This is a genomic window from Pseudomonas sp. LBUM1663, assembly GCF_059695905.1.
The window spans coordinates 5,610,754-5,668,424 of record NZ_CP166792.1; the positions used below are offsets into that span (position 1 = coordinate 5,610,754).

Below are 57,671 nucleotides of genomic sequence, written 5' to 3' on the forward strand. Positions count from 1 at the left end.
CAGCGCGTCAACGATGTTCTTCGCCGACTGCAGCGACACTTCGTGCTCTGCCGAACGACCACCAAAAATGACACCTACCCGCAGTTTACTCATACCAGACACCTCGACAAACGATCATACGCAGCAGCGCGCGACGCGCATTTCAGGCTGCAAAGAATGCTCGATACCTTGCTACATTTGTATGCGCTTTTCTACCTGCCCCAAGGCTTTTATCGGCCGGCAGACAGGCGGCCGGTCCTTGGGTTACCGTGTTCACATTGAGCTCAAGACAACGACACCATGGCCAAGCACACGCCTCCCATCGACTGGTTCCACCGCGCCCCCGACGTGGGCGGGGTTCAGCGTTTCGAGGCGTTTTTTGCCGGCCACGGCTACGACCTTCACCGCCATGACACCTACGCAATCGGCCGCACCCTGGCCGGCGTGCAGAGTTTTCAGTATCGCGGCGGCTGGCGCCACAGCCTGCCGGGCGGCACGTTGGTGCTGAACCCGGACGAAGTCCACGATGGCGAGGCTGGCACCGAGGCCGGTTTCAAATACCGGATGATGTACATCGAGCCGGCGCTGATCCAGCAGATACTCGGCGGACAGCCGCTGCCGTTCATCAAGACCGGATTGTCGACCGACCCACGCCTGTTCGCCGCCACCGATGTGCTGCTGCGAAGCCTGGATTGGCCCCTCGATCCATTGGAAGAACAGGACGCGCTGTTCGATCTGGCGCAGGCCTTGAGCAGCGTCTCCGGCGCGCCCGGTAAACGCCAGCGCTTCGAATACGTGGCGGCGGAGCGCGCGCGGGAGCTCATCCACAGCGCCCTGGATCGCACGGTGACGCTGGAGGAACTGGCGCAGCACAGCGGTCGGGATCGCTGGAGTCTGTCGAGGGATTTTCGCCTGTTGTTCGGCACCAGCCCTTATCGATACCTGACCATGCGCCGCCTGGACCTGGTCCGCGCACTGCTGATCCAGGGCCAGTCACTGGTCAGTGCCGCGCTGATCGCCGGCTTCACCGACCAGAGCCACATGACCCGGCAATTCAGCAAGACCTACGGCCTGTCGCCAGCCCGCTGGATGAAAATGCACCGCCGCTAAGCCACGCACAATCGTACAAGAAGCCTGCTGCCGTGCTGACTATCGTGGATTCACGATCAACCACGAGAGCTTGTTTCATGAACGCCTATCGAAGCCTGAACTTCGCTGAAAAAATCGCCCGGATCGACTCGCACTGGAGCCCTCGGGTCATCGCCGAAATGAACGACTACCAGTTCAAAGTGGTGAAACTGCTGGGGGATTTCATCTGGCACGATCACCTGGACACCGACGAGACCTTCATCGTGCTCGAAGGGCAGTTGCGCATCGACTTTCGCGATGGCCACGTCCTGCTGAACGCGGGCGAAATGTACGTGGTGCCCAAGGGTGTCGAGCACAAACCCTGCGCCGAACAGGAAGTGAAACTGCTGCTGATCGAGCCCAAGGGTGTACTGAACACGGGCAGTGAGGGTGGCGAACGCACGGCGCAGAATGACGTGTGGGTGTGAAAGGCAGCCGGTTTACGGCTGCAAGGTCTTGCCTTCCACCGGATCGCCGATCGTCAGAAAATGCCCGCCCGCAACATGGTGCAGGGTGCGTAAAGCATCGTGCCCTTCGAAATGCCAACGGCCTTCGCTGAACACGCGCTCATCGGCCTGGGCGGCAATCACCTCGGCCACGAACAGGTCGTATTGCTGATGGTTGTTGGGCTCCGGCAGCAGCCGGCACTCCAGCCAGGCGACGCAACCTTCAAGCATCGGCGCATCGATCAGCTCACCGCTGAACGTCGGCAGGCCGTACACCTGAAACTTGTCCAGGCCCTGGCCCTGAGTCAACTCCAGGCCCGACGTCGAGCCCACGGTCTGGGCGATATCGGCCTGGGCCGCGCAGGGAACGTTCAGCACGAAGGTGCCCGACGCTTCCAGCAGTTGGCGGGTCCAGGTCGACTTGTCCAGCACCACGGCGATTTTTGGAGGTTCGAAGTCCAAAGGCATCGCCCAGGCGGCGGCCATGATGTTGCGCTGGCCGTCATGCGCCGCGCTGACCAGCACGGTCGGCCCGTGATTGAGCAAGCGATAAGCCTTGGACAAGGGAACCGGACGGCGGTGGGAAACGCTCATGAGGGCTGCTCCTTTTGGAAAACGCCGATTGTAACGATTTCCAAAAGGAGCGCAGGTATCAAGTCGACAACTGATTGGCAAACTGCCCGACCGCGTTCACCACTTTCTGCGCGCCATCCTGAATCTCGACGATCACCGTGCCCGCCTCCGCCGCCAGCGCCAGACCTTGTTCGGCCTGGAGTTTGCCGTCGGTCATCAGGGCCACGGCATTGCGCGCCATGTCCTGGTTCTGGCGCACCACGCCAACGATTTCATCGGTGGCCTGGCTGGTACGGGACGCCAGCTGCCGGACTTCGTCCGCGACCACGGCAAACCCTCGGCCCTGTTCACCGGCGCGCGCCGCCTCGATGGCCGCGTTAAGTGCCAGCAGGTTGGTCTGTTCGGCAATTCCGCTGATGGTTTTGACGATGGTGCCAATCACCAGCGACTGCTCGTTCAACGCTTCGATGCCTTCGCCGGCGGTTTGCATGTGCCGGGCCAGGTCACGCATCACGTCCACCGCCTGAGTCACCACGGCGGTACCGCGCTGGGCGCTTTGATCGGTTTGCTGGGAGGTGCTGTAGGCGATGTTGGCCGCTTCGGCGACCGCCTGCTCCTGATTGACCTGATCGGTAATCACCGTGGCAAATTTCACCACTTTGTAGAGCGTGTTGTTGGCGTCCACCACCGGGTTGTAGGACGCCTCCAGCCAGACCACACGACCATGGCTGTCCACACGCTTGAACCGGCCCGCCACGAACTCGCCGGCGTTCAGGCGACGCCAAAAATTCTGATATTCCGCGCTACTGTAATCCTCGGGTTCGCAGAATGTACGGTGATGTTTGCCCTTGATTTGCGCCAGGCTGTAACTCATGCCGCTGAGGAACCGCTCGTTGGCCGCCAACACGTTGCCATTGAGATCGAACTCAATGACCGCCGTCGAACGCACCAGTGCGCCGATCAGGTTCTCATGCTCGCGGGACGCCTCGATGGTGCGGGTCAGGTCGCTGGAATAAATCGAGAAGTGCTTGATCCGCCCCTCCGAGGACAACACGGGCTGCACAATCGAACGCAGCCAGGCTTCCTGGCCATTGCCCCGCAGCAAACGCACGGCGCCGGCGAAGTGCTCGCGGCGGGTCAGCGCAGCCTTGAAGCGGTGGTGGAATTCGTCCGATTTCACATGGGGCGGGACAATGTCTTCAATGTGCCGGCCGATCAGGTCGCTGCTCTTGTAGAGCATCTCGCCGAGGAAGTTCTGGTTGACCGATTGAATCCGTCCATCAGGATCCAGTGTCAGGACCAGCATCTCGCTTTCCAGACTGTCCTTCACTTGCTGAAGGCTGGAGAGTTCTTCGCGAAGAGCCGACAGCTCCTGCTTCAAGCGTTTGTTGAACATGGAAAGCACCGATGGACAGGGATAGAAAGCGGTCTGCAGCCTAGCCATCGGCCTTGCGGATATTTTCTGAAGCCTGTTTCAGGGTTGTCCTACAAAAATAGTTGCGGCACGCCTATCAGGCTGTTTATTCACGCCGCGCCAGCGGCCGGGCAACGTTCAACCCGGGGCATCCGTGTGCCGAAATACGCCGCGCTGCTCACGCCCACTGCGCCCATCACCGCGCTGAAGATCACGCAAATCCACGGACTCCACGGCATCAGACCGATCAGCAACAGCGGTGTGATACTTGCCCACGCCGCGTAGGCAATGTTGTAGGTGAAGGAAATCCCCGAGACGCGAATCCGCGCCGGAAACAGGCTGACCATTACCGACGGCACCGCGCCGACGACCCCGCAACCGAGCCCGGCAATCGCGTAGGCCAAGCCGATCCACTCGCCGCCGGTGATCAGGCACGTATAAAGCACGCCGATGCCCAGCGGCAGCAGCAGGCTATAGAGCATGACCGTGCGCCAGGCACCGATGCGGTCGACGAGCAGCCCGGCGAGTACACAGCCGATGTTCAGGAACACAATGCCCAAGGCACTCAAGGCGAAGGTATGGCTGGCGGTCATGCCGAAGGTTTTCTGCATCATGGTCGGCGTGATGACGACGAACACCACCACCGCCGATGTCAGTACGCAGGTGAGGAGCATCGCCGGCAGAATCGCCAGGCGATGTTCACGCAAGACCGTGCGCAGTGGCAGTTCGACGGCGGCATCACGCTTCGCCTGCATCGCCATGAATACCGGGGTTTCGCTGAGCCAGCGGCGCAGCCAGACGCCAATCACCCCGAACACGCCGCCCAGCAGGAACGGATAACGCCAGGCGTAATCGAGGATTTCCGCCGGGGTGAACGCCTGCGCCAGAAAGGTCGCCGTCAGGGCGCCGATCAGGTAGCCGAAGGTCAGCCCCGCCTGCAGGAAGCCGAGGGCATAACCGCGATGCCCGGCCGGCGCGTGCTCGGCGACGAACACCCAGGCGCTCGGCACTTCCCCGCCGACCGCAGCGCCCTGCAGGACTCGCAGGATCAACAGCAAAAGTGGTGCGAAATAGCCGATCTGGGCGTAGGTTGGCATGATTCCTATCAGCAGGCACGGCAGCGCCATCATCAGGATGCTCAGGCTGAAAACCTTCTTGCGCCCCAGCCGGTCGGCGAAATGCGCCATCAGAATGCCGCCCAACGGCCGTGCCAGATACCCCGTCACGAAAATCCCGAAGCTTTGCAGCAAGCGCAGCCACTCGGGCATTTCCGGCGGGAAGAACAACTGGCTGAGAGTCAGCGCGAAAAATACGAAAATGATGAAGTCGTAGATTTCCAGCGCCCCGCCAAGGGCCGCCAGGCCAAGGGTCTTGTAGTCGGAGCGGCTGAACGGCGCCGGGCGCGAATCGGTGTTGGCAGTCATGAAAAGAACTCTGTCACGGGCAAAAAACCAAGGCGCCCATGGTCTACGCAATCGCGTCCACCGACAACCCGTTAGACCAAAGTCTCAGTCTGGTTAATCTTCGTCACAAAATATGACTGATTGATTTACTGTTGGCACCTGTCCAGACGGGCCTTTGCCGCCCCAAAGACCACAATAAACATAAAAATTCGAGGTACTCCCGTGGCCGCTGATATCGAAGATACCCGCTCCGCCCGCTTTGCCCTGCGCTGTTCAAGTTTTGCCGAACGCTGGTTCCCCGACTCCTGGGTATTTGCCGCCCTGGCGGTGATCATCGTGGCCGTGGCAACCATGGCCATGGGCGCCAAACCCACTGACGCGGCCATGGCTTTCGGTGATGGGTTCTGGAGCCTGATTCCATTCACCATGCAGATGGCGTTCGTGGTCATCGGCGGTTATGTGGTCGCCAGTTCCCCGCCCGCGGTGAAACTCATCGACCGTCTGGCCCGGATCCCGAAAAACGGTCGCTCGGCCGTGGCCTGGGTCGCGTTGATTTCCATGGTGGCGTCGCTGCTGAACTGGGGCCTGTCGCTTGTGTTCGGCGGCTTGCTGGTGCGCGCCCTCGCCCGCCGCACCGACCTGAAAATGGATTACCGCGCCGCCGGTGCGGCCGCGTATCTGGGCCTTGGCGCCGTGTGGGCCCTGGGCCTGTCGTCGTCCGCCGCGCAATTGCAGGCCAACCCGGCCAGCCTGCCGCCGTCGATTCTGTCGATCACCGGCGTCATTCCGTTCACCCAGACCATTTTTCTCTGGCAGTCCGGCGTCATGTTGCTGGCACTGATCGTGATTTCGCTGATCATTGCCTACGCCACCGCTCCCGGCCCGAACACGGCTCGCGACGCCGAAGCCTGCGGCATCGACCCGAGCTTCAACCTGCCACCGCTGCAACCGCGCACCCGTCCCGGTGAATGGCTGGAACACAGCCCGCTGCTGACGATTTTGCTGGTGCTGCTGGCAGCGGGATGGCTGTTCCACGAGTTTTCGACTAAACCGGCAATCAGCGCGATCTCGGGCCTGAACACTTACAACTTCCTGTTCATCATGCTCGGTGCGCTGCTGCACTGGCGTCCGCGCAGCTTCCTCGATGCCGTGTCCCGAGCGGTGCCGACCACCACTGGCGTGCTGATCCAGTTTCCGCTCTACGGCTCGATCGCTGCGCTGATGACCACGGTCAAAGGCACTGACGCGCAGACCCTGGCCCACCACATCTCGACCTTCTTCGTCAGCATTGCGTCCCACGACACCTATGCGCTGCTGATGGGCGTTTACTCGGCGATTCTCGGTTTCTTCATCCCATCCGGCGGCGGCAAATGGATCATCGAAGCGCCTTACGTCATGCAAGTGGCCACCGACCTGAATTACCACCTGGGTTGGGCCGTGCAGATCTACAACGCGGCTGAAGCCCTGCCGAACCTGATCAACCCGTTCTACATGCTGCCGCTGCTGGGCGTGCTTGGGTTAAAGGCGCGGGACTTGATCGGCTTTTCGTTCGTGCAATTGCTGGTGCACACGCCGCTGGTGCTGTTTCTGCTGTGGGCGCTGGGGACGACGCTGACGTATACGGCGCCGGTGATGCCTTAAATGAGGTTGATTGCACCTGCAGGGGGCAGGTGCAATCAGGTTTGATCGGAGGGTAAAACCCTCAGCAACTCAGGCAGTGCCGTCTGAACGGTATCCCACACCACTTCAAGATTGATATCGAAATAGCCGTGAGCAATACGATTGCGCATACCTCGCATGCTGCGCCACGGCACCTGTGAGTTTTCGCTCGCAAAGTCCGAATAGCCATCCATTGCTTTGGTGGCTGCTTCACCAATAATGATGAGGCTCATGATCACCGCTTGCTGGGTACGTTTGTCTTCGAAAAACTCTTCTTTACTCAATCCTCGACAAAGATCAGCGCATCGCCAGCGGCTTGCCGCATATGGCCGAGGTAATCTCCGAGACGATTAACAGTCATACGGGACGAGCCTGGTCGAGCACCTGCTGACGAAACTTCAAAGGAAGATCTCCCGGCGTCAGCAAATCAACACTGACCCCCAGCAAATCCTCAAGCTCGACTTGAAGCCCTCCGAGATCGAAAAGCGTGGCCCCAGGGAGCGCGTCCACCAGCAAATCAAGGTCACTCCCCTCTTTATCTGTCCCGAGTAACGCGGAACCGAATACACGAGGGTTAGACGTGCGAAATCGACCGACGACCTCGCGGACGGCTGCTCGTTTTAGATCCAGTGCAATTGAGGGTTTCATGGTTGACCTTTGCCAAGTCCAGTAATTTGCCAGTCTAGCAGTGCTCGAGAATGGTAGACACTGCCCCTCTTGTTACCCTCTGTCACATCCCACGGCATCCAGACTGAACCACGCCCCGTAGCAAATAATAGCTCAGTGCCACTACTTTGCTTTACCGCCCCGCTGCTCCGGTAATATCCTTGCGCGAATATTATCTGTTTCAACTTTTTGCAGGCCGGAAAGGGAGTTCATCGCAATGATCGTAGGGATTGACCTGGGGACCACCAACAGCCTCGTTGCCGTCTGGCGTGGGGAGTCCAGCGAGTTGGTGCCCAATGCCCTGGGCCAGTTTCTCACCCCCAGCGTGGTGGGCCTTGATGATCAAGGCCGCGTGTTGGTGGGCCAGGCCGCCCGCGAACGTTTGCACACCCATCCGCGCCAGACCGCTTCGCTGTTCAAGCGGCACATGGGCAGCGCCACGGAAGTGCGCCTGGGAGACAGATCATTCCGCCCCGAAGAGCTTTCGGCGCTGGTGCTCAAAAGCCTGAAGGAAGACGTCGAACGGGCCTTTGGCGAAACCGTGCATGAAGCGGTGATCAGCGTGCCGGCCTACTTCAGCGATGCCCAGCGCAAGGCCACGCGGATTGCCGGTGAACTGGCCGGTCTGAAGGTTGAAAAGCTGATTAACGAGCCGACCGCGGCAGCCCTGGCGTATGGGCTGCACCAACGGGACAAGGAAACCTCGTTCCTGGTGTTCGACCTCGGTGGCGGCACCTTCGACGTGTCGATCCTGGAGCTGTTCGACGGCGTCATGGAAGTGCGCGCCAGCGCCGGCGACAACTTCCTGGGCGGCGAAGATTTCGACAGCGTGCTGCTTGAGCATTTCCTTGAGCACCATCGCAACACCGACAACTTTCCTGACCGCAACAGCATCATCCAGCCGTTGCGTCGCGAGGCCGAGCGCGTGCGCAAAGCCCTGGGCCAAGACAGTAGCGCCGAATTCAGCCTGCGGGTCGACGGCCAGCAATGGACGCAAACCATCACCCAAGCGCAACTGGCCACGCTCTACACGCCACTGCTCGAACGCCTGCGCACGCCAATCGAGCGGGCCCTGAGAGACGCGCGGATTCGGGTCAGTGATCTCGACGAAATCCTGCTGGTGGGCGGTACGACGCGCATGCCGCTGGTGCGCAAACTGGCAGCCGGCCTGTTTGGGCGTTTTCCTTCGATCAGTCTCGACCCGGACGAAGTCGTAGCCCACGGTGCGGCGATCCAGGCAGCCTTGAAAGCACGCTCCGCCGCGCTGGAAGAAGTGGTGCTGACCGACGTCTGTTCTTACACATTGGGCATCGAGACGACGACTCAAATCGGCCAGCAGTACGAAAGCGGGCATTACCTGCCGATTATTGAGCGCAACAGCATCGTGCCGGTGAGCCGGGTCAAGACGGTGTATACGCTGCAAGATAACCAAGAGCACGTGCTGCTGAAGATCTTTCAGGGCGAAAGCCGTCTGGTCAAAGACAACGTGGCATTGGGCGAACTGGACATCAAAGTGCCGAAACGCAAGGCCGGCGAAGTCGCCCTCGATGTGCGCTTCACCTATGACAACAACGGTTTGCTCGAAGCCCAGGTGGTCATCCCGCTGACGGGCGACAAGCATTCGCTGGTGATCGAAAACAACCCCGGCGTGCTCACTCCCGAGGAGATCCAGCAGCGATTGGAGGGCCTGGCGCTGTTGAAGATTCATCCGCGCGATCAGCAGGTCAATACCGTTTTGACCGCACGCCTTGAGCGTCTCTATCAGGAGAGTCTGGGGCAGATGCGTGAACAGATCGGTCATTGGGCCAAACAGTTTCAGCACGTGCTTGATTCGCAGGACGAACGCCGGATCCGCGAAGCGCGCAGCGAACTGACCCAGCAACTGGGCACGCTGGACAACGGCCTGTGGCAGTGAGGAGCGGCAACATGGATTGCTGGTCTGTGCTGGAACTGCCCGAAGACGCCGACGCGCGCACCATCAAGCGAAGCTATGCGCGACTGCTGAAAACCTTCCGGCCCGATGAAGATCCTGAAGGCTTTCAGCGTTTGCGTGAGGCTTATGAGGAGGCGCTGAGTGTGGCGCAATGGCGGGCCGAAAACGCCGCCGAAGAACGTGAAGTCGCAACAGCCGACGTTGTCGAGAAGCCGAATCACGCCGACCTTCAGGCGTGGTCCGATGTGCTCGACGGGCGTCCCTTGAGCCTTAAAAATCCGCCCCTGCTTCGGCCCTTGAACCTTGAAAGTCCGTCCTCTCTTCGCTCACTGAACCTTTCACCGGTCAATCCCCAGCCCTTGCACGAACCGGTCGTCACGCCGGACGAGCTAGCGGCACGCGCCTTGCTCGAAGGACTCTCGGAGCAGAATCTGTCCGAGCGCTGGGCGCAGGCGCAGCAACAGCACTGCGCCCAGGCGTTTGAGCAGTTGCTGCTGGCGTTGTGTTTCGATCATCCAGGCTTGCTCCGTCCGATTGCCACCTGGACGGTCCATCACCTCGATTGGCTCGCGCCCTGGCAAAACGTCGAAATGACCGATTGGCAGCAAGACGCGCTCGCCAGCGGTTTGCTGCAGGAGTATCGGCAGGCGCTGCAGGAATTGCTCGAAGGCGGAAAAGAACGGGATTTCCTTACTCAACTCAAAAGTTACACCGCACAGCCCTGGCTGCAGGTGTTCGATCGACGCCAGGAGTGGCAGAGAATCCTTCTGCAATTGTTCAACGACACCCAATGGAGCCTGCCGCTGTTCGACCGCGTCGGTCAGGTGTTTGGCTGGGACGATGAAAAAGGCATTCATCCTGAACCGGCGTCGCTCTGGGAAGCACTGATCGAGCGCTGCAATCAGGAAAGCTTCTACGCAAGCCTGCAGGCCAAGGCGCAAGACAGCCGGACCTGGGCCGCTGACGTTCAGGCCGCCCATTTGCTGATGAACCCGATGAAGCCGGGGCAACAGAAGAAAATGATCGACGGCTTTGGCCGGAACGAATGGCAGGCCTGTCATGACCTTGCGCAAACCCTCAAGTGGCGTTACCCGGAATTGCGCTTACGGTTGCCCCACGCCGATGTTTTCCACTGGCGACGTTTCCTGCCGCGCCCCATCACCGATGAAACCTGGGTGCGTGTCTGGGCCGGCATCGCACTGGCGCTGTTTTTGTTTTGTTTCCCAGCCCAGTACAAATCCCACGGCTTCAACATCAGCATCCCGATGATATTCACCTCTTTGGTATTCGCCTGCGTTCCGGTCTGGTTCCTCCGTTTCGCCATGAGCTGGTGGGTGCCGATCATCTCGCATGTCATTGTCCAGGACCTGTGGCTGACCGAAGGCCTGGTCCCCCGACACTGGAACCCGGATACCCGCTGGCTGGTGATCCGACATGGTGTTCCGCAAGCCGTCCTCACGCTGCTGTTCGGGCTTCTGTTGGGTTGGCCGGGCATGGCGACTTATGTCGGTTTCATGCTGATCGGACTCTTGCACAAGCGCCGTATCGGTCAGCTTGATCCTGAACTGGCTGCTCGGCGTCCATGGTTGACCGCACTGCATTGGGCGCACTTCAGTCCGTTGCAGTTGGTGTTTTTGCTGGTGATGGTCGGCGTCATTTTCGTGTGCCGGATGTATTTCCCGGAGCTTCACCTGACGCATTTGATGTTCAGGTGAGCGATTGTCGGCCGATCTGCTTAAGTAACTATCGCCCGCGATCAACGCGGACCCACGCTGAAAAGGATCTGAGCATGTTCAAACTGACAGGACTTACCCTCGCTGCCCTCACCTTGAGCGCCGCCGCCCACGCCAATGTCGATCTGAAACTGGGCAGCACCGAACGCGTCACGCGGCTGTTCGCCTACCCCAACAACTGCAACGTGATCTGTTTCCGTAACTGGACGCTCGAGCAGACGGTCGAGCATTACCTGACCCAAAGCGTGCAACGCGACGGTTACAGCACCGCGAAGGTGCGGGTCAAAACCGATAACGGTCAGCTGTATGCCGACATCAGCGGCGTGCCAAAGGGTTACGAAAAGCCGCTGGCCGCGCTGCTCGATGCGGGCGATCTGGCCTATACCGGCGCCAAAAAACTCAACGTTGACGGCAAGTGGGCTTACAGCTGGTATCTGTTCCTGCCCTTGGGCATGGCCCTGGAAAATCGCAAAAGTGTCGAATTGCTGCATTTCCCGCCGGATTACTCCCTGACCCAAGCCCAGGATTACCTGCGTTCCGCCACCACGGATCGTTGGGCTACGCTGCTGACCGACAACGGTATCCCCGCCGATCAGACGCCGGGCTACCAGACCATCATTGATATCGCGCCGATTGCGGCGCCGGCCAGTGCCGGCAAGGATCTGGAAGGGGTCTACGACTACTTCAAGGACTACCAGACCACCATGGTCAAGGAAGTCAGCCAGAATGCCCGCGGCGCGGCATTGCCGATGGTCGCGTTCGGCGCGCCGGTGCGTAACTGGATCAAGCAGCAATACGGGCCGACCGTTGATGTGCTGGGCCTGGCCACTATCAGCCCGAGCGCCGGGGTGAAGGTGCCGGTGCTGGGTTCCAACCACCCGAGTTACATCTGGTACGCCGCCAACCCGGAGAGCTACACCGGCGACGATGCTCAGGCCAAGGCTGACGCCGCAGGACTGAAAGTCATGGGCCAGGATTTGAGCGCCGCCTGCTGGCAGGCCGGTATGGGCAGCAAACCCGGGACCGACCCGACCGTTCAGCTGAAAGGCTGCACCCAGACGTGGCAAGTGACGCAGAAAGAAAAAACCTGCGAGCTGTTCTACACCTCGATCCGCAACCTGACGCCTGAACAAGCCGTCGCCAAGTGCGCGACGATGCCGATCCAGTCCGAGCTCAAACAGCTGCAAGCCCCGGCACCTGTGACAGCGGCTCCGGCACCTGCGCTGTAATCGGCTCCTTTTGCGCGTGAGCGAAGGCTTACGCGCAAAAGCGCACTTTCCTCCTGTCAGTTCTGACAGTAGACCCGTCGTTTCATTTGCGAGATCTTGAGGTAACCCCCTGTGTTGCAGGGCTGACAGGACGTCAGTTTTGGAAGTCGCAACGCGTTGCCGACAAGGATCGTTATGAAACCTCACCCCCTGCATGGACAAGTTGCGCAACCTCCTGATGGAATCTATCCCTTCCCGGAGCTACCGCTGGGCCTTGGATTTCCCTCCCGGGTCGATTTCGAGATTATCTACAACGCCAGTGGATTGGCAGTGGCCATCATCGCCCTGCGCGAATTTCCACGGATCAGCCGAATCTGCCGCGTGTCGGGGCATCTCCTGCCTTATCGCCATCGACATACCCGGCAATTGGCACCTGGTATCCACGTCTACGACCCACACTTCAGCGGGCTGCTGAGTCACTCTTGCGACCCCAATGTCTTTTTCGACATGAGCGAACTGTGGTTGTGGGCACTGAAGGATATTAAGAAAGGCGACAACCTGATGATGGATTTCGCCACGACCGAGGACAAACTGCTGCGCCAATTCGCCTGTCAGTGCGCGTCCCCGGAGTGTCGAGGCTGGATCTGCGGCTACGACGAATCGCCAAACGCCGACGGCCAGTTGTATTACCACCACTGGCGTCGGCGCAGCCTTTGCTGAGCGGCGTTACAACGTCTCGACCGGACGCAGTCGGTACTGCGGCGGCAATTGCTCAAAACCGCTGATGGTCGTGTTCAGGCTTTTCCAGCGACCGTCCTTGATGCCGTAGATGCAGCCGTGGATCGACAGGTTCTGCCCGCGATGCCAAGCGTTTTGCACAATGCTGGTATGGCCGACGTTGGCCACTTGCTGGATCACGTTGAGCTCGCAGAGACGGTCGACCCGTTCTTCTTCGGTCGGCAACTCGGCCAGTTCTTCGCGCTTCTCGTAATAAAGGTCACGGATCGAGCGCAGCCAGCCGTCGATCAGGCCCAACTGGCGATCCTGCATCGAAGCCCGTACACCGCCGCAGCCGTAGTGGCCCGTGACGAGGATGTGTTTGACCTTGAGCACGTCGACCGCGTACTGAATCACCGACAGGCAGTTGAGGTCGGTGTGCAGCACCACGTTGGCCACGTTGCGGTGGACGAACAGGTCGCCGGGCAGCATGCCGACGATCTCGTTGGCCGGCACCCGCGCATCGGAACAGCCAATCCACAAGTATTCCGGCGTTTGTTGTCGGGCCAGCTTGGAGAAGAAGTCCGGATCTTCCTGTTTGATCGCCTCGGCCCAGCGTTCGTTGTTATCAATCAGATCTTGTAATTCGTTCATGCTGTAAAGCCTCAAGAATGATGCGCTGGTTTGACACACAACCATCCGTCGGGGTCACGCGCTTGATGCAAGTATGGCCGGTGGAATTCTCAGGAGTTCAGTGGGTCCACCCTAGTAAGGCCCACAGTATGAGGAATTGCCATGACTGATTCACGACGTCCGTACGATGCGGCGCAACCCGAGCCCATCGATGACAACGAAGACCGCATGGGTTCGATGCATGAGCTGGATTTCGACGAGGAAGAACCCAGCGCGAAAATCGGCGACGAGATCCCGGAAAACGAACGCGAACGCCTGATGCCTCGGGAACGCGTGCGTGAAGCAGGCATGACCGGCGCCTCGACCGATGACCATGAGTCTACCGATGATGACATGAGCCCGGAAACGTTGATTCGTGAAGACGGCGCACGGGATGCCCATGAAGCCGGTGAAGGCAATCAGGCGGATTGGGATTTGAGCATTGTCGATGAAGACGATATCGGCGGGGGTAACGGGCTGGATGAAGAAGAACTGGCGCGTCGGGATCCGATGGATGGTAATCGTTGATCGTTGATGTCAGTCAGGACGCCTTCGCGGGCAAGCCTCGCTCCTACAAGATTGGTGTCGTACCCACTAATCCCGTAGGAGCGAGGCTTGCCCGCGAACCTTAAAAAGACTCAATCGACGAGAGTGCAGGCCATGACCACCGCATCTTCCCGCCCACCCACCGCCGGGTAGTAATCCCGACGACGGCCAATCTCGTTAAACCCATACCGCTCATACAACTTGAATGCACCACGGTTACTGTCGCGCACTTCCAGGAAACACTCCCGCGCCTTGGCGTCATACGCCCGGGACATCAAATGCTCCAGCAGCGTCAAGCCCAGGCCACGGCCCTGATTCTCAGGTTTGACGGTGATGTTCAGCAGATGCGCTTCATCCAGAATGATCTGCACCACGCCATGACCGACCTGCTGCTGGCCTTCAAACATCAGCCATATCTGATATTTACCCAGCCCATCCAGAAAAATCCCGCGGGTCCAGGGATGGCTGTACGCCGCGTATTCGATTTTCAGTACAGCATCCAAGTCCGCCTCGGTCATCGGGCGGAACGATACAGCGTCACTCATTCGATTCTTTCCAGCGCGCCATCAGCCGACGCATGGCTTGCCAGACATCAGCCTTACGCTGTGGCTCTTCCATTAATAATTCCAGGCCCGGCAGGGCCCAGACCGAGCCCAGGCCTTCGACCTGGAGTTCACGGTTGAAGGATTCGGCGTTCGCTTCACCGGCAAAACGCACCGCTGGCAGGCCGATCAGCCAAACACAGACGCACGGAGCGTCTTCCAGTCGGGCCGAGAGAAAACCTTGCACGAAATCCCGAGCGGCTTCCGGCCCCTGGTCCATGGTGCCCCGGGCCAGCAGCGGCCAGCGCACCGGCTCGCCGATGATCTGCGGGGCGTCAGGCAGACCCGCGGCGCGCAGCATGTCTTTGAGCAAAAGATAGGCTGGATCGCGGGTCTGGAACGGTTCGCCTGTGGGTAACTCGACCAACAGCAGGCAACGACCGGCGCGCAACAATTGCAGGGAAAAACGCGGTGGCGGCACTTGCACAGCCTTGGCGACGACCGGTGCAGCCTCTTCTTCGACCTTGGCGTTCGTGCGCGTGCTGGCCAACGAGGGGCGCGGCACCTCGATTTTCACCCGTTCCGTCGGCGCCACCACCGGCGCAGCGGCGGCGTTGGCGGCAGGCGCTGGCGCAGAAACAGGCACCAACGGCGCGACGACCAGCGGCTCCGGCATCTCCAGCAGCTCGGGCCGTGAAGGCGCGGCAAAGGGCAATTCGGTGCGCGGCAGCCAGTTGACCACCTGCATGGCGGTCAAATAGGCGCGGCGACGGGACTCGATAAGCAAAGGTCGGCCACTTGTGGATAACTAAAGTGCGGTGATTCTACCGCCCTTCGCTCAAGATCGCCCGCGCTTGATCGATACTCTTTCCCTTAGAAACAGCTACAGCCTGTCCCGAGAGTGAATCGCATCGGTCCCGATGCAGTACAATCGCGGCTTTTAATCGCCAACCAGCCGGCCATTCCGATGATCGAACCCAAGCGCGTCTTGCGCGCCCTCGCTGAACACTGGGCACTTCTGGAGCCACTGTGCGAGCACTTCGACCAAGGCACATTGAGCCTCAACGAACTGCGTTCACAGTTGGCCGCCCAGCAACTCGACAGTACGCCGCAGGACATCACCAGCCTGCTGGACGTGTGGATCCGCCTCGACATTCTGGTTCCCGTGGCGAAAAGCCCGAACCGTTTCGAGCTCAACGCGCAAATCCACGACTTCCTCGCTTACTTGCGCCGTGAGCACCGTCTGGGCCTGTGCCTGGAGATCGAAGCCTATCTGCGCCACCTCGAACGCCTGGCCGGTTACATCCAGGACGCCTTCGACATCCGCGACGGCCACGACCTGGCGCGTCAATTGCGCCTGCTCGACATGCGTGTGCGCGACGTGCTGAAGAAACTGGCCAACGACGAACAGGCCCTGGTGGCCGTCGCCGAGCGGGCCAAGACCAGCGATCGGCAAATCCCGCTGCGTCAGCGTTACGCTGAAGTACTGGCGACCTGGGACGAATACGTCGAGCCGATGATTCAGTTGGTGAACGCCGACGGCGCCTTCGAACAAGGCGTGCGCAAGGTCGAGAACGTGCTGCTGAAGATGCTCACGGAACAGCAGCGACTCGGCCACTTGGTCGATGACGACATGCTGCTGCGCACCCACGCGCGCATCCTCGAAATGCAGACCAGCGCCCAGTTGACCCTGCGCCACGCCCGCGAATTGTTGCTGCCGCTGCGTGAAGAAGCGCGCCGCCACAACGCCGTGACCCGTGGCGCGGCGCTGGCCTTGTCGGCCATCCGTCGCAAAGGCATCGATGCGGTGCCGCAAGCGGCGATGCCGATGTTCACTCGGCCACAAAGCACGTTCCTCGGCAGCGCCAGTCAGGTCGAAGCCTACGTTTATGCGCTGGCCCGATTCGAGCCGAAACCGGCACGCTTCCCCAAGGCCCACAAGACGCAGAAAGGCGAAGCCCCGCGCGCGCCACGCACGGTTCGCGAAATGCTCGAACGCTGCGAAGACGCCCTGCCGATGCCCGACCTGATGACTTGGCTGCTGGAGCAGGAACCGGACGGCGCCACCGACGAATTGCTGTACTGGTTCTCGCGCCTGTCTCGGGAAAAACGCTTCAAACGCGAGCGTCTGGAACGCCGCGATTACCACACTCACGAGCACCAGGTCAGCCTGCGCTCCTTCGCCCTGCTCTCGGCCCGCGACACCGCCGCCGAGGATTCTGCGAGCACCCCACATGCATCTTGATCTATCCGAACTGTCCCAGCTTGCGCCGATCTTCCGCGAACTGTTCAAGGGCTACCACGTCAGCCGCCGCGATCCGGAGCTGTACGCGCAACTGTCGAACTTTCAGGACCAGTACCGCACGCTGTTCAGGGCGCTGGGCTATGAGCTGGTCTGCGACACCCGTGGTTTCTACTACTTCGTGCCGGACCTCGCCGCTGCGGCGGTGAACAAGACTGCGCAACGCCTGGCGTTGTTCACCTTCATCCTCGTCGAGCACTTGGCGGATCAGGGCCGTGACCCGGTCGCCGTGCTCGACGGTGGCAGCCTCGGCCGCGATGAATTGCCGTCCTTGCTGGAAAAGTACCGCGACCTGTTTATCCAGGCCGAAGTGCAGACCGTGGAAGAACTCGAAGAAAAAATCATGCGCCGCATGACGCAGCTCGGTTTTGCCGGCGAAGAGAACGGCGTCTACCGTTTCCTGCCGCCGATGCACCGTTTCCTCGATGTCTGCCTGTCGGTCCAGCAGGATCGCGATCTGGCCGCCAGCCTGCACAGCGTGCTGCCTCTGCCGGTCCCGGTGCTGATCGATGACGACAGCGACGAAAAATTGCTGCAAACCGACGATCCGCTCGATCTGAGCGACTTCGAAGAAGAAAGCGAAGAAGACGCCATGGCCCGCGCCATTGCCGAAGAACAGGAGACCGACGCATGAGCAAGGAACGCTACGGCATTCGCCGCTTTGCCCTTTTGAACACCGCGGGTTACAGCCTCGGTCTGTTTCCGCTGGAAGAGCCGCTGTCGGTCTACGGCGCGAACAACCTCGGTAAATCCGCTTCGATCAACGCCTTGCAGTTCCCGATTCTGGCGCGCATGTCGGACATGAGTTTCGGCAAGTACAGCCTGGAACAATCCCGTCGTTTCTACTTCGCCTCGGACACCAGTTACATCCTGGTCGAGGTTTCGCTGCCCCACGGTCCGCACGTGATCGGCGTGGTCGGCCGTGGTCCGGGCGGTGGTTTCGGTCACCAGTTCTTTGCCTACGCCGGCAAACTGGACCTGGCCCATTACCAGAAGAACGACACCTGCCTGCGGCAGAAAGAGCTGTTCACCAACCTTGAGCGCGAAGGCCTGAAAGCCTACGAGCTCAAGCCGGATGAACTGCGCCGCTTGCTGGTCGGCGGTCACACTTCGATCCCGCTGGATCTGACGCTGATCCCGCTGCGCTCCACCAGCGAGCAGAGCCTGAAGACTTTCCGCGCGCTGTTCATCAACCTGCTGCACATGCGCGAAATCACCGCGGCCAAGCTCAAGCAATTGTTCCTCGATGCCTTCGAACACAGCCTGCGTTCCGGCAGCGTCGATTACATCGCTGCGTGCGAAGAAGCGTTCCGCGATGTACGACGCATGGAGCAGGACTACAACTCGCTGGTCACCGCCGGCCCGCTGGTTGAAGCCCTCGCCGCTGGCGTGACCCAGCGCAATATCCTGCGCGGCAAGCTGCACCGGATCTCGCCGCTGCTCGATTCGCTGCTCGGCACCTGGTCGGACTACGCCAGTGCACGCAAAGAAGAGCTGACGATTCAGGCCGAGCACTACCGCAACGAACAGGACGCGCTGCAAAACGATCAGCGCGGCGGCACTCAGGAATTGATGCGCCTGGAGCGGGAAATCACCGGCATCCAGCGCTGGCTCGGCGAACTGTCCGCGCTGAAGAATCGCTTCGCTTTGGTCGATGACGTCAAAGTGCTGGAGCAGCAACTGCTCGCGGCCAAGGACGCGCACGATGAACTGGCCGGTGCATTGGCCCAGTCGCGACAGTTCTCGGCCGAAGACCTTGAAGAACGTCTGCGGGACCTGGAAAAACGCCTTAAATCGGTGAAGCAGCAACTCGATCACGCCGACAACAACAGCTACGCCCGTCTGCGCGAAGAGTTCTCGCAGCAGGACGTCGAGCGCCTGATGCGCCTGTTCAACAGCGCGCTGTTCAGCCTGCCGCTGGGTGAGCACGGGATTACGCTGGACGAGGACGGTCAGTGGGTCAAATCCCTGGAGCTGATCCTCGACGGTTTCAAAGGTGAGCGTTTTGAAGTGCCGGGGCTGGCCATCGATATCTCGCACATCGAGCCGCCCGCCCTGCAAGCCCTAGCTGACCGCGCCGCGTTGCGTGATCAGAAAGAGCGACTGGAGAAAGAGCTCAAGCAACTGAAAACCCAGGCTGCGGTGGTCGCCGACCGCGCAGCGAGCAAGACCCAGACCGAAGCGCTGTACCAGCAAGTGCTGGACGCGCAAAAAGCTCTGGAAGATTTCCGTCGCGCGCAAACCCTGAGCGCCGAGGAAGGCGACAAGCTGGAACAACTGGCGCAGATGGAAGCGGCGCAGGACGAGTTGAAGCGTTCCAGCGATGCCTTCACCGAACGTGTCCAGCAACTGTCGGCCAAGCTGCAACTGGTCGGCCGGCAGATCGGCGACATGGAAGCCAAGCAACGCACCCTCGACGACGCCTTGCGCCGCCGTCAGCTGTTACCCGCAGACCTGCCTTTCGGCACGCCGTTCATGGACCCGATCGACGATTCCATGGACAACCTGCTGCCGCTGCTCAATGACTATCAGGACAGCTGGCAGGGTTTGCAGCGCAGTGACGGTCAGATCGAGGCGCTTTACGCGCAGGTCCGTCTCAAGGGCGTGGCCAAGTTCGACAGCGAAGACGATATGGAGCGTCGCCTGCAACTGCTGATCAACGCTTATGCGCACCGTACCGACGAAGCATTGACCCTGGGCAAGGCACGCCGTGCGGCGGTGACCGACATCGCCCGAACCCTGCGCAACATCCGCAGCGACTACGACAGCCTCGAGCATCAACTGGCGCTGTTCAACCGCGAGATCAACAAGCGTCAGGTCTCCAACCTGCAGAGCTTCCGCATCGTGCTCGCGCCGAACAAGGAAGCGCTCAAACACATCGACCAGATCATCCACAGCGCCGGCCAGTACGAAGAAGGCGAAACCCTTTCGGTCTTCGACCTGAGCCAAAGCGCCGATCAGGACAACAAGAACGAAGAAGCCAAGGAATACCTGGCGCGCCTGGTGGCGGCGAACCACAACCAGCTCGGCCTCAAGGACTTGTTCGAACTGGCGTTCGAGATCACCAAGGTCAACGGTCAACCGGTTATCCACACCGACATCGACGGCGCGGCCTCCAACGGCACCACGATGACCATCAAGGCGCTGACCAACATGTACTTGTTGCTGCACTTGATGGACCGCGACCAGGCTGGTCGCGTGCGTTTGCCGTACTACCTCGACGAGGCGGCGGACATCGACGAGAAGAACCAGGCAGCGTTGCTGGAAACCAGCCTGCAACTGGGCTTCGTGCCGATCCTGGCGAGTGTGAAACCGCAGGTTTGCGCCAGTGTGGCGATTGACCTGGAAGGTGGCAGCGGGCCGAACGGGATCTACATTGACGAGGCGGACTGGAAGTACATTCGCCGGCATGATGAGGTGAAGGCTACCGTTAACGTTGAAGCGGACGAGCCGGAGCTGGACGCGGTTTGATCTGGAGTTAAATCGAAGGCAATAAAAAGGCCGCGATCCAATGGATCGCGGCATTTTTTCATTGCGTGGGATTTGTAGTGGACTTCAGGGCCTCTTCGCGGGCAAGCCCGCTCCCACAGGATCTGCGGTGTCAATGCAGTTTATGCGACACCATACATCCCTGTGGGAGCGGGCTTGCCCGCGAAGGCGCCATGAAAGACGCCAATAAACTACTTGCCGATAGAAATCTTCGGCGCCCAAGTCAGCCATTCATCTTCAAACTTGTCGAACAGCGGGAAGGTTTGCTCAGCCCGTGCCGGGCTGCCCATGCGATCGCCGTCCGGGGTGGCGAAGGCAATGCCGCCCTGAATCAGCGTCTCCAGCGATTCGGTACGGACCGTCGCGCCTTTGAACAAGCCGTAGTCGAACCCGAAACCGCTGGTGTTCCAGAAACGCGTGCCGCTGCGCACCAATGGCGCGTATTTCGGCTCGATCAGAATGTGCACCAACACACGGTCAGCGGTCTGGCCCAATTCATAACCCGTCACCTTGCCCACGGTGACCTCGCGGTACGTTACCGGCACACCGGTTTTCAGTGAACCACGGCGAGCGGCGCTCAGGACCAGACTCAAACCGGCTTCTTGCTTGGCCGATTCCGGTGGAGTGGCCAGGGCGACGAAGTTCTTCTGCGGACCGAGGTTCTTCGCTGCCGGCTGCACTTCGATGTATTGGCCAGTTACCAGCGTTTCCAGGTTAGAGGTCTTGATCAGGCCCAACTCAGGCTTGACCACCCAGAACTGACTGCCGACCCGGGCAATGCGCTCCGGCACTTCGGTAATACGTGCGGTGAGCATCACCGATTGCAGGTCATCACTGAGGTCGACATCTTCGATCTTGCCGACATCCAGGCCTTTGAATCTCACGGGGGTGCCGCTGCGCAAGCCATCGGCGCGCTCGACCTTGATGGTGACCACGGTGCCTTTCTGACTGGCTTCGTCATGGTTAGCGAACAGACGGAAACGCGGGATCTTCTTTTGCAGCGGGGCTTTGGCTTCCGGTGTTTCAAAGGCGATGCCGCCGGCCATCAGGCTTTGCAGCGACTCGCTTTTGACCTGGATTCCGCCGGTCAGCCCGCCGGTGAGCGTGATGCCACTGGCATTCCAGAAGCGTGTCGAGGCATTGACCAAACCTTCGTATTCCTTCTCGATGTGGACACCGATCACCAACTGTTTTTTGGTACGCGAAAACTGATAGCTCTGGACTGAACCGACCTTGACCTGCTTGTAGAGAATCGGGCTGCCGACCTCCAGTGAACCAAGGTTTTCGGTGAACAGCACCAGGTGTAATCCAGGTGCCCGCAAGTCGAGCGGCGGTGGCTTCGGCCGTGCCACAAACTCGCGCTGCGGTGCCGCGCCCTTGTCTCCTGGACGCACGGCGATGTAGTTGCCTTTGACCAACGCTTCGAGACCGGTGATACCAGCCAGCGAGATTGAGGGTTTGACCACCCAGAACTGAGTGCCTTCAACCAGATAATCTTCTGCCAGTGGATCGAGGGTTAATTCGGCGGTGGCACTGGATAGATCTGGATCGATCTTGAGCGCTTTCAGATTGCCGACCTGGATGCCTTTATACATAACCGGTGTGCGACCGGCCTGCATTCCTTCGAAGTCGCTGAGTTTGACCTTGACCCGAATACCGGCGGCGGCGGCATCGAAATCCTCGTAGAGACGGAATGGCAGACTCGGATCGGTGGGCGGGCTGTCTTTGCGGTTCTCCGGCGTTGCGAAGGCAATACCGCCGGCAACAATGCTGGCCAGAGACTCGCTGCGCACTTTTACACCGGACAGGTTGGCGTCGATGCTGATGCCGCTGGCGTTCCAGAAACGTGTGTGTTTGCGCACCAGATTGGCGTAGGTAGGCTCAATGAACACTTTGAGTTCGACTGTGCTTTGGTCTTCCGACAGCAAGTAGCTTTTGACCTGGCCGACCTTGATCTGCTTGTAGAACACCGGGCTGCCGCGATTCAGTGAACCGAGACGATCAGCCTTGATGGTGAGGTGCAGACCGGGCTGGGAGTCCGAGAGAGGTGGTTCTTCAGCCAGAGCCTTGAACTTGCGGGTAGGCTCGCCCTCGCCGGGGCTGATGGCCACGTAGTTGCCGGACACCAGCGTTTCCAGTCCGGTGATACCGGCCAGGGTCACGCTCGGCTTGACCAGCCAGAAACGAGTGCTGGTCTTGAGGTATTGCTCAACGTCCTTATTCATCTCGACGGTGGCGATCACCCCTTTGGAGCTGCCTTCGTCATCGAGTTTAAGGGTTTTTACCTTGCCGACTGACATGCCCTTGTAGACGACTTCAGTCTTGTTGGCCTGAATGCCTTCACCGCTTTCGAAACGCACCTGTATTTCGATGCCGGTCTCGCTGTAGGCACGCCAGCCGAGCCAGCCGCCGATGATCAAGGCGATCAGGGGTAACACCCAGATAGCAGACCAGTTCGAGGCAGGTCGGGTTTTAGCTGTAGGCAAATCAGTCATGGTCGTCGTCCGACTCCGTGTTATCCCAAATCAGTCGGGGATCGAAAGTAACTGCGGCAAGCATCGTCAGAATCACAACACTGGCAAAAGCAATGGCGCCAAGATTGGCTTCGACGCTGGCAAGCCGTCCGAAATTCACGACCGCCACCAGGATGGCGATCACAAAGATGTCCAGCATCGACCAGCGGCCGATGAACTCGATAAAGCGGTACATCCATATTCGTTGGCGTGCCGAGAGTGGCTGGCGCCGTTGTACTGAAAACAGCAGCAACGCGATGCCCACCAGCTTGAAGGTGGGTACCAGAATACTGGCGATAAAAACCACGGCGGCGATGGGAATCATGCCGTGTTGAACCAGCTGGATAACGCCGGACATGATGGTGCTGGGATCGCCCTGCCCCAAGGAACTGACGGTCATGATCGGCAGCACGTTGGCCGGGATATAGAGAATCGCTGCGGTGACCAGCAGCGCCCAGGTCCGTATGACACTGTTCGGGCGACGGGCGTGCACCAGCGCACCGCAACGGGTGCAGGTCTGCTCGTCGGTGTCGGCTTCCTGCTTGTTCAATTCATGGCATTCGGTGCAAATCAGAATGCCTGCATCAATCGCCCGCATGGGCATCCTCTCCTGACAAAGCCTGCCAGATCTGATGAGGCGACATCACGATCTCCAGCCAGACCTGGACCAACAACAAACTGATAAAGCAGGCCAAACCAAGACCTACGGTAATGGCTGCCATATCTGCCAGTTTTACGATCGCCACCAGTACGCCCATGAGATAAACCTCGAGCATCCCCCAGTCCCGTAGATGGTGATAAATGCGGTAAAGCAGCAAACCATAGCTGCGTCCGATATCAAACCGAATGCTCAACAGCACGGCCAATTGGCAGAGCAGCTTGAGCAACGGGATTCCCATGCTGCACAGGAACACAATCACCGAGACGCCTTGCATGCCGGTATCGAACAGACCGACAACGCCGGTCCAGACGGTGTCTTGCGACGATTGCCCGAGTAGATTGAGCTGCATGATGGGTAAAAAGTTCGCCGGGATGTACAACAACAGAGCGGCGATGACCAACGCGAGACTGCGCTGCACTACGTTGTGCCGATGGGCGTAGAGTTCGTAACCGCAGCGCGGGCACAGGGCTTTCTCGCCATGGGCGAGTTCGGGCTTGCGCATCAGCAAGTCACACTCATGGCACGCCACCAAGTCGTCCAGCGGTAATTCTGACAGCCCGGGGGCGTCAACCAGATCTGGCATAAGGGCTCTGGCTCCGAAAAAGTTGGACCTATTCTAGTGTCATGAGTCGAAAATAACTGTGCAAAATTGTGTTGTAACTTGAGGAGACTTTCCTGCGGACAAAACAAAACCCCTACCTGCATACGCAGATAGGGGTTTCGGAATTTAATCTTGACGATGACCTACTCTCACATGGGGAAACCCCACACTACCATCGGCGATGCATCGTTTCACTGCTGAGTTCGGGATGGGATCAGGTGGTTCCAATGCTCTATGGTCGTCAAGAAATTCGGTAGCCAGGTCGTTTGCCTTACGGCGCACGCTCCAGCGAATGGGTATGTGATAGATCTTCGGTGTTTGTGAACAATTCGAACTTTCGGTTCATTTCGTCTTCACACACCGCAATCTGGTGCTCTTTCGCTTTTGGGCTCGAAGCAAGCAAATTGCTTGGGTGTTATATGGTCAAGCCTCACGGGCAATTAGTATTGGTTAGCTCAACGCCTCACAGCGCTTACACACCCAACCTATCAACGTCGTAGTCTTCGACGGCCCTTCAGGGGACTCAAGGTCCCAGTGAGATCTCATCTTGAGGCTAGTTTCCCGCTTAGATGCTTTCAGCGGTTATCTATTCCGAACATAGCTACCCGGCAATGCCACTGGCGTGACAACCGGAACACCAGAGGTTCGTCCACTCCGGTCCTCTCGTACTAGGAGCAGCCCCTCTCAAATCTCAAACGTCCACGGCAGATAGGGACCGAACTGTCTCACGACGTTCTAAACCCAGCTCGCGTACCACTTTAAATGGCGAACAGCCATACCCTTGGGACCGGCTTCAGCCCCAGGATGTGATGAGCCGACATCGAGGTGCCAAACACCGCCGTCGATATGAACTCTTGGGCGGTATCAGCCTGTTATCCCCGGAGTACCTTTTATCCGTTGAGCGATGGCCCTTCCATACAGAACCACCGGATCACTAAGACCTACTTTCGTACCTGCTCGACGTGTCTGTCTCGCAGTCAAGCGCGCTTTTGCCTTTATACTCTACGACCGATTTCCGACCGGTCTGAGCGCACCTTCGTACTCCTCCGTTACTCTTTAGGAGGAGACCGCCCCAGTCAAACTACCCACCATACACTGTCCTCGATCCGGATAACGGACCTGAGTTAGAACCTCAAAGTTGCCAGGGTGGTATTTCAAGGTTGGCTCCACGCGAACTGGCGTCCACGCTTCAAAGCCTCCCACCTATCCTACACAAGCAAATTCAAAGTCCAGTGCAAAGCTATAGTAAAGGTTCACGGGGTCTTTCCGTCTAGCCGCGGATACACTGCATCTTCACAGCGATTTCAATTTCACTGAGTCTCGGGTGGAGACAGCGCCGCCATCGTTACGCCATTCGTGCAGGTCGGAACTTACCCGACAAGGAATTTCGCTACCTTAGGACCGTTATAGTTACGGCCGCCGTTTACCGGGGCTTCGATCAAGAGCTTCGCGTTAGCTAACCCCATCAATTAACCTTCCGGCACCGGGCAGGCGTCACACCCTATACGTCCACTTTCGTGTTTGCAGAGTGCTGTGTTTTTAATAAACAGTCGCAGCGGCCTGGTATCTTCGACCGGCATGGGCTTACGCAGTAAATGCTTCACCCTCACCGGCGCACCTTCTCCCGAAGTTACGGTGCCATTTTGCCTAGTTCCTTCACCCGAGTTCTCTCAAGCGCCTTGGTATTCTCTACCCAACCACCTGTGTCGGTTTGGGGTACGGTTCCTGGTTACCTGAAGCTTAGAAGCTTTTCTTGGAAGCATGGCATCAACCACTTCGTGTTCTAAAAGAACACTCGTCATCAGCTCTCGGCCTTAGAATCCCGGATTTACCTAAGATTCCAGCCTACCACCTTAAACTTGGACAACCAACGCCAAGCTGGCCTAGCCTTCTCCGTCCCTCCATCGCAATAACCAGAAGTACAGGAATATTAACCTGTTTTCCATCGACTACGCTTTTCAGCCTCGCCTTAGGGACCGACTAACCCTGCGTCGATTAACGTTGCGCAGGAAACCTTGGTCTTTCGGCGTGGGTGTTTTTCACACCCATTGTCGTTACTCATGTCAGCATTCGCACTTCTGATACCTCCAGCAAGCTTCTCAACTCACCTTCACAGGCTTACAGAACGCTCCTCTACCGCATCACCTAAGTGATACCCGTAGCTTCGGTGTATGGTTTGAGCCCCGTTACATCTTCCGCGCAGGCCGACTCGACTAGTGAGCTATTACGCTTTCTTTAAAGGGTGGCTGCTTCTAAGCCAACCTCCTAGCTGTCTAAGCCTTCCCACATCGTTTCCCACTTAACCATAACTTTGGGACCTTAGCTGACGGTCTGGGTTGTTTCCCTTTTCACGACGGACGTTAGCACCCGCCGTGTGTCTCCCATGCTCGGCACTTGTAGGTATTCGGAGTTTGCATCGGTTTGGTAAGTCGGGATGACCCCCTAGCCGAAACAGTGCTCTACCCCCTACAGTGATACATGAGGCGCTACCTAAATAGCTTTCGAGGAGAACCAGCTATCTCCGAGCTTGATTAGCCTTTCACTCCGATCCACAGGTCATCCGCTAACTTTTCAACGGTAGTCGGTTCGGTCCTCCAGTTAGTGTTACCCAACCTTCAACCTGCCCATGGATAGATCGCCCGGTTTCGGGTCTATTCCCAGCGACTAGACGCCCTATTAAGACTCGCTTTCGCTACGCCTCCCCTATTCGGTTAAGCTCGCCACTGAAAATAAGTCGCTGACCCATTATACAAAAGGTACGCAGTCACCCAACAAAGTGGGCTCCCACTGCTTGTACGCATACGGTTTCAGGATCTATTTCACTCCCCTCTCCGGGGTTCTTTTCGCCTTTCCCTCACGGTACTAGTTCACTATCGGTCAGTCAGTAGTATTTAGCCTTGGAGGATGGTCCCCCCATATTCAGACAAAGTTTCTCGTGCTCCGTCCTACTCGATTTCATGACTAAGAGATTTTCGCGTACAGGGCTATCACCCACTATGGCCGTACTTTCCAGAACGTTCCGCTAATCTCAAAGCCACTTAAGGGCTAGTCCCCGTTCGCTCGCCACTACTAAGGGAATCTCGGTTGATTTCTTTTCCTCAGGGTACTTAGATGTTTCAGTTCCCCTGGTTCGCCTCTTAAGCCTATGTATTCAGCTTAAGATAACCATCTTATGATGGCTGGGTTCCCCCATTCAGACATCTCCGGATCAAAGTCTGTTTGCCGACTCCCCGAAGCTTTTCGCAGGCTACCACGTCTTTCATCGCCTCTGACTGCCAAGGCATCCACCGTATGCGCTTCTTCACTTGACCATATAACCCCAAGCAATCTGGTTATACTGTGAAGACGACATTCGCCGAAAATTCGATAATACTCAATTAAGAGCAACTCACAAATTTTACCTTAGCCTGATCCGTTACCAGTGAAAGTAACGTTCAGTCTATCTTTCTATCACATACCCAAATTTTTAAAGAACGATCTAGCCAAAGACTAGAAATCAACATTCACCATCATCACAATGGAATGCTCATTTCTAAGCTTTCAACAAACAGAAGCAGTAGTGGTGGAGCCAAACGGGATCGAACCGTTGACCTCCTGCGTGCAAGGCAGGCGCTCTCCCAGCTGAGCTATGGCCCCGTATTTCTACAGGTTCCCACACAAAATTGGTGGGTCTGGGCAGATTCGAACTGCCGACCTCACCCTTATCAGGGGTGCGCTCTAACCAACTGAGCTACAGACCCAATTTCGGGCTGCTTCTTATCGTCTTCTTCAATGAATCAAGCAATTCGTGTGGGAACTTATGGAGCAGCTGATGTCGTCGATTAAGGAGGTGATCCAGCCGCAGGTTCCCCTACGGCTACCTTGTTACGACTTCACCCCAGTCATGAATCACACCGTGGTAACCGTCCTCCCGAAGGTTAGACTAGCTACTTCTGGTGCAACCCACTCCCATGGTGTGACGGGCGGTGTGTACAAGGCCCGGGAACGTATTCACCGCGACATTCTGATTCGCGATTACTAGCGATTCCGACTTCACGCAGTCGAGTTGCAGACTGCGATCCGGACTACGATCGGTTTTCTGGGATTAGCTCCACCTCGCGGCTTGGCAACCCTCTGTACCGACCATTGTAGCACGTGTGTAGCCCAGGCCGTAAGGGCCATGATGACTTGACGTCATCCCCACCTTCCTCCGGTTTGTCACCGGCAGTCTCCTTAGAGTGCCCACCATTACGTGCTGGTAACTAAGGACAAGGGTTGCGCTCGTTACGGGACTTAACCCAACATCTCACGACACGAGCTGACGACAGCCATGCAGCACCTGTCTCAATGTTCCCGAAGGCACCAATCCATCTCTGGAAAGTTCATTGGATGTCAAGGCCTGGTAAGGTTCTTCGCGTTGCTTCGAATTAAACCACATGCTCCACCGCTTGTGCGGGCCCCCGTCAATTCATTTGAGTTTTAACCTTGCGGCCGTACTCCCCAGGCGGTCAACTTAATGCGTTAGCTGCGCCACTAAGAGCTCAAGGCTCCCAACGGCTAGTTGACATCGTTTACGGCGTGGACTACCAGGGTATCTAATCCTGTTTGCTCCCCACGCTTTCGCACCTCAGTGTCAGTATCAGTCCAGGTGGTCGCCTTCGCCACTGGTGTTCCTTCCTATATCTACGCATTTCACCGCTACACAGGAAATTCCACCACCCTCTACCATACTCTAGCTTGTCAGTTTTGAATGCAGTTCCCAGGTTGAGCCCGGGGATTTCACATCCAACTTAACAAACCACCTACGCGCGCTTTACGCCCAGTAATTCCGATTAACGCTTGCACCCTCTGTATTACCGCGGCTGCTGGCACAGAGTTAGCCGGTGCTTATTCTGTCGGTAACGTCAAAACACTTACGTATTAGGTAAATGCCCTTCCTCCCAACTTAAAGTGCTTTACAATCCGAAGACCTTCTTCACACACGCGGCATGGCTGGATCAGGCTTTCGCCCATTGTCCAATATTCCCCACTGCTGCCTCCCGTAGGAGTCTGGACCGTGTCTCAGTTCCAGTGTGACTGATCATCCTCTCAGACCAGTTACGGATCGTCGCCTTGGTGAGCCATTACCTCACCAACTAGCTAATCCGACCTAGGCTCATCTGATAGCGCAAGGCCCGAAGGTCCCCTGCTTTCTCCCGTAGGACGTATGCGGTATTAGCGTCCGTTTCCGAGCGTTATCCCCCACTACCAGGCAGATTCCTAGGCATTACTCACCCGTCCGCCGCTCGCCACCAGGTACAAGTACCCGTGCTGCCGCTCGACTTGCATGTGTTAGGCCTGCCGCCAGCGTTCAATCTGAGCCATGATCAAACTCTTCAGTTCAAACATCTTTGGGTTTTTAAGAAACCCTAAACTTGGCTCAGCAATCGTTGGTTACATCTTTGATTTCTCGCGGAGTAACTTGTGATGCTGATAATCTTGTTGACTATCAGTCTGACTCCACAAGCACCCACACGAATTGCTTGATTCAGTTGTTAAAGAGCGGTTGGTTAAGATCTTTCGTCTCAACCGAGGCGCGCATTCTACAGCAGCCTCTGTTGCTGTCAAGCGGTTATTTTCAGAAGTTTTCAAAGTTTCCTTTGCAACTTCAACCACTTGCGCTTCCGATCTCTCGTTAGCGGGAGGCGAATTCTACAGCGTTACTCGCTGCTGTCAACACCTCTTTTTCTCCGCTTTCGACCGAGAAGATCGAATCGTCAATCAAGCCAAACAAACCTGCCTGATCAACTCCTTCTGAGCCTCGATGACCTGAAGCAACTCACTGCCGAAAACTGCGTAACTCTTTGTTTACCAATGAGTTTTTCGTTTCGACTGCGCCGGAAGTGGGGCGAATTATAGACTTCCAGAATCTGCCGTCAACACCTATTTATGCTTTTCTTGCAGAAGGTGCCTTTTTGGCTATTAAACGCGGAAGTCGACGGGCCACAGGCGGAATGCGCAACACTAATAGCAGCGCACCTATAGAAGCATAGATAGCCCATTCCTTAAGATCGGCACGAACGATCCACAACATATGCAGCAATCCAAGCCCGAGAATGACATACGCCAACCGATGCAGCTTCTTCCAACGAACACCCAGCCGTCGCTGACTGTAACGATTAGAAGTCACCGCCAATGCCAATAAACAGAGAAACCCCAACGTCCCTACAATGATGTACGGCCGCTTGCGCAACTCGACACCCAGCTGCGACCAATCAAATCCAAGAATGAACGCCGTGTAGCCGCTCAGATGCAGAACCACATAAGCGAAACACCACAACCCCAGCTGCCGGCGCACAGCAATCCACCCCGCCCAACCGGTGAGCTTCTGCAGAGGCGTCATGCTTAACGTTATTAGCAGCAGGATAAGCGTCCCCAGCCCCAGACGATCAACCAGCACCTTGCCCGGATCAGGACCTAAAACATCCTGCCAGGCCTGATACAACCAAAACAGCGGCCAGACCGCAGCCGCTATAAAGACGCCAATTCGCCAAAACGGATAACGCATCAGTAGTTCTTCCGCAGATCGAGCCCTGTATAGAGAGAAGCGACTTCATCCGAGTAGCCGTTGAACATTTGCGTGTCCCGAACATTGGGCTTGAACAGGCCGCTCGGCAAACGACGCTCCCGCGCCTGAGTCCAGCGCGGGTGATCGACTGTCGGGTTCACGTTGGCGTAGAAGCCGTATTCATCCGCGGCAATGCTCTGCCAGGTGGTTTTCGGTTGATCGCTGACCAGACTGATCCGCACGATGGACTTGACGCTCTTGAAGCCATACTTCCAGGGCACCACCAAACGCAATGGCGCCCCGTTCTGATTCGGCAGTTCACGCCCATACATGCCCACCGCAAGAATGGCCAACGGATTCATCGCCTCATCCAGGCGCAAACCCTCTACATAGGGCCACTCGATCAAGGCAAAACCAGAGCGCTGCCCAGGCATGCTTTTGGGATCTTGCAGCGTTTCAAAGCGGATGAACTTGGCCTTCGACGTCGGCTCGACCTGCTTCAGCAACGCCGAGAGAGGAAAACCAATCCAGGGAATGACCATCGACCAGGCCTCAACACAGCGAAGACGATAGATCCGCTCCTCCAGTTGATAAGGCTTCATGAAATCTTCCAGCGCATACCGCCCCGGCTTACCCACCTCTCCGTCCACCACCACGGTCCAAGGCTCAGTCTTCAGCGAACCGGCATTGGCGGCAGGGTCGCCTTTATCAGTACCGAACTCGTAGAAGTTGTTGTAGTGGGTCGCATCCTTGAATGGCGTGATCGCCTCATCCTTGACGTTGACTGCCCCCCATTTAGTAGAAGGAAGCTTTTCGGCAAACCAGAAAGGCGCCTTGCCAGGCTCGACATCTGCGTAACGAGCGGCTTCGTCAGCACTGGCCCAGCGCGGCAGACTGCTCACCGCCAGACCGGCAACGGCTGCACCCAGCAGATTACGTCGAGAAAGGTAAAAGGATTCAGGCGTGACGTCCGACTCGTGGCAGTCAGACGCGTTGGAGACTTTGATCAGCATGGCAACTCCGCAGCATTGGAGGACAGATGCACCAATAGACTGCGGAGTATGAGGGAAATTACATCACTCGGCGTTTTTGTGCCGACGAAGATGCAACAGGTATTGCACCGGACCAGACGCCGCGTAAGCGAGGAAAACCAGCAGCAGAATGCGCGGCGGATCACTGAAGACCACAGCAAACACCAGCACTACCGCGAGGATCGCGACAAAAGGTACGCGCCCCTTCAAGTCCAGCTCCTTGAAGCTGTTGTACTTGATGTTGCTGACCATCAGCATGCCGGCGGCGGCCACCATCAGCGCAACCAGGAACGACATCTTGGACCCCTGAATGCCGTAGTCGCTGAACGCCCAGACAATCCCCGCGACAACTCCCGCAGCAGCCGGACTGGCCAGACCGATGAAGTAGCGTTTATCCGCAGTGCCGACTTGCGTATTGAAGCGCGCCAGGCGCAACGCTGCACCCGCGACATAGATGAAGGCAACCATCCAGCCGACCTTGCCCATGTCGCCCAAGGCCCAGCCAAACGCCAGCAATGCCGGCGCCACACCAAAGGCGACCATGTCCGACAGCGAATCGTACTCGGCGCCGAAGGCACTCTGGGTATTGGTCATGCGGGCAACGCGACCATCAAGGCCGTCGAGCACCATGGCGACGAAAATCGCAATCGCGGCAAACGCGAAATACTTGCTCGCGCCAATTGAATCACCGGCACTCAACGCACTCTGGGCGCTCATCGAGCTGATGATGGAATAAAACCCTGCGAACAGGTTCGCGGTGGTGAACAGATTCGGCAGAAGATAGATACCACGATGCCGGACTTTACGACCTTCAGCGTCATGCCCTTCTTCGATGTGTTCATCGATGGGCAGCAGGCTTTCGGCGTCAGAAGCCTTGTTTGGCTCTTCGGGACGTTCGCTCATGGACATTACCTTGCAACGGGGTGGAAAGTTTCGACAGGTGTCTGGGACGACGGTTCGGCCGCAAACGATGCTGCTTTATACCAGAACCGGTCACCCAAACGAAAAAACGCGGCCTAAGCCGCGTTTTTCGTACAAGTGCGCGACTTAGTTTTTAGCTTTGTCGACGATCTTGTTGGCACCGATCCACGGCATCATGGAGCGCAGTTGCTCGCCGATGATTTCGATACCGTGAGCGGCGTTGTTACGACGCTTGGCGGTCATCGAAGGATAGCCGGTCGCGCCTTCGCTGATGAACATCTTGGCGTATTCGCCGTCCTGAATACGTTTCAGGGCGTTGCGCATGGCCTGACGGGATTCGGCGTTGATCACTTCCGGACCGGTCACGTACTCGCCGTACTCAGCGTTGTTGGAGATCGAGTAGTTCATGTTGGCGATGCCGCCTTCGTACATGAGGTCAACGATCAGCTTCAGTTCGTGCAGGCATTCGAAGTAGGCCATTTCCGGCGCGTAGCCAGCTTCTACCAGGGTTTCGAAACCGGCTTTGACCAGCTCAACGGTACCGCCGCACAGAACGGCTTGCTCGCCGAACAGGTCGGTTTCGGTCTCGTCCTTGAAGGTGGTTTCGATGATGCCGGTACGACCGCCACCGACGCCTGCGGCGTAGGACAGTGCAACGTTTTTGGCGTTGCCCGAAGCATCCTGATAGATAGCGATCAGGTCAGGGATACCGCCGCCCTTGACGAACTCGGAACGCACGGTGTGGCCCGGTGCCTTCGGCGCGATCATGATCACGTCGAGGTCAGCGCGCGGAACAACCTGGTTGTAGTGGATTGCGAAGCCGTGGGAGAAGGCCAGGGTGGCGCCTTTCTTGATGTTCGGCTCGATTTCGTTCTTGTACAGAGCAGACTGGAACTCGTCCGGGGTCAGGATCATGACCAGGTCGGCAGCCGCAACAGCAGAAGCAACGTCGGTCACTTTCAGGCCGTGAGCTTCGGCTTTGGCAACAGTGGCCGAACCTTTGCGCAGACCAACAGTTACGTCAACGCCGGAGTCTTTCAGGTTGCACGCTTGAGCGTGGCCCTGGGAACCGTAACCGATGATGGCAACTTTCTTGCCCTGGATGATCGACAGGTCGCAGTCTTTTTCGTAATAAACTTTCATGAAATTCCCCTATATATCCAGGCCGTTCAGGCCGTTCGCTAATTTGGTTTAGATGCTGAGTACTTTGTCGCCACGAGCGATACCGGTTACGCCGCTACGGACGGTTTCCAGGATCGAGACGGTGCCAATGGACTGAATGAAGCTGTCGAGCTTATCGCTGGTACCGGTCAGTTGAACGGTATAAACGCTGGCGCTGACATCGACGATCTGCCCACGGTAAATATCGGTGGTGCGCTTGATCTCGGCGCGCTGGGCGCCGGTGGCCTTGACCTTGACCAGCATCAGTTCACGCTCGATGTGAGCACTTTCCGACAGGTCGACCAGTTTGACCACTTCGATCAGCTTGTTCAGGTTCTTGGTGATCTGCTCGATGATTTCATCGTGGCCGACAGTGGTCAGCGTCAGACGCGACAAGGTCGGGTCTTCGGTAGGGGCCACGGTCAGGCTTTCGATGTTGTAGTTGCGCTGCGAGAACAGGCCGACTACACGAGACAGAGCGCCGGGTTCGTTTTCCAGAAGCAGGGAAATAATATGTCGCATGATTAAGTACGCTCCGTCTTGCTCAGCCACATATCGCGCATGGAGCCGTCTTTGATCTGCATCGGGTAGACGTGTTCAGCGGCGTCGACCTTGATGTCGATGAACACCAGACGATCCTTCATCGCGAAGGCTTGCTCCATCATCGGCTTCAAATCCTTCAAGTCAGTGATGCGCATGCCGACGTGACCGTAGGCTTCGGCCAACTTGACGAAGTCCGGCAACGATTCCATGTAGGAGTGCGAGTGACGCGCACCGTAGCTCATGTCCTGCCACTGACGGACCATGCCGAGCACGCCGTTGTTGAGCAGGATGATCTTCACCGGCAGGTCATGTTGCAGGCAAGTGGACAGCTCCTGGATGTTCATCTGGATGCTGCCTTCACCGGTCACGCAAGCCACGTCCGCTTCCGGGAAGCTCAGTTTCACGCCCATTGCTGCCGGGAAACCGAAGCCCATCGTGCCCAGGCCGCCGGAGTTGATCCAGCGATTAGGCTTGTTGAAGCGGTAGTACTGAGCCGCGAACATCTGGTGCTGACCCACGTCGGACGCAATGTAGGCATCGCCCTTGGTCACTTCGTGCAGGGTTTCGATAACGGTTTGCGGCTTGATGATGCTGCCGTCCCCTTTGTTGTAAGGGAACATGTCGCGATCACCGCGCCACTCTTCAACCTGTTTCCACCAGGCAGCCACCGAGTCCTTGTTCGGGGTCTCGCCGATTTCCTTGAAGGTAGCGACCATTTCGGTCAGTACGCTTTCCACCGGGCCTACGATAGGAACGTCGGCCTTGATGGTTTTGGAGATCGAAGCCGGGTCGATGTCGATGTGGATGATCTTGGCGCTTGGGCAGAACTTCGATGCACCGTTGATAACACGGTCATCGAAACGCGCGCCCACGGCCATGATCACGTCCGCATGGTGCATCGCCAGGTTGGCGGTGTAGCTGCCATGCATACCGAGCATGCCGAGGAACTGACGGTCGCTGCCCGGATAGGCGCCGAGGCCCATCAAGGTATTGGTGACCGGCACGTTCAGCAGTTGCGCCAATTCGGTCAACGGCGCGGAGCCGTTGCCCAGAATGACGCCGCCGCCGGCATAGATGATCGGCCGCTTGGCCGCCAACAGCATTTCCACCGCTTTGCGGATCTGGCCCGAGTGACCACGAACCGCCGGGCTGTAGGAACGCAGCTTGGCTTTTTTCGGGAAGATGTATTCGAACTTCTCGGCCGGGTTGGTCATGTCTTTCGGGATGTCGACTACGACAGGACCAGGACGACCGGACTGCGCGAGATAGAACGCCTTTTTCATGATCTCCGGGATTTCCGAAGCATGCTTGATCATGAAACTGTGTTTCACGATCGGCCGGGAGATACCGATCATGTCGGTTTCCTGGAAGGCATCGGTCCCGACCATGGTGCTAGGCACCTGGGCGGTCAGGATCACCATCGGGATCGAGTCCATGTACGCGGTAGCAATGCCGGTAATGACGTTGGTCGCACCGGGACCGGAGGTCACCAGTACGACGCCGGCCTTGCCGGTGGCGCGCGCATAGCCGTCAGCCATGTGAGTGGCAGCCTGCTCATGACGAACGAGAATATGTTGAACGGCTGGTTCTTTGAACAGCGCGTCGTAGATATGCAATGCGGCACCACCCGGGTACCCATAGATATATTTAACGCCTTCGTCACGCAAAAAGCGGACGAGCATCTCACCGCCAGATAAAAGCTCCACGTTGCTCACCTCTAAAACGCCAGAATACCGCCCACATAAAAGGGGACGGGTCTTAATAGGTTTACTTCTCAGCAGAGCATGAGCGACGGTGGTCGCCGACTACGTCAGCACTGACTGAGCAAGTATTGGGATCGTCCCAAGTGTTGCGGGCCTTTCCCACCCAGCGCGAGGTAACGCGTTGCGGGTGTAACAGGTCGGCGCGGATGTGCGCCTCATGATCTGCTGAGTGGGCCTGCTTCTGGCAGTCCCTCTACAGCGGACTTTGGATTCTTCTGTTTCGTCCTCTGCAAGTCAAGCCGTCTATGTGCTTTATTGAAGTAAGCACATGAGAAAGCAAGAAAAAACCGCTAAACCGCAACTGTGTTAGCTTCAATTGCGCAACTCTGGCAAGGAAATGGCATGCGAACGTTCTTCATGGTCACTTTGCTGATCAGCCCATTGTGTATGGCCGGTCAGATCTATAAATGGGTCGACGCCCAAGGCGTGACCCACTTCGACGCGCAACCGCCGCAAGGCCAGGAGGCCACCACCGTGGTGACGCCCTCCCCGCCTGCCGGCAAACCCGCAGCACCAACGCGCAGCACGGCGATTGGCGATCAACAGGCCATCGACAACACTGTGAAAAAGCAGGTCGCCGAGCAGCAAGCCCAGCTAAAGGTGTTCTGCGAACAGGCGCGAACGAACCTGGCCCAACTGCAGAACAATCCGCGATTGCGGGAGGAGATCGATGGGGAGTTGCGCCGCCTGACCGACCAGCAACGTCAGGAGCGCACAACCGAAGCACAGAAACAGATTGGGGATAACTGCCAGTAGGCACTGGCAGTATCCGGTTCAGCGAGAGGCGGTGATCAGCAGGTCGAACTCTTTGAGCAAGACCTGCAAATAGCGATCCTTGCCCTGGACATTGCGGGCAGCGAAGACCATTTCGGCCATCTCCTGAATCCCTGATGCGTTGGGCAGCGGCAGATCCTGTTCGAGGATGATCTTCATCCGCGGCAGGAAGATCCATTGCAGCCACTGTTCGAAATCCAGCGTATCCACCGAAAACGGTTCGACGCTGGATAACGCTTCAGCGGAGGGCGAAACGTCATCCCACCAACCCTGAACCCGTAGCTCACGCTCGATCAACAACAGCTGCTCGGCAATCTTGGGGAAGCGTGCGTCCATCACGACACAACCTTGGCCTTCTGACGGGCCAGCGCAGCACCTGAGGAATCACCCTGTTTCTCACGCGCCTGGGCGATCAATTCCCACAGGCTGGCCTGAAGCGCCGGACGACCATTGGCGAACGTCAAGCCACGACGGGCGAACTGCTCGGCCTGAGGAGCATCGCCTTGGGCCATGCGCACCTGAGCCAGTCGATAAAGCACTTGCGGCTCACGCGGTGCAACACGCTGGGCGCGCTCGAGACTGGAGGACGCACCGTTGAGGTCACCGCCGGCCTGTTGCTGCTGAGCCGTGGTCAACAACGCCAGTACTGGGCCATCCAGCTGTTCATCGGCAGACAAGCCGCCGGAGCTCGCCGAAGGAATCCCGCTCGGCGTCGACGGCATGCTGTAGCTGCCCTGATTGATCGGTGCCGACTGTACCGGCGAGGTGTCGATCGGCCCCGGGGTAATCGGGCCAGGTGTAATCGGACCGGTGCTGATCGGTGCCGAGGCCACTGCGCCGCCACCTGGGACCATCACGACAACACCGGTGTCACCTTGTGGAATCGCCTGAGTCTGGGCTTGCACCGGGCGTTTTGACGTCGTCTGACGGAAACCGCCATTTGCCGACACTCGCTCACTGTTGGAGACCGCGCTGCCGGAATCCACAACCGGGATCGAACCGCGCTGTACGGAGGAGCAACCGCTGAGCAAAGCCACGGCGGTAACCGCTGGAATCAACCACTTGTTCACTTGAAACCCTCTTTGCTTAATTCATCCAGCCCTTGACCCAATCCATCACCGTTTCACCGGATGCTGGGCTTTCGCCACCGCACGCAGCGCCGGGAGGCGGTTCGCTGCCGCGAATATACGGCATCTGCACGGCACCTGGGCAGCTGCCTTCGGAACCTTGCCCGGTCCGCGAATCGACCCAGGCCTGAACAATGTTATCCGGCTGCGGCATATCCAGCGGCAGCGGATCGGCCTTGCGCATGAAACTGGTCCAGACCTGCAACGCACCGGTAGCACCGGTGAACGGCGTCTTGCCATTGTCATCGCGGCCCAGCCACACCACCGCCAGCAAGTCCTGGCTGAAACCGGCGAACCAGCTGTCTCGCGAGTCGTTACTGGTACCGGTCTTACCCGCCAGGGTCAGGGTTTTCGGCAGCACGTTATAAACCGAACTGCCGGTACCTTCACGCATGACCCGCTGCATGGCGCTCTGGATCAGGTAAATGGAGGCCGGGTCGAAACGCTGCTCAATCTGGAACGGATAACGCTTGAGCGGCTCGCCTTCGGCGGTCAGTACGCTACGAATCCCGCGCATCGGCGTATTAAAACCGCCGTTGGCCAGCGTCTGGTACATGGTCGCCACTTCGATCGGCGTCAGGCCACCGGCCCCCAGCAGCATCGAAGGGAACGCCGGGAACTCGCGACTGACACCCAGGCGCGCCAGTGTCTTCAGGACATTCGGCACACCGACCGCCAACCCGAGACGCGCCGTCGACAGGTTGTAGGAATGGGCCAGGCCCTGATAAAGGAAAACAGTACCGTGGGAACGGCGATCGTAGTTCTGGGGTTTCCAGACCTGACCGTCCGCGCCTTTTACCGAGAAGGATTCGTCCGACAGCCAACTGGTCAACGTGTACTGGCTCGGTTTCTCCAAGGCTGTCAGATAAACCGCAGGCTTGATCAACGAGCCGATCGGGCGCACAGCATCCAGCGCCCGGTTGAAGCCAGCAAAACTCGCCTGACGACTGCCGATCATGGCCTGGACTTCACCGGTTTCCGGGTTGGTCACGACCATCGCCGCTTCGACCTCATCTGAACCCTTGCGCCCGGACAGACGCTTGAAGGTGTCGTTGACCGACGCCTCGGCTTTCATCTGCAGGATCGGGTCGAAACTGGTGAAGATCCGCAGGCCTTCTTCGGTCAAGTCTTCGTCGCGGTAGTCTTCGCGCAACTGGCGCTTAACCAGATCGAGGAAGCCCGGGAAAGAACTGTCCGCCAGCTTGCCGCGCGTCGTCACGCCCAGCGGCATTTTCTTCGCGGCTTCGACCTGCTCGGCGGTGGCGACGCCTTGCTGCTCAAGGACATCGAGCACCAGGTTGCGCCGCTCCAGCGCTCGCTCGGGGTTGCGACGCGGGTTGTAATAGGACGGCCCCTTGACCATCCCCACCAGCATGGCGACTTGATGCAGTTTCAGCTCGGACAATGGCTGCCCGAAGAAGAACTGGCTGGCCAGGCCGAAACCGTGCACCGCGCGCTGGCCATCCTGACCGACGAACACCTCATTGAGGTACGCCTCAAGAATTTCCCGTTTGTCGTAATGCAACTCAAGCAGCAACGCCATCATGGCTTCGGTGAGTTTGCGGGTCAGGCTGCGTTCGCTGGTCAAGTAGAAGTTCTTTACCAACTGCTGGGTCAGCGTACTGCCGCCCTGGGTCATCTTGCCGCCGGAGGTGTTGACCCACACGGCGCGGGCAATCGACTTGGGCGACACGCCCCAGTGGCTATAGAAATCCCGGTCTTCGACCGCCACCAAGGTTTCCAGCAGGTACGGCGGGACCTGATCGATTTTGATCAGAATGCGATCTTCGAGGTTTTTCGGGTAGATCCCGCCGATCAGCAGCGGCTCCAGACGCACGACAGAAAGCTTCGAACCGTTGGTCGCCGAAAGGTCGGCCACGTAGTCGCCGGAGAAACGCACGCGCACTGGCTGAGCCTTTTCCAGGCCTTCATAGAACTGGAAGCCACGGGTATTCAAGTCGACGGTATTGCCGTTGACCGCCGCAGCGCCGGGGCCGTTGCTCACGGCTTCGCGGCGATAGCCCAAGGCGTCGAGCTCGGTGAGGAAGTCTTCCTTACTCAGCTTCTGACCGGTGAAGAGCTCGAGCGGGCGCGCATACACCTTGGCCGGGATGGTCCAGCGCTTGCCGGAGAACTTCTCCTGGACCACGGCGTCGAGGTAAACCGCGAACCCGGCGAGCACCACGAGGCCGACCAGACTGAGTTTAAGGGCCCAGCCCAGCCAGGGGCTCAAGCCCCTGGAAGGTGGTTTTTTGGGGGTACGGGGGGATCGAGTACGAGTCATGGCGGCGGATTATACGCACTTTATTCATACTCAACAGGCGCCCTCCGAGGTTTGCGTCAGGCGGACTTGCAGCCATAATGGCGGCCGTGAATTTTCCCCAGACTCTGAAGGATCGCCTGTGAGCCAGTCCCTGATCGCCGCCCTGCAAAACCCGGCCCTCTACCCGCATCCTGTCGACGGGTTCCAGGTCATCGAGACCCATATTTCTTGGGTCATTCTCACCGGCCCCTTTGCTTATAAAGTGAAGAAGCCAGTGAATTTCGGCTTCCTCGACTTCACCAGCCTCGACGCTCGCGAGCATTTCTGTGGCGAAGAGCTGCGCCTTAACCAGCGCCTGACCAACGATTTGTATTTGGAAGTGTTGCCGATCACCGGCAGCGAAGCTGCGCCACAACTGGGCGGCGAAGGTCCGGTTGTCGATTTCGCGCTGAAAATGCGTCAATTCCCACAAAGCCAGTTGCTCAGCACCCTGCAAGCCAATGGCGAGTTGACCACCGCGCACATCGATGAGATGGCCGCACAGATCGCCCAATTCCATCTCACCGCACCGAAAGTGCCTGGCGAACACGAAGCCGGCACCCCGGACAGCGTGATGGCACCGGTACGCCAGAACTTCGAACAGATCCGCCCGTTCCTGAGCGACAAGGCCGATCTGCTGCAACTTGATGCGTTGCAAGCCTGGGCCGAAAGCAGCTTCGAACGCCTGAAGCCACTGTTCGCTCAGCGCAAGGCTGAAGGCTTCATCCGCGAATGCCACGGCGATATCCACTTGGGCAACGCCACCGTTATCGACGGCAAGGTCGTGATCTTCGACTGCATCGAGTTCAACGAACCGTTCCGCTTCACCGACGTTTATGCCGACACCGGTTTCCTGGCCATGGACCTGGAAGATCGCGGCCTGAAAAGCCTGGCGCGCCGTTTCATCAGCCAGTACCTGGAACTGACCGGTGACTATCAGGGCCTTGAACTGCTGAACTTCTATAAAGCCTACCGCGCACTGGTTCGCGCCAAGGTCAGCCTGTTCAGCATGCCGGCCGAGGCCGACCCGGTGCAACGCGCCACCACCCTGCGCCAATACCGCAACTACGCCAACCTGGCGGAAAGCTACAGCACCATTCCTTCGCGCTTCATGGCGATTACCCACGGCGTATCCGCTGTCGGCAAGAGCCACGTGGCCATGCGTCTGGTGGAAGCGTTGGGCGCCATTCGCCTGCGTTCCGATGTTGAACGCAAACGCCTATTCGGCGAGCAAACGGTACCGAATGACCCGCAGGCCGGCATTTATAGTGCCGATGCGAGCGCCGCCACCTACAGCCGACTGCATGAGATTGCCGCAGTCATCCTGCGCGCCGGATTCCCGGTGGTCATCGATGCGACATACCTCAAGCGCGACCAGCGCGACGGCGCGGCGAAAATCGCCGAGGCCACCGGTGCACCGTTCCTGATCCTCGATTGCAATGCACCACAGGCAGTCATCGAGAGCTGGCTGGCCTTGCGTCAGGCAGACCAGAAGGATCCGTCCGATGCCAACCTCGCCGTTATCGCCGCCCAGCAGGCCAGCCGCGAAGCGCTGACACCTGCCGAGATTCTTTGCAGCAAACGCGTCCAGACCAACGAAAGCGGGACGCTCGACACCGTTGTTGCGCAGATTCGCCAGCGCATGCCAGGCCTGTAAAAACTATTTCAGCCGTGAAGCCATCGCCGGCTTCACGGCTGCCAAATAGTGGCACTATACTGGCGTCATAAAACCATCAGGTGATGCAACATGAGCCAGCCGAAACTTCTCGACACCCCGCTTTATGCCTTGCTGCACAAAGACGACATCGCAGGCTTCAATGCCGAGCGCGCCAGTCAAGCCTCTGTCGACATGGTCGGCGGTGATTTCCGTGGTCTGGACCTGCGTGAACTGAACGCCGATGGCGTCGATTTCACCGACGCCTATTTCCGCTCTGCCGATTTGCGCGGTATCGACTTCCGCAACTCCTGCCTGGAAGGCGCGAGCCTGGCACACGCACAGATTTCCGGCGCCTACTTTCCGCCAGAACTGAGTGCTGACGAGATCCTTATGTCGATGAATTTCGGTACTCGCCTGCGTTATCGCACCCGCTAAAAACGACGTTCTGCCTGACAAGTCCAGCGCCCCCGCTTCGCGCTGGGCGCTGGATTTTTTTGTCGGGAAAGTTGATTCCTCCGCGTTTTCTCCTACTGCTCCCGCAGACCTTCACGCAGCTATTTGAGTCTTCCTCTTAGAAGCTTTTGCGTCGAAACCGACCAAACAATCACGCTTTTCCTACTGATGGCTACACTCCTGAGAGGCTCGCCCACGCACCGTTCGGCCGTCGCAAGGAGGCTTGATGAATGATGAACTGCAACACCTGAAGAATCTTGGCAAGACGTCAGCACAGTGGCTGCATGCCGTGGGCATCCACAGCGCGTCGGACTTGCGCCGCCTGGGAGCGGTGGATGCTTATCGGGCCGTGCGCACGCGCGGGTTCCGGGCGTCCAAGGTGTTGTTGTATGCGATCGAAGGCGCGCTGATGGATGTGCACTGGAACGACATACCAGCCGATCGCAAGGAAGCCTTGAACAAGCAATTGGAAGCCATCTCGTCCCGCCACAAGAATTAAACAGCATATTTCGCCTCAGGATTACCACCTGAGGCCCAACGATTACGGGGCTTCTCCGCCAGAAGACATAGGTTTTCAAAGAAATCAAAAAACAGCATTGACTTGGTAATGAGAATCGCTATGATTACCACAACTGGTCGCGAGACTGGTCGATATTTGAAAAGCCCTTGGTTCGGACTCTCAGATATCTCCTCATCAGGCTAATCACGGTTATTTGACCCGGCTCTTGCCGGGTCTTTTTTTGCCTGTGGAAAAGTCGTCCGTTTACTTCCCGAACTGCTTACGCATTTGCGCGCAGTAATCTTGAGTCGGCGTGGCAGGCGTGTACCAGACGTAGTCAGCCATGGCCGACGTGACCTCGCCACCCTGCTCCGCCAGCATCAACACCGTCGGTGCTTCAGGCTCGCCAAGATCGAGCACATGGATCGGCACGCCAACATCCTTGCGCGCATGGTAAGCGCCGGCAAACAGCAGCGAAGGCGTCGGTGCCGACAGCAAGCGCTCGGCCATCCGCCGATCACGTTGCTGCTGGACCGCCAGCATCGCGGGCATCTGCGAGGTGGGCAGCAGGCCGCAATGGGAGTCGCTGATTTGCGCCAGCAACTCCTCCTTGACCGACGGAGCATTGGAAAGCCGACCGTTTAATGTCGGCGGCTTGGCATAAACGGTACGGACTTCAAGATTGTCCAGATTCGCCGCCAGCAGCGGGTAGGGTTGAGTCAGCACAAAACGCACAATCGGCCCGTACAGATTCCAGTCCCACCCCGACTGCCAGTTCAACGCGCCGGGAAGATCTGCGGGTAGCGTCGAGCCAAGGCGAATGCCATCGACGCGCGATTGTTGATCCGGCGTGAGCATTTCCAGCAACAGACTGCCCTGGGGTCGACGTTCGCTCAACGCCTGTAGCAACCACAATTGCAGTTGATGGTGATCAGCATTGTCGTGCTGCTCGCCGACAATCAGCCGCGAAGGCCTGGCCAGCCGTTCGACCAGCGCCTGGGGGGTCAGGACCTGGCCGTTGCGCAGGTCACGAATCTCACCGACGACCGGAGGCGGTACCGAAACGTGCTGGCAGGCACTCAACAACAATACCGCCAATAGCAAAATCCCTCGCATGCTTACCTCGATGTCATTCTCAGCGGGCGATGATCAGCGGATGACCACGCTCAGGATGCGGCTGCACCAGTACTTCCAGCCCGAACACCGCCTTGAGTGGCTCCGGACGCAAGACTTGCTCAGGGGTGTCCAGCGCCACCGGCCGCCCGCCTTCGAGCAGTAGAAGGCGATCACAATAGCGCGCCGCCAGGTTCAGATCATGCAGGATCACCAGCACCGCCGCGCCGTGATCGGCGAACTCGCGCACCGCTTGCAGGGTGGTGTGCTGGTGCAGCGGGTCGAGCATCGAGGTCGGTTCATCGAGCAACAGCGTCTGCCCCGCTTCGCCCGGCCAAAGCTGCGCCAGCACTCGCGCCAGATGCACCCGCTGCCGCTCGCCGCCGGACAGCGCCAGATAGCTGCGGCCACTCAGGTGTCCCGCATCGGCAGCGTGCAAGGCGGCGGCGACGATCTCGTCATCCCGCACCCGCCCGCTTTGATAGGGCAAACGCCCCATGCCGACCACTTCTTCGACACGGAAGGCGAAGTCCAGGGTCGACACCTGCGGCAAGACCGCCAGTCGCTGGGCTCGCTGCGCGCCGGTCCAATGGCTCAATTCGCGCTGATCGAGCCAGACGCTGCCGTGGTCAGCCTTCAATTCGCCGCACAAGGCACCGAGCAAGGTGCTTTTTCCAGCACCGTTAGGGCCCAATACACCGAGGACTTCGCCTGGCTTGAGCTCAAGCGTGATGTCCGTCAGAACGATCTTTGCGCCTCGACGGATTTGCAGACTCTGGGTTCGCAACATCAGGCACGCCCTCTGAGCAGTAAATACAGAAAGAACGGCGCACCGATGAAGGCCGTGACAATCCCGATCGGCAACTCAGCTGGCGCCAGGGCCAGTCGTGCGACCAGGTCGGCAAACAGCAGGAGACTGGCACCCGCCAGCACCGAGGCCGGCAACAACACCCGATGATCAGGACCGGCCAGCAGGCGCACCAGATGCGGCACCACCAGACCGACAAACCCGATCATCCCCGCTGCAGCCACGGCCGCGCCAACCCCCAGTGCAGTGCAGAACACCAATTCGCGCTTGAGCCCTTCGACGTCGATGCCCAGGTGACCGGCCTCCGACTCGCCCAGCAGCAACGCATTCAAGGCTTTGGCCCGGCGCGGCAACCAGAGCGCCACACCGGCGCTCACCAGCAGCAACGGCCAGAGCCGCGAATAACTGGCGCCGTTAAGGCTGCCCAGGTTCCAGAACGTGAGTGTGCGCAAGGTCGCATCGTCGGCCAGATAGGTGAACAAACCGACTGCTGAACCCGCCAGCGCAGTTAGCGCAATACCCGCCAGAAGCATGGTCGCGACATTCGTCTGCCCATTGCGCCGGCCCAGACGATACACCAGCGCCGTCACACCCAACCCGCCGAGAAATGCGCACACCGACAACAGATAAGGTCCGAACGATTCAGGCAGACCGCCAAACACCGAACCACCGACAATCGCGATAGCGGCGCCCAGCGCAGCACCGCTGGATACCCCGACCAACCCTGGATCAGCCAGCGGGTTACGAAACAACCCCTGCATCGCCACGCCGGACAATGCCAGCACGCCCCCCACCGCCAGGCCCAACAAGGTTCGAGGCAGGCGGATTTGCCCGAGGATCAGCTCGGCCTGCTCCAGTCCATCGGGGGCAATGGGCAGTCCGATCATGCGCAACGCCGCGCGCAGCGTATCGAATAAAGGCAGGCTCACCGGCCCCAGCGCCAACGACAACCAGATCGCCACTAAACACAGCAGGCTCAGGCCAATGAACAACGCACGGGGTTTAACCAGAACGGTCATTGGGCCGTATTGCCGGGGAAGAAACCATCAGACAGCGTTTTCAACGCATCGGGCAACCGCGGCCCCAACCCACCCACCAACAAGGTCGGATCGAGCTCCATGACGCGCCCGTCCCTGGCCGCACGGGTCGAGGATAGAATCGGGTTTTCCTTGAACAGCGCCGCGCGCGCGGCATCGCCAGTCAGCGCTCGGTCAGCAAACACCAGCACGTCGGGGTCCAGGCTGACCAGCGACTCAACAGAAAAGGGCTTGTAGCCAGTATGCGTTGCCAGATTGTGCCCACCGGCCCGCTGGATCAGCCAATCGGCGGCGGTGTCTTTGCCGGCGATGAGCGGCTTGCCGCCCGCATGGCCCAGCAGCAACAGTACGCCCGGCGATTTTTCCTTCAACTGCGCACGAGTGACCCGGACCTTCTGTTGATCGAGTTGCTGCTGGTAGGTTTGGAGCAATTGCGCAGCCCGGTCTTCAGCGCCGAGCAACTTGCCCAGATGCGCCAGGTTGCCCTGCAACGTCGGCAGATCGGGCTGGGCCGAGAACAGCTCGACCTGCACGCCCGCGCTACGAATCTGCGAAAGCACCGGCGGCGGCCCCATTTCTTCGGTGCCGACCAGAATCTGCGGGCGTAAGCTCAAGATGCCCTCCGCCGACAGTTGCCGCTGATAACCGATGCTCGGCAGCGCCTTCAACGAGGCCGGATGCTGACTGGTGGTATCGACGCCGACCAGTTTCGACTCACCGCCCAGCGCGCTCACCCATTCCGACAGAGCGCCGCCGGCACTGACCCAACGCTGTGGCAACTCGGCCGCTGCGGCGTGGTGGCTGACGAGGAGTCCGACACACAGCGCAACAACGCGGGTACTCAGGCGCATAAACAGCTTCCTTTTCAAGTTTTCCCAGGCATCGAGATGACAGGCCAAGTATCCTCGGGATCCGGCACCTGCACCCGACGGGCGAAGCGGCCATTTGATAATTGTTTGCATTTGAACGTCAAGCTCGGACATATCCGGTCACGAGCCGCCGGAATTGAGGATAGACATGAAGTTGATTTGCACAGGTGCCGAATTGGCTGCCAACAGCAGTCGCGGTTTCGACATCGACAGTCAGAAACTTTTTGCCGTGCGCCGGGGCGGCGAGGTGTACGTCTACATCAATCGCTGCCCGCACCGGGGTGTCGGGCTGGAATGGAAACCCGACCAGTTTCTCGACCCCAGCAACAGCTTGATCCAGTGCGCCACCCACGGCGCACTGTTCCTGATCGAAGACGGCGAATGCGTCGCCGGCCCGTGCGCCGGGCAATCCCTCACCCCCGTTGCTTGCCGCGAAGACGAACAAGGGATCTGGGTCAGTCTTTAACCGTTGAGCAACACATCCAGACGCCGATCAACCACCATTTCTTCGTGGGTCAAGTGCACGCCATAGGCCAACACCTCAACCCCGCACGACACCGCCTCACGCAAGGCTGCGGCGTAGGCCGAATCGATTTCTTCTGCAGGACGCACGGCGTCGATGCCGGTGAGATTGACGCAATACAACTGCACCGCACGAATTCCGTCCCGGGCCAAATGCGCCAATTCGCGCAAATGCTTGGCCCCTCGCTGGGTCACTGCATCGGGGAATGCCGCCACCGAAGAACCATCGAAGCCCAAAGTGACACTTTTGACTTCCACATAAGCCGGCCCGCTCGGGTAATCGAGGCGAAAATCGATGCGACTACTCTCCTGACCGTAGGCCACTTCACGCTTCAGTCCGGTAAAACCGTTCAATTCGGTGATGACGCCGGCTCGCAGTGCTTCTTCGATCAAACCGTTGGCCCGCCCGGTGTTCACGCAAAACAAGCGCCCCTGCGGCGTTTCGCCGATTTCCCAGGTGCCGGGCAATTTGCGTTTCGGGTCGTTGGAGCGACTGAACCAGACCTGCCCGCCTTCCACTTGGCAATTGAGCATCGAGCCGGTGTTCGGACAATGGATGGTCAGCAATTCGCCGCCAACGGTTTCGATATCGGCGAGAAAACGCTTGTAGCGACGGATCAGGCGACCTTCTTCGAGGGGAGGATGAAAACGCATCAGCCTTGCCAGCTCCGCAATCCACGCGCGATCCGTTCGACCGCTTCTTCCAGGCGCGGCAGGCTTTGGGTGTAGGCAAAGCGCACATGATGCCCGGCCTGATAGCGTCCAAAGTCCAGGCCAGGGGTAATTGCCACATGCTCGGTTTCGAGGAAATGTCGGCAGAACGCGAAGGCATCACCGCCGAACTTGCTGATATCGGCGTACAAGTAGAACGCGCCTTCCGGCTCGACGGCGATCCCGAAGCCCAGTTCTCGCAGGGCCGGCAACAGGAAATCCCGACGACGACCGAATTCGGCGCGGCGCTCTTCCAGAATGCTGATAGTGGCCGGTTCGAAGCAGGCCAGTGCGGCGTGCTGGGCCATGCTCGGGGCGCTGATGTAGAGGTTTTGCGCGAGTTTTTCCAGCTCACCGACTGCCGCTTCGGGGGCGACCAGCCATCCCAGGCGCCAACCGGTCATGCCGAAATACTTGGAAAAACTATTAAGGACGAAGGCGCTGTCATCGACTTCCAGCACACTGGCGGCATCGGTGCCATACGTCAGGCCATGGTAGATCTCGTCCACCACCAGATGACCGTGCCGCTCCTTGATCGCAACCGACAAGCCCGCCAGTTCGTCGCGGGTCAGGATGGTCCCGGTCGGGTTGGCGGGCGAGGCCACCAATGCGCCGACGCTGTCTTGGTCCCAATGGCGCGCCACCAAGTCCGGCGTCAGTTGATAGCGCACGTCCGGGCCGACCGGCACCAGTTGCGCAGCGCCTTCAACCAACCGCAGGAAATGCCGGTTGCAGGGATAACCCGGGTCCGCCAGCAGCCAGTGTTTGCCCGGGTCGACGAGCAAGGCGCTGGCCAGTAACAGGGCGCCGGAACCGCCAGGCGTGATGAGGATTCGCTGCGGGTCGATGCTCAACCCGTAACGCTGCTGATAAAAGCCCGAAATGGCCTCACGCAACTCGGGAATACCACGCGCAGCGGTGTAACGGGTCTTCCCCGCCGTTAGTGCTGCCTGGCCGGCCTGAATGATCGGCTCGGCGGTGGTGAAGTCCGGCTCGCCGATTTCCAGGTGGATCACATCGTGACCCGCGGCTTGCAGTTCATTGGCCCGCGCCAGCAGCGCCATGACGTGGAAAGGTTCGATCGCGCGACTGCGGGCACTGTAGGACTGAGCCATTAGCCTTCCTTACAACGGAGAAAAAAATCGATTCTACCCAAGCGTTGGAACGAGCGAGAACCTAAAGCGGTCAGACGCGTTATAACCTTGGCCGTAAACGACTCAAGCGTGTACCTCAGGTTTGACTAAAATCAATAATTGATCAGGTCTCCAACGCCACCAGACAAGGCTTTGCAATCATTTGCAAGCCCTTCGGGCCACTACCTCGACATCCGGGAGTAGCGCGGCCCGATTTGATCTGGTAAGTTCGCCCGCTTGCAGCCGCAGGGCCGGCAGGTGTCGGTGATGGAGCAATCCTGCGCAATGGATTACAAGAGTAGAGGCGGTCCATTTCATGCCCACCCAAGCAAAGCAGCAAAACCAGTCGATCAGCGGCTTCGAACCCTACAAAGAAGTAAAGGGCGAGGAGTACATGGGCAAGCCCATGCGCGCTCACTTCACCAAGATCCTGAATAAGTGGAAACAGGACTTGATGCAGGAAGTCGACCGCACGGTTGATCACATGAAAGACGAAGCGGCCAACTTCCCTGACCCGGCCGACCGTGCCAGCCAGGAAGAAGAGTTCAGCCTTGAACTGCGTGCCCGCGACCGCGAGCGCAAGTTGATCAAGAAGATCGACAAGACGCTGCAGCTGATCGAAGACGAAGAATATGGCTGGTGTGAGTCCTGCGGCGTCGAGATCGGCGTCAAGCGACTGGAAGCCCGCCCTACCGCCGACATGTGCGTTGACTGCAAGACCCTGGCGGAAATCAAGGAAAAGCAAGTCGGCAAGTAATGTCGCCTTGAACGAAGAACGGAGCGTGCGAACGCTCCGTTTTTGTTTCCGAAATTCATGATTTGTAGGAGCCGGCTTGCTGGCGATGGCGATTTCAAGAGCGCCATCGCCAGCAAGCCGGCTCCTACGGAGAACGCTGCGCCCACTCAAGTAACGTCGTGCCCATGACTGCCCTCAACAGCCCCGCCTACATCGGCCGTTTCGCACCCACGCCCAGCGGCCACCTGCATTTCGGTTCGCTGGTCGCGGCGCTGGCCTCGTACCTCGACGCGCGCGCGGTGGGCGGTCGCTGGTTGATGCGCATGGAAGACCTCGATCCGCCGCGGGAAGAACCCGGCGCCCAAGCCGCCATCCTGAAAGCTCTGGAAAGCTACGGTTTCGAGTGGGACAGTGAAATGGTCCGCCAAAGCGATCGCCACGACGCCTACGCCGAAGTCCTCAATCGCCTGTTCAATCACGGCCTCGCTTACGCCTGCACCTGCTCGCGCAAGCAATTGGAGCCGTATCACGGCATTTACCCGGGCCTGTGCCGAAATGCCGGACACGGCACTGAAGACGCCGCGATTCGAGTGCGTGTGCCCGAGCTGGACTACCACTTCATCGACCGCGTGCAAGGCGAATTCCGCCAGCATCTGGGCCGGGAAGTCGGCGATTTCGTGATTCGCCGCCGCGACGGGCTCTACGCCTATCAACTGGCGGTGGTGCTGGACGATGCCTGGCAAGGCATCACCGACATCGTCCGTGGCGCGGACTTGCTGGATTCCACACCGCGCCAGCTCTACCTGCAAGAACTGCTGGGCCTGCGGCAACCGCGTTATCTGCACATCCCGCTGATTACCCAGCCCGATGGCAACAAACTGGGCAAATCCTACCGCTCGCCGCCGCTGACCGCCGAGCAGGCCACGCCTTTGTTACTGCGTGCGTTGCGCGCACTCGGGCAAAACCCGGGCAAGGAACTGGTCTATGCGACACCACGGGAAGTGCTGGACTGGGGCATCGCCCGCTGGGATGCGTTATTAATCCCGCGCACACTCACCCTGCCCGAAGCGCAACTACAGTGATCACACTTGCAGTGGCGCGCCCATCCGTTACCATCGCCGCACGTTTTCGGGCACGCGCATAAAAAAGAGAGGCCGGGATGTACATCTATCGCTTGGTCCTGCTCCTGGTAGTGGGGATTTACCTGTTCTCCCCGGCCATCATGGATTGGTGGATCGACGCCACTGGCGCCTGGTATCGCCCTTATCTGCTCTGGCTGATTCTGATCGTCGTGACCTTCATCCTGCAGAGCCAAAAAGATGCCGATGAGCTTTAGCCTGACCCAGATGATCCTGATCAGCGCCGCGTACCTGGCGGTGCTGTTCGGCGTCGCCTGGATCAGCGAACGGGGCATGATCCCCCGGGCGATCATTCGCCACCCGCTGACCTACACCCTGTCGCTGGGCGTTTACGCCAGTGCCTGGGCGTTTTACGGCACGGTGGGCCTGGCCTATCAGTACGGCTACGGTTTCCTGTCCAGTTACCTTGGGGTGTCCGGGGCATTTTTGCTGGCGCCGGTGTTGCTGTACCCGATCCTGAAAATCACCCGCACCTATCAGCTGTCATCGCTGGCCGACTTGTTCGCGTTCCGTTTCCGCAGCACGTGGGCCGGGGCGCTGACTACGATTTTCATGCTGATCGGCGTGCTGCCACTGCTGGCATTGCAGATTCAGGCGGTCGCCGACTCCATCAGCATCCTGACCCGCGAGCCGGTGCAGCATCGCGTGGCCCTGAGCTTTTGCGCGCTAATTACCCTGTTCACGATTTTCTTCGGCTCGCGCCACATTGCCACCCGCGAGAAACACGAAGGCCTGGTGTTCGCGATTGCCTTTGAGTCGGTGATCAAGCTGATCGCCATCGGCGGCGTTGGTTTATATGCGCTGTACGGTGTGTTCGACGGCCCGCAACAGCTGGAACTGTGGCTGCTGCAAAACCAGACCGCCCTCGCCGCCTTGCACACCCCCTTGCAGGAAGGCCCGTGGCGCACGCTGCTGCTGGTGTTCTTCGCCTCGGCGATTGTGATGCCGCACATGTACCACATGACCTTCACCGAGAATCTCAACCCGCGCTCACTGGTCAGCGCCAGCTGGGGTTTGCCGTTGTTCCTGCTGTTGATGAGCCTGGCGGTGCCGCTGATTCTCTGGGCCGGACTGAAACTGGGTGCTACCACCAACCCGGAATACTTCACCCTGGGCATCGGCATCGCCGCCAACAGCAAAGCCCTGGCGTTGCTGGCGTATGTCGGCGGGTTGTCGGCAGCCAGCGGCCTGATCATCGTCACCACCCTGGCGCTGTCCGGGATGGCGCTGAACCATCTGGTGCTGCCGCTCTACCAACCGCCGGCCGAAGGCAACATCTATCGCTGGCTGAAGTGGACCCGCCGGGCGCTGATCGTTGCGATCATCATGGCCGGTTACGGTTTCTACCTGTTGCTCGGCGCCGAACAGGATCTGGCCAACCTCGGCATCGTCGCGTTTGTGGCCACGCTGCAATTTCTTCCGGGGGTCCTGTCGGTCCTGTATTGGCCGACCGCCAACCGCCGCGGCTTCATCGCCGGTTTGCTGGCGGGGATCCTGGTGTGGCTGGTAACCATGTTGTTGCCGCTGGTCGGCAACCTGCAGGGCTTCTACATTCCGCTGCTGAACATGATCTACGTGCTGGACGACACCAGTTGGCACATGGCCGCGATCGCGTCGCTGGCCGCCAACGTGCTGATGTTCACCCTGATCTCGCTGTTCACCAACGCCAGCCCCGAAGAGGCCAGCGCCGCCGAAGCCTGCGCCGTGGACAACGTGCGTCGCCCGCAACGCCGTGAACTGCACGCCGCCTCGCCCCAGGAGTTCGCCACGCAACTGGCCAAGCCCCTGGGCGCCAAGGCCGCGCAGAAAGAAGTCGAGCAAGCCCTGCGCGATCTCTATCTGCCGTTCGACGAGCGCCGGCCTTATGCCTTGCGCCGTTTGCGCGACCGGATCGAAGCCAACCTCTCCGGCCTGATGGGCCCGAGCGTGGCGCAGGACATGGTCGAGACCTTCCTGCCCTATAAGGCCGGCGGCGAAAACTATGTCACCGAAGACATCCACTTCATCGAAAGCCGCCTCGAGGACTACCACTCGCGCCTCACCGGCCTTGCCGCCGAACTCGATGCCCTGCGCCGCTATCACCGCCAGACCTTGCAGGAATTGCCAATGGGCGTTTGCTCGCTGGCCAAGGATCAGGAAATCCTCATGTGGAACAAAGCCATGGAGGAGTTGACCGGGATCGCGGCGCAACGCGTGGTCGGTTCGCGCCTGAGCACCATCGCCGATCCGTGGAAAGAATTGCTGCAGGGCTTCATCAATCTGCCGGACGAGCATTTACACAAGCAACACCTGGCCCTTGATGGCCAGACCCGTTGGCTGAACCTGCACAAAGCGGCGATCGATGAACCGCTCGCGCCGGGTAACAGTGGCCTGGTATTGCTGGTGGAAGACTTGACTGAAACCCAGATGCTCGAAGACAAACTGGTGCACTCCGAGCGCCTGGCCAGCATCGGGCGACTCGCGGCGGGTGTGGCCCATGAAATCGGCAACCCGATTACCGGCATCGCGTGCCTGGCGCAAAACCTGCGCGAAGAACGTGAAGACGATGGCGAGCTGAAGGAAATCAGCGGACAGATTCTTGAGCAGACCAAACGCGTGTCACGCATCGTTCAGTCGCTGATGAGCTTCGCCCATGCCGGCAGTCACCAGCACAGCGACGAGCCCGTCTGTCTGGCGGAAGTGGCGCAGGATGCCATCGGTTTGCTGGCCCTGAACCGACGCAATTTCGAAGTGCAGTTTTACAACCTGTGCGATCCCGATCATTGGTGTGAAGGTGACCCGCAGCGACTCGCGCAAGTACTGATCAACCTGCTCTCAAACGCCCGTGACGCCTCGCCTCCCGGCAGCGCGGTGCGGGTCAAAAGCGAAGCCGGCGAACACACGGTCGACTTGATCGTGGAAGACGAAGGCAGCGGTATTCCGAAGAACATCATGGACAGATTGTTCGAACCTTTCTTCACCACCAAGGATCCTGGCGAAGGCACCGGTCTGGGCCTTGCACTGGTCTATTCCATCGTTGAAGAGCATTATGGACAAATCACCATCGACAGCCCGGCTGATGTACAAAGCCAACGCGGCACCCGTATCCGGGTGACCTTGCCGCGTCATGTCGAAGCGACGTCCGCTGTGAACTGAGACCGTCGAGAGTATCGAATCAATGCCGCACATTTTGATCGTCGAAGACGAAACAATTATCCGCTCCGCCTTGCGCCGCCTGCTGGAACGTAACCAGTACCAGGTCAGCGAAGCCGGTTCAGTGCAGGAAGCACAAGAACGCTTCACCATTCCCACGTTCGACCTGATCGTCAGCGACTTGCGTCTTCCGGGCGCTCCGGGCACCGAGTTGATCAAACTCGGCCAGGGCACTCCGGTGCTGATCATGACCAGCTACGCCAGCCTGCGTTCAGCCGTTGACTCGATGAAGATGGGCGCGGTGGATTACATCGCCAAGCCTTTCGATCACGACGAAATGCTCCAGGCCGTCGCCCGTATCCTGCGTGACCGCCAATCGCTGCCGGCCGGCGGCGAACCTGCCACTGGCAAAGCGTCCAATGGCTCGGCGAAACCGGGTGTCGATAACAGCAACGGCGAAATCGGCATCATCGGCTCGTGCCCGCCGATGCAGGACCTGTACAGCAAGATCCGCAAAGTCGCGCCGACCGATTCCAATGTCCTGATCCAGGGCGAATCCGGTACCGGTAAAGAACTGGTGGCCCGCGCCCTGCACAACCTGTCCAAACGCGCCAAGGCGCCGATGATTTCGGTGAACTGCGCAGCCATTCCGGAAAGCCTGATCGAGTCCGAACTGTTCGGCCACGAAAAAGGTGCATTCACTGGCGCCAGCGCCGGGCGTGCCGGTCTGGTGGAAGCAGCGGACGGCGGCACGTTGTTCCTCGACGAAATCGGCGAACTGCCGCTGGAAGCCCAGGCCCGCTTGCTGCGCGTGTTGCAGGAAGGCGAAATTCGCCGGGTCGGTTCGGTCCAGTCACAAAAAGTCGATGTGCGCCTGATCGCCGCGACTCACCGGGACCTCAAGAGCCTGGCGAAGATCGGCCAGTTCCGTGAAGACTTGTATTACCGCCTTCACGTGATCGCCCTGAAACTGCCGGCCCTGCGCGAGCGCGGTGCCGACGTCAACGAGATCGCCAATGCCTTCCTGGCGCGGCAGAGCGCGCGGGTCAACCGCACCGACCTGAAGTTCGCCCCGGATGCCGAACAGGCGATCCGTCATTACTCCTGGCCGGGTAACGTTCGTGAACTGGAAAACGCGGTAGAGCGCGCTGTCATCCTGTGCGAGAGCCCGGAGATTTCCGCCGAGCTGCTGGGTATCGACATCGAACTGAGCGACCTGGAAGACGACGACTTCATCGGCCTGCCGCCGCAACAGGGCAACGGAGCCAGCAACAACAATCATGAGCCGACCGAAGACCTGTCGCTGGAAGACTACTTCCAGCACTTCGTGCTTGAGCATCAGGACCACATGACGGAAACCGAACTGGCCCGCAAACTCGGGGTGAGTCGCAAGTGCCTGTGGGAACGTCGTCAGCGCCTGGGTATCCCGCGGCGCAAGACCGGGGTCGCCAGCGAGAGCTGAACCGCGCCTGTCTGATGTGCGGGTAACACATGACTTTGTGAAAAAACTGTTACCTCAGTCTTTTCACGTAACAGAAGCCGGGGCTTACGGTAACGAAGCCCCGGTTTTTTTTCGGCCTCGAAAACCCTGCCAGCCCGCCTGACCCCCTGTTTTGCTGGACCTCACAAAAGTTGGCACGCGCCCTGCTATATGTTTCGTACAAGAACAATAACAAGCAATGCACAAGACAATAAAAATAAGACGAATCGACTCACGCACAATAAAAACAAGACGGCGAGAGGCGCAGCTAACTGATTCTTTTGGAGAGGCGTTGTATTTGGGGCTTGCCCCACGACCAGGCCGAGAATAATAAAAACTGTCACAAGACAGAGCCTGAACTGGTTGGATCGCAAGATCACTGCAACACAGCGACCAAAGCAATCCGTTTGCTCTTGGCTCCCGATTGGGAGGGTCATGAAGGAAAAATTTCATGGCGAGGGCACTTAATAAAAACAAAAAGCCCGAATCAAAAATAAAAATAGAGCATGCAACTACTTTCTTGGGGAGCTTCGGCTCCCCTTGTAGTTTCTGCAATTCGGCTTTCACGCTGCCCCTGTAGCAGCTGGCTGCGTTCGACTACGCAGTAGTCGCAATATGGGCAACCGGCTTTCTCCTGACACACCGCAATCTCAGGTTTTACGACGGCTTCGCCGCCGAACGCAGCCTCGCGTTGCTCGGCAGCTGCTACATGCCCCTGCGTATCAGCCCCCCTTCAAGCGCTTGCGCAGCTTCCTACACCATCCCCCGACTAAATGCTAGAATCCCCGCCCATCATGCGGTCATTCTTCGTTTTGGCCGAACATTCCTTCAAACAGTGCATCCCATGCTGAAGAAGCTGTTCCAGTCATTCCGTTCTCCCAAGCGTCATACGCAACACATTCGCAGTACGCCTGAAGTGCTCAACAGCGGCCAACATTCGCTGCAGAAGGCCCAATTCAGTCGCTACGCGGTGAACATCGTCGAACGCCTGCAGAACGCCGGTTACCAGGCCTACCTGGTCGGCGGCTGTGTGCGTGACATGCTCCTGGGCATCACGCCCAAGGATTTCGACGTCGCCACCAGTGCCACGCCAGAGCAGGTGCGAGCCGAATTCCGCAACGCGCGGATCATCGGTCGTCGCTTCAAGCTGGTGCACATCCACTTTGGCCGCGAAATCATTGAAGTCGCGACCTTCCGCGCCAATCACCCGCAAAACGACGAAGAGGAAGACAGCAACCAATCCTCGCGCAACGAGAGCGGGCGCATTCTGCGCGACAACGTCTACGGCACGCTGGAAGAAGACGCGCAACGCCGCGACTTCACCATCAACGCCTTGTATTACGATCCTGTCAGCGAGCGCATCCTCGATTACGCCAACGGCGTACACGACATCCGCAATCACCTGATCCGCCTGATCGGCGATCCGAAGCAACGCTACCAGGAAGATCCGGTACGGATGCTGCGAGCCGTGCGTTTCGCCGCCAAGCTGAACTTCGGCATCGAAAAACACAGCGCAGCGCCAATCCGTGAATTGGCGCCAATGCTGCGCGAGATCCCATCGGCCCGCCTGTTCGAAGAAGTGCTCAAGCTGTTCCTCTCCGGCCATGCCGCGGATACCTTTGAGATGCTGGTCGACCTGCAGCTGTTCGATCCGCTGTTCCCGGCCAGTGCCGAGGCCCTGGAATACAACCCGACGTACACCCACACGCTGATCAGCGAAGCGTTGATCAACACCGATCTGCGGATCAAACAGAACAAACCGGTGACCCCGGCGTTCCTGTTTGCGGCGCTGCTTTGGCCTGCCCTGCCGGCCCGTGTATTGCGCCTGCAAGAACGTGGCATGCCACCGATTCCGGCGATGCAGGAAGCCGCTCACGAGTTGATTGCCGAGCAGTGTCAGCGGATTGCGATTCCGAAACGTTTCACCATGCCGATCCGCGAGATCTGGGACATGCAAGAGCGTCTGCCACGCCGCAGCGGCAAGCGCGCCGACCTGTTGCTGGACAACCCACGGTTCCGCGCCGGTTACGACTTCCTGCTGCTGCGCGA

Annotated in this window: 50 protein-coding genes, 2 tRNA genes, 3 rRNA genes and 1 pseudogene (2 of these 56 only partly in view); 22 read left to right on the top strand and 34 right to left on the bottom strand. The window is 58.8% G+C overall.

All coding sequences use genetic code 11. The features are described 5' to 3' along the window. Window positions 1–93: the 5' portion of a D-alanine--D-alanine ligase gene (ddlA, locus tag ACA075_RS25655; RefSeq protein WP_497296115.1), read on the bottom strand. Its footprint begins 1,002 nt before the window's first position; only the first 93 of its 1,095 coding nucleotides appear in the window; the start codon lies at window positions 91–93; the stop codon falls past the left edge of the window. 186 nt (window positions 94–279) lie between these two features. Here ddlA and ACA075_RS25660 point away from each other — a divergent pair, with 186 nt between their 5' ends. Then, window positions 280–1,089 carry an AraC family transcriptional regulator gene (locus ACA075_RS25660; protein WP_497296116.1) on the top strand — a complete coding sequence of 270 codons (810 nt, stop codon included), beginning with the start codon at window positions 280–282 and terminating at the stop codon, window positions 1,087–1,089. A gap of 77 nt (window positions 1,090–1,166) precedes the next feature. Beyond that, window positions 1,167–1,535 carry a cupin domain-containing protein gene (locus ACA075_RS25665; RefSeq protein ID WP_497296117.1) on the top strand — a complete coding sequence of 123 codons (369 nt, stop codon included), beginning with the start codon at window positions 1,167–1,169 and terminating at the stop codon, window positions 1,533–1,535. A 12-nt stretch (window positions 1,536–1,547) separates the two neighbouring features. Here the strand turns inward: ACA075_RS25665 and ACA075_RS25670 are convergent, their stop codons facing one another. The 4 genes and pseudogenes from ACA075_RS25670 to ACA075_RS25685 form a co-directional block, all read right to left on the bottom strand. Beyond that, window positions 1,548–2,147, bottom strand: coding sequence for a flavin reductase family protein (locus tag ACA075_RS25670; protein WP_497296118.1), 600 nt, complete (start codon window positions 2,145–2,147; stop codon window positions 1,548–1,550). A 58-nt stretch (window positions 2,148–2,205) separates the two neighbouring features. Next, the gene (locus ACA075_RS25675; protein WP_497299335.1) at window positions 2,206–2,766 is read right to left on the bottom strand and encodes a methyl-accepting chemotaxis protein; all 561 of its coding nucleotides are present in this window, start codon (window positions 2,764–2,766) and stop codon (window positions 2,206–2,208) included. Next, a pseudogene (locus ACA075_RS25680) lies at window positions 2,746–3,570 on the bottom strand (PAS domain-containing protein); the annotation flags it as partial. The gene ACA075_RS25675 and the pseudogene ACA075_RS25680, both read right to left, overlap by 21 nt. 80 nt (window positions 3,571–3,650) lie before the next feature. Beyond that, on the bottom strand, window positions 3,651–4,964 hold the full coding sequence (locus ACA075_RS25685; protein ID WP_497296119.1) for an MFS transporter: 1,314 nt from the start codon (window positions 4,962–4,964) through the stop codon (window positions 3,651–3,653). 201 nt (window positions 4,965–5,165) lie between these two features. On the opposite strand from ACA075_RS25685, the gene ACA075_RS25690 reads away from it, so the two are divergent. After that, a complete protein-coding gene (locus ACA075_RS25690; protein ID WP_497296120.1) occupies window positions 5,166–6,584 on the top strand; it encodes a short-chain fatty acid transporter in 1,419 nt (472 codons plus the stop codon). A 35-nt stretch (window positions 6,585–6,619) separates the two neighbouring features. Here ACA075_RS25690 and ACA075_RS25695 read toward each other — a convergent pair whose 3' ends face one another. Then, window positions 6,620–6,886, bottom strand: coding sequence for a HepT-like ribonuclease domain-containing protein (locus ACA075_RS25695; protein WP_497296121.1), 267 nt, complete (start codon window positions 6,884–6,886; stop codon window positions 6,620–6,622). A 73-nt stretch (window positions 6,887–6,959) separates the two neighbouring features. Continuing rightward, complete coding sequence (locus ACA075_RS25700) at window positions 6,960–7,250, bottom strand: nucleotidyltransferase family protein (RefSeq protein WP_497296122.1); 291 nt, start codon at window positions 7,248–7,250, stop codon at window positions 6,960–6,962. 235 nt (window positions 7,251–7,485) lie between these two features. Here ACA075_RS25700 and ACA075_RS25705 point away from each other — a divergent pair, with 235 nt between their 5' ends. The 4 genes from ACA075_RS25705 (at window position 7,486) to ACA075_RS25720 (ending at window position 12,862) form a co-directional block, all read left to right on the top strand. Continuing rightward, window positions 7,486–9,183: a molecular chaperone HscC gene (locus ACA075_RS25705; RefSeq protein ID WP_497296123.1), complete on the top strand. Its 1,698-nt coding sequence runs from the start codon at window positions 7,486–7,488 to the stop codon at window positions 9,181–9,183. Window positions 9,184–9,194: 11 nt separating this feature from the next. Next, window positions 9,195–10,916, top strand: coding sequence for a J domain-containing protein (locus ACA075_RS25710; protein ID WP_497296124.1), 1,722 nt, complete (start codon window positions 9,195–9,197; stop codon window positions 10,914–10,916). Between the two features lie 74 nt (window positions 10,917–10,990). Then, window positions 10,991–12,163 carry a hypothetical protein gene (locus tag ACA075_RS25715; RefSeq protein ID WP_497296125.1) on the top strand — a complete coding sequence of 391 codons (1,173 nt, stop codon included), beginning with the start codon at window positions 10,991–10,993 and terminating at the stop codon, window positions 12,161–12,163. A 174-nt stretch (window positions 12,164–12,337) separates the two neighbouring features. Next, window positions 12,338–12,862 carry an SET domain-containing protein-lysine N-methyltransferase gene (locus ACA075_RS25720; RefSeq protein ID WP_497296126.1) on the top strand — a complete coding sequence of 175 codons (525 nt, stop codon included), beginning with the start codon at window positions 12,338–12,340 and terminating at the stop codon, window positions 12,860–12,862. 6 nt (window positions 12,863–12,868) lie between these two features. On the opposite strand, the gene can is transcribed toward ACA075_RS25720, so the two are convergent. Beyond that, window positions 12,869–13,513, bottom strand: coding sequence for a carbonate dehydratase (can, locus tag ACA075_RS25725; protein ID WP_131063236.1), 645 nt, complete (start codon window positions 13,511–13,513; stop codon window positions 12,869–12,871). 141 nt (window positions 13,514–13,654) lie between these two features. On the opposite strand from can, the gene ACA075_RS25730 reads away from it, so the two are divergent. Beyond that, window positions 13,655–14,059: a serine kinase/phosphatase gene (locus ACA075_RS25730; RefSeq protein WP_497296127.1), complete on the top strand. Its 405-nt coding sequence runs from the start codon at window positions 13,655–13,657 to the stop codon at window positions 14,057–14,059. A gap of 110 nt (window positions 14,060–14,169) precedes the next feature. On the opposite strand, the gene rimI is transcribed toward ACA075_RS25730, so the two are convergent. Further along, the gene (rimI, locus tag ACA075_RS25735; protein WP_008145534.1) at window positions 14,170–14,622 is read right to left on the bottom strand and encodes a ribosomal protein S18-alanine N-acetyltransferase; all 453 of its coding nucleotides are present in this window, start codon (window positions 14,620–14,622) and stop codon (window positions 14,170–14,172) included. Beyond that, entirely contained in the window at window positions 14,615–15,367 is a 753-nt protein-coding gene (locus tag ACA075_RS25740) for an energy transducer TonB (protein ID WP_497299336.1), read from the bottom strand. Before ACA075_RS25740 ends, rimI begins: the two co-directional genes overlap by 8 nt. 219 nt (window positions 15,368–15,586) lie before the next feature. Here ACA075_RS25740 and mksB point away from each other — a divergent pair, with 219 nt between their 5' ends. The 3 genes from mksB to mksF are packed head-to-tail and all read left to right on the top strand — an operon-like array spanning window position 15,587 to window position 20,392. Next, on the top strand, window positions 15,587–16,864 hold the full coding sequence (mksB, locus tag ACA075_RS25745; RefSeq protein ID WP_283181672.1) for an Mks condensin complex protein MksB: 1,278 nt from the start codon (window positions 15,587–15,589) through the stop codon (window positions 16,862–16,864). Further along, window positions 16,854–17,555: an Mks condensin complex protein MksE gene (gene mksE / locus ACA075_RS25750; RefSeq protein ID WP_219094310.1), complete on the top strand. Its 702-nt coding sequence runs from the start codon at window positions 16,854–16,856 to the stop codon at window positions 17,553–17,555. The genes mksB and mksE overlap by 11 nt, the downstream gene beginning before the upstream one ends. Then, window positions 17,552–20,392 carry an Mks condensin complex protein MksF gene (gene mksF / locus ACA075_RS25755; RefSeq protein WP_497296128.1) on the top strand — a complete coding sequence of 947 codons (2,841 nt, stop codon included), beginning with the start codon at window positions 17,552–17,554 and terminating at the stop codon, window positions 20,390–20,392. The genes mksE and mksF overlap by 4 nt, the downstream gene beginning before the upstream one ends. 209 nt (window positions 20,393–20,601) lie before the next feature. On the opposite strand, the gene ACA075_RS25760 is transcribed toward mksF, so the two are convergent. From ACA075_RS25760 to ACA075_RS25825, 14 genes are all read right to left on the bottom strand, one after another. After that, window positions 20,602–22,905 (bottom strand): PqiB family protein, encoded by a 2,304-nt coding sequence (locus ACA075_RS25760; protein WP_497296129.1) that lies wholly within the window; start codon window positions 22,903–22,905, stop codon window positions 20,602–20,604. Continuing rightward, window positions 22,898–23,521, bottom strand: a complete 624-nt coding sequence (locus ACA075_RS25765) for a paraquat-inducible protein A (RefSeq protein WP_497296130.1) — start codon at window positions 23,519–23,521, stop codon at window positions 22,898–22,900. The genes ACA075_RS25760 and ACA075_RS25765 overlap by 8 nt, the downstream gene beginning before the upstream one ends. Continuing rightward, complete coding sequence (locus ACA075_RS25770) at window positions 23,508–24,167, bottom strand: paraquat-inducible protein A (RefSeq protein ID WP_497296131.1); 660 nt, start codon at window positions 24,165–24,167, stop codon at window positions 23,508–23,510. Before ACA075_RS25770 ends, ACA075_RS25765 begins: the two co-directional genes overlap by 14 nt. 148 nt (window positions 24,168–24,315) lie before the next feature. Next, a 5S ribosomal RNA gene (rrf, locus tag ACA075_RS25775) occupies window positions 24,316–24,431 on the bottom strand. A gap of 173 nt (window positions 24,432–24,604) precedes the next feature. Continuing rightward, a 23S ribosomal RNA gene (locus ACA075_RS25780) occupies window positions 24,605–27,496 on the bottom strand. Between the two features lie 249 nt (window positions 27,497–27,745). Further along, a tRNA-Ala gene (locus tag ACA075_RS25785) sits at window positions 27,746–27,821 on the bottom strand. 27 nt (window positions 27,822–27,848) lie between these two features. After that, a tRNA-Ile gene (locus tag ACA075_RS25790) sits at window positions 27,849–27,925 on the bottom strand. Window positions 27,926–28,007: 82 nt separating this feature from the next. After that, window positions 28,008–29,546 (bottom strand): 16S ribosomal RNA (locus tag ACA075_RS25795). Together the 16S, 23S and 5S rRNA genes with 2 tRNA genes alongside form the textbook arrangement of a ribosomal RNA operon. Window positions 29,547–30,090: 544 nt before the next feature. Further along, window positions 30,091–30,711, bottom strand: coding sequence for a protein-methionine-sulfoxide reductase heme-binding subunit MsrQ (gene msrQ, locus ACA075_RS25800; RefSeq protein ID WP_497296132.1), 621 nt, complete (start codon window positions 30,709–30,711; stop codon window positions 30,091–30,093). Further along, entirely contained in the window at window positions 30,711–31,724 is a 1,014-nt protein-coding gene (gene msrP, locus ACA075_RS25805; protein ID WP_497296133.1) for a protein-methionine-sulfoxide reductase catalytic subunit MsrP, read from the bottom strand. Before msrP ends, msrQ begins: the two co-directional genes overlap by 1 nt. Before the next feature lie 63 nt (window positions 31,725–31,787). After that, window positions 31,788–32,645, bottom strand: a complete 858-nt coding sequence (gene pssA, locus ACA075_RS25810; protein WP_010467638.1) for a CDP-diacylglycerol--serine O-phosphatidyltransferase — start codon at window positions 32,643–32,645, stop codon at window positions 31,788–31,790. 144 nt (window positions 32,646–32,789) lie between these two features. Then, window positions 32,790–33,806, bottom strand: coding sequence for a ketol-acid reductoisomerase (gene ilvC, locus ACA075_RS25815; protein ID WP_007948647.1), 1,017 nt, complete (start codon window positions 33,804–33,806; stop codon window positions 32,790–32,792). Window positions 33,807–33,854: 48 nt separating this feature from the next. Further along, the gene (gene ilvN / locus ACA075_RS25820) at window positions 33,855–34,346 is read right to left on the bottom strand and encodes an acetolactate synthase small subunit (protein WP_497296134.1); all 492 of its coding nucleotides are present in this window, start codon (window positions 34,344–34,346) and stop codon (window positions 33,855–33,857) included. A gap of 2 nt (window positions 34,347–34,348) precedes the next feature. Then, a complete protein-coding gene (locus tag ACA075_RS25825; protein WP_010467631.1) occupies window positions 34,349–36,073 on the bottom strand; it encodes an acetolactate synthase 3 large subunit in 1,725 nt (574 codons plus the stop codon). A gap of 399 nt (window positions 36,074–36,472) precedes the next feature. Between ACA075_RS25825 and ACA075_RS25830 the strand changes: the two genes are divergently transcribed. Next, window positions 36,473–36,886, top strand: coding sequence for a DUF4124 domain-containing protein (locus ACA075_RS25830; RefSeq protein WP_497296135.1), 414 nt, complete (start codon window positions 36,473–36,475; stop codon window positions 36,884–36,886). Between the two features lie 18 nt (window positions 36,887–36,904). Here ACA075_RS25830 and ACA075_RS25835 read toward each other — a convergent pair whose 3' ends face one another. The 3 genes from ACA075_RS25835 to mrcB are packed head-to-tail and all read right to left on the bottom strand — an operon-like array spanning window position 36,905 to window position 40,315. After that, window positions 36,905–37,240, bottom strand: coding sequence for a YqcC family protein (locus ACA075_RS25835; RefSeq protein WP_497296136.1), 336 nt, complete (start codon window positions 37,238–37,240; stop codon window positions 36,905–36,907). Next, window positions 37,240–37,974 carry a tetratricopeptide repeat protein gene (locus ACA075_RS25840; RefSeq protein WP_497296137.1) on the bottom strand — a complete coding sequence of 245 codons (735 nt, stop codon included), beginning with the start codon at window positions 37,972–37,974 and terminating at the stop codon, window positions 37,240–37,242. Before ACA075_RS25840 ends, ACA075_RS25835 begins: the two co-directional genes overlap by 1 nt. Before the next feature lie 16 nt (window positions 37,975–37,990). Continuing rightward, window positions 37,991–40,315, bottom strand: coding sequence for a penicillin-binding protein 1B (gene mrcB / locus ACA075_RS25845; RefSeq protein WP_497296138.1), 2,325 nt, complete (start codon window positions 40,313–40,315; stop codon window positions 37,991–37,993). Window positions 40,316–40,433: 118 nt separating this feature from the next. Here mrcB and ACA075_RS25850 point away from each other — a divergent pair, with 118 nt between their 5' ends. The 3 genes from ACA075_RS25850 (at window position 40,434) to ACA075_RS25860 (ending at window position 42,942) form a co-directional block, all read left to right on the top strand. Next, window positions 40,434–41,990, top strand: a complete 1,557-nt coding sequence (locus ACA075_RS25850; RefSeq protein ID WP_219096116.1) for a bifunctional aminoglycoside phosphotransferase/ATP-binding protein — start codon at window positions 40,434–40,436, stop codon at window positions 41,988–41,990. A 90-nt stretch (window positions 41,991–42,080) separates the two neighbouring features. Next, window positions 42,081–42,425 (top strand): pentapeptide repeat-containing protein, encoded by a 345-nt coding sequence (locus ACA075_RS25855; RefSeq protein WP_497296139.1) that lies wholly within the window; start codon window positions 42,081–42,083, stop codon window positions 42,423–42,425. A 244-nt stretch (window positions 42,426–42,669) separates the two neighbouring features. Then, complete coding sequence (locus ACA075_RS25860; RefSeq protein ID WP_010467623.1) at window positions 42,670–42,942, top strand: TfoX/Sxy family protein; 273 nt, start codon at window positions 42,670–42,672, stop codon at window positions 42,940–42,942. 264 nt (window positions 42,943–43,206) lie between these two features. Here ACA075_RS25860 and ACA075_RS25865 read toward each other — a convergent pair whose 3' ends face one another. Genes ACA075_RS25865 through ACA075_RS25880 form a run of 4 tightly spaced genes read right to left on the bottom strand, consistent with a single transcriptional unit; the run spans window position 43,207 to window position 46,751 of the window. Further along, complete coding sequence (locus tag ACA075_RS25865; RefSeq protein WP_497296140.1) at window positions 43,207–44,058, bottom strand: ChaN family lipoprotein; 852 nt, start codon at window positions 44,056–44,058, stop codon at window positions 43,207–43,209. 19 nt (window positions 44,059–44,077) lie between these two features. Continuing rightward, window positions 44,078–44,845: a heme ABC transporter ATP-binding protein gene (locus ACA075_RS25870; RefSeq protein ID WP_497296141.1), complete on the bottom strand. Its 768-nt coding sequence runs from the start codon at window positions 44,843–44,845 to the stop codon at window positions 44,078–44,080. Next, a complete protein-coding gene (locus tag ACA075_RS25875; protein WP_145308742.1) occupies window positions 44,845–45,882 on the bottom strand; it encodes a FecCD family ABC transporter permease in 1,038 nt (345 codons plus the stop codon). The genes ACA075_RS25870 and ACA075_RS25875 overlap by 1 nt, the downstream gene beginning before the upstream one ends. Beyond that, on the bottom strand, window positions 45,879–46,751 hold the full coding sequence (locus tag ACA075_RS25880) for a heme/hemin ABC transporter substrate-binding protein (protein WP_497296142.1): 873 nt from the start codon (window positions 46,749–46,751) through the stop codon (window positions 45,879–45,881). Before ACA075_RS25880 ends, ACA075_RS25875 begins: the two co-directional genes overlap by 4 nt. 166 nt (window positions 46,752–46,917) lie before the next feature. Between ACA075_RS25880 and ACA075_RS25885 the strand changes: the two genes are divergently transcribed. After that, entirely contained in the window at window positions 46,918–47,235 is a 318-nt protein-coding gene (locus ACA075_RS25885) for a Rieske (2Fe-2S) protein (RefSeq protein WP_497296143.1), read from the top strand. Here ACA075_RS25885 and sfsA read toward each other — a convergent pair. Together sfsA and ACA075_RS25895 are read right to left on the bottom strand one after the other, a co-directional pair. Next, window positions 47,232–47,945 (bottom strand): DNA/RNA nuclease SfsA, encoded by a 714-nt coding sequence (gene sfsA / locus ACA075_RS25890; protein ID WP_497296144.1) that lies wholly within the window; start codon window positions 47,943–47,945, stop codon window positions 47,232–47,234. The genes ACA075_RS25885 and sfsA overlap by 4 nt on opposite strands. Continuing rightward, entirely contained in the window at window positions 47,945–49,117 is a 1,173-nt protein-coding gene (locus ACA075_RS25895; protein ID WP_497296145.1) for a pyridoxal phosphate-dependent aminotransferase, read from the bottom strand. Before ACA075_RS25895 ends, sfsA begins: the two co-directional genes overlap by 1 nt. A 334-nt stretch (window positions 49,118–49,451) precedes the next feature. Between ACA075_RS25895 and dksA the strand changes: the two genes are divergently transcribed. The 5 genes from dksA (at window position 49,452) to ACA075_RS25920 (ending at window position 55,604) form a co-directional block, all read left to right on the top strand. Next, window positions 49,452–49,892 carry an RNA polymerase-binding protein DksA gene (gene dksA, locus ACA075_RS25900; protein WP_007902025.1) on the top strand — a complete coding sequence of 147 codons (441 nt, stop codon included), beginning with the start codon at window positions 49,452–49,454 and terminating at the stop codon, window positions 49,890–49,892. A gap of 164 nt (window positions 49,893–50,056) precedes the next feature. Beyond that, window positions 50,057–50,953 carry a tRNA glutamyl-Q(34) synthetase GluQRS gene (gluQRS, locus tag ACA075_RS25905; RefSeq protein ID WP_497296146.1) on the top strand — a complete coding sequence of 299 codons (897 nt, stop codon included), beginning with the start codon at window positions 50,057–50,059 and terminating at the stop codon, window positions 50,951–50,953. A gap of 77 nt (window positions 50,954–51,030) precedes the next feature. Beyond that, the gene (locus ACA075_RS25910) at window positions 51,031–51,207 is read left to right on the top strand and encodes a hypothetical protein (RefSeq protein ID WP_003176118.1); all 177 of its coding nucleotides are present in this window, start codon (window positions 51,031–51,033) and stop codon (window positions 51,205–51,207) included. Further along, window positions 51,191–54,145: a sensor histidine kinase gene (locus ACA075_RS25915; protein ID WP_497296147.1), complete on the top strand. Its 2,955-nt coding sequence runs from the start codon at window positions 51,191–51,193 to the stop codon at window positions 54,143–54,145. The genes ACA075_RS25910 and ACA075_RS25915 overlap by 17 nt, the downstream gene beginning before the upstream one ends. A 22-nt stretch (window positions 54,146–54,167) precedes the next feature. Continuing rightward, window positions 54,168–55,604, top strand: a complete 1,437-nt coding sequence (locus ACA075_RS25920) for a sigma-54-dependent transcriptional regulator (RefSeq protein ID WP_497296148.1) — start codon at window positions 54,168–54,170, stop codon at window positions 55,602–55,604. Between the two features lie 84 nt (window positions 55,605–55,688). Here ACA075_RS25920 and ACA075_RS25925 read toward each other — a convergent pair whose 3' ends face one another. Next, on the bottom strand, window positions 55,689–56,189 hold the full coding sequence (locus ACA075_RS25925; RefSeq protein WP_497296149.1) for a hypothetical protein: 501 nt from the start codon (window positions 56,187–56,189) through the stop codon (window positions 55,689–55,691). A gap of 277 nt (window positions 56,190–56,466) precedes the next feature. Here ACA075_RS25925 and ACA075_RS25930 point away from each other — a divergent pair, with 277 nt between their 5' ends. Next, window positions 56,467–57,671 carry the 5' portion of a polynucleotide adenylyltransferase PcnB gene (locus ACA075_RS25930; RefSeq protein WP_008153304.1) on the top strand. 196 nt of this gene lie beyond the right edge of the window, so 1,205 of the gene's 1,401 nt are visible here — the first part of the coding sequence; its start codon is at window positions 56,467–56,469; the stop codon falls past the right edge of the window.

Bases quoted from the DNA above. Each gene is read 5' to 3' on its own strand.
- can (WP_131063236.1), bottom strand. From the start codon at position 13,513: ATGAACGAATTACAAGATCTGATTGATAACAACGAACGCTGGGCCGAG.
- ACA075_RS25730 (WP_497296127.1), top strand. From the start codon at position 13,655: ATGACTGATTCACGACGTCCGTACGATGCGGCGCAACCCGAGCCCATC.
- ACA075_RS25830 (WP_497296135.1), top strand. From the start codon at position 36,473: ATGCGAACGTTCTTCATGGTCACTTTGCTGATCAGCCCATTGTGTATG.
- ACA075_RS25860 (WP_010467623.1), top strand. From the start codon at position 42,670: ATGAATGATGAACTGCAACACCTGAAGAATCTTGGCAAGACGTCAGCA.
- ilvN (WP_497296134.1), bottom strand. From the start codon at position 34,346: ATGCGACATATTATTTCCCTGCTTCTGGAAAACGAACCCGGCGCTCTG.
- ACA075_RS25880 (WP_497296142.1), bottom strand. From the start codon at position 46,751: ATGCGCCTGAGTACCCGCGTTGTTGCGCTGTGTGTCGGACTCCTCGTC.
- mksB (WP_283181672.1), top strand. From the start codon at position 15,587: ATGATCGAACCCAAGCGCGTCTTGCGCGCCCTCGCTGAACACTGGGCA.
- ACA075_RS25910 (WP_003176118.1), top strand. From the start codon at position 51,031: ATGTACATCTATCGCTTGGTCCTGCTCCTGGTAGTGGGGATTTACCTG.
- ACA075_RS25835 (WP_497296136.1), bottom strand. From the start codon at position 37,240: ATGGACGCACGCTTCCCCAAGATTGCCGAGCAGCTGTTGTTGATCGAG.
- ilvC (WP_007948647.1), bottom strand. From the start codon at position 33,806: ATGAAAGTTTATTACGAAAAAGACTGCGACCTGTCGATCATCCAGGGC.
- ACA075_RS25710 (WP_497296124.1), top strand. From the start codon at position 9,195: ATGGATTGCTGGTCTGTGCTGGAACTGCCCGAAGACGCCGACGCGCGC.
- ACA075_RS25665 (WP_497296117.1), top strand. From the start codon at position 1,167: ATGAACGCCTATCGAAGCCTGAACTTCGCTGAAAAAATCGCCCGGATC.
- ACA075_RS25855 (WP_497296139.1), top strand. From the start codon at position 42,081: ATGAGCCAGCCGAAACTTCTCGACACCCCGCTTTATGCCTTGCTGCAC.
- ACA075_RS25920 (WP_497296148.1), top strand. From the start codon at position 54,168: ATGCCGCACATTTTGATCGTCGAAGACGAAACAATTATCCGCTCCGCC.
- ACA075_RS25685 (WP_497296119.1), bottom strand. From the start codon at position 4,964: ATGACTGCCAACACCGATTCGCGCCCGGCGCCGTTCAGCCGCTCCGAC.
- ACA075_RS25885 (WP_497296143.1), top strand. From the start codon at position 46,918: ATGAAGTTGATTTGCACAGGTGCCGAATTGGCTGCCAACAGCAGTCGC.
- mrcB (WP_497296138.1), bottom strand. From the start codon at position 40,315: ATGACTCGTACTCGATCCCCCCGTACCCCCAAAAAACCACCTTCCAGG.
- gluQRS (WP_497296146.1), top strand. From the start codon at position 50,057: ATGACTGCCCTCAACAGCCCCGCCTACATCGGCCGTTTCGCACCCACG.
- ACA075_RS25865 (WP_497296140.1), bottom strand. From the start codon at position 44,058: ATGCGAGGGATTTTGCTATTGGCGGTATTGTTGTTGAGTGCCTGCCAG.
- msrP (WP_497296133.1), bottom strand. From the start codon at position 31,724: ATGCTGATCAAAGTCTCCAACGCGTCTGACTGCCACGAGTCGGACGTC.
- dksA (WP_007902025.1), top strand. From the start codon at position 49,452: ATGCCCACCCAAGCAAAGCAGCAAAACCAGTCGATCAGCGGCTTCGAA.
- ACA075_RS25765 (WP_497296130.1), bottom strand. From the start codon at position 23,521: ATGCGGGCGATTGATGCAGGCATTCTGATTTGCACCGAATGCCATGAA.
- pssA (WP_010467638.1), bottom strand. From the start codon at position 32,645: ATGAGCGAACGTCCCGAAGAGCCAAACAAGGCTTCTGACGCCGAAAGC.
- ACA075_RS25705 (WP_497296123.1), top strand. From the start codon at position 7,486: ATGATCGTAGGGATTGACCTGGGGACCACCAACAGCCTCGTTGCCGTC.
- mksF (WP_497296128.1), top strand. From the start codon at position 17,552: ATGAGCAAGGAACGCTACGGCATTCGCCGCTTTGCCCTTTTGAACACC.
- ACA075_RS25670 (WP_497296118.1), bottom strand. From the start codon at position 2,147: ATGAGCGTTTCCCACCGCCGTCCGGTTCCCTTGTCCAAGGCTTATCGC.
- ACA075_RS25915 (WP_497296147.1), top strand. From the start codon at position 51,191: ATGCCGATGAGCTTTAGCCTGACCCAGATGATCCTGATCAGCGCCGCG.
- msrQ (WP_497296132.1), bottom strand. From the start codon at position 30,711: ATGCGTTATCCGTTTTGGCGAATTGGCGTCTTTATAGCGGCTGCGGTC.
- ACA075_RS25720 (WP_497296126.1), top strand. From the start codon at position 12,338: ATGAAACCTCACCCCCTGCATGGACAAGTTGCGCAACCTCCTGATGGA.
- mksE (WP_219094310.1), top strand. From the start codon at position 16,854: ATGCATCTTGATCTATCCGAACTGTCCCAGCTTGCGCCGATCTTCCGC.
- ACA075_RS25895 (WP_497296145.1), bottom strand. From the start codon at position 49,117: ATGGCTCAGTCCTACAGTGCCCGCAGTCGCGCGATCGAACCTTTCCAC.
- rimI (WP_008145534.1), bottom strand. From the start codon at position 14,622: ATGAGTGACGCTGTATCGTTCCGCCCGATGACCGAGGCGGACTTGGAT.
- ACA075_RS25740 (WP_497299336.1), bottom strand. From the start codon at position 15,367: ATGCAGGTGGTCAACTGGCTGCCGCGCACCGAATTGCCCTTTGCCGCG.
- ACA075_RS25700 (WP_497296122.1), bottom strand. From the start codon at position 7,250: ATGAAACCCTCAATTGCACTGGATCTAAAACGAGCAGCCGTCCGCGAG.
- ACA075_RS25875 (WP_145308742.1), bottom strand. From the start codon at position 45,882: ATGACCGTTCTGGTTAAACCCCGTGCGTTGTTCATTGGCCTGAGCCTG.
- sfsA (WP_497296144.1), bottom strand. From the start codon at position 47,945: ATGCGTTTTCATCCTCCCCTCGAAGAAGGTCGCCTGATCCGTCGCTAC.
- ACA075_RS25760 (WP_497296129.1), bottom strand. From the start codon at position 22,905: ATGACTGATTTGCCTACAGCTAAAACCCGACCTGCCTCGAACTGGTCT.
- ACA075_RS25770 (WP_497296131.1), bottom strand. From the start codon at position 24,167: ATGCCAGATCTGGTTGACGCCCCCGGGCTGTCAGAATTACCGCTGGAC.
- ACA075_RS25870 (WP_497296141.1), bottom strand. From the start codon at position 44,845: ATGTTGCGAACCCAGAGTCTGCAAATCCGTCGAGGCGCAAAGATCGTT.
- ACA075_RS25715 (WP_497296125.1), top strand. From the start codon at position 10,991: ATGTTCAAACTGACAGGACTTACCCTCGCTGCCCTCACCTTGAGCGCC.
- ACA075_RS25660 (WP_497296116.1), top strand. From the start codon at position 280: ATGGCCAAGCACACGCCTCCCATCGACTGGTTCCACCGCGCCCCCGAC.